At 35.4% G+C, this 57,671-nt stretch carries 55 protein-coding genes and 1 pseudogene (1 of these 56 running past the window's edge); 35 read left to right on the forward strand and 21 right to left on the reverse strand.

Annotated elements, in window-relative coordinates; all coding sequences use genetic code 11:
- Window positions 1-102, reverse strand: a pseudogene (locus tag DRF58_RS19230) (IS982 family transposase); the annotation flags it as partial.
- 323 nt (window positions 103-425) lie between these two features.
- Here DRF58_RS19230 and hemN point away from each other — a divergent pair.
- Together hemN and DRF58_RS09050 are read left to right on the forward strand one after the other, a co-directional pair.
- Window positions 426-1,784, forward strand: a complete 1,359-nt coding sequence (gene hemN / locus DRF58_RS09045; RefSeq protein WP_116034796.1) for an oxygen-independent coproporphyrinogen III oxidase — start codon at window positions 426-428, stop codon at window positions 1,782-1,784.
- Between the two features lie 141 nt (window positions 1,785-1,925).
- Window positions 1,926-2,744 carry an alpha/beta hydrolase family protein gene (locus tag DRF58_RS09050; protein WP_116034798.1) on the forward strand — a complete coding sequence of 273 codons (819 nt, stop codon included), beginning with the start codon at window positions 1,926-1,928 and terminating at the stop codon, window positions 2,742-2,744.
- A gap of 75 nt (window positions 2,745-2,819) precedes the next feature.
- Here DRF58_RS09050 and DRF58_RS09055 read toward each other — a convergent pair whose 3' ends face one another.
- On the reverse strand, window positions 2,820-3,287 hold the full coding sequence (locus tag DRF58_RS09055) for a hypothetical protein (RefSeq protein ID WP_116034800.1): 468 nt from the start codon (window positions 3,285-3,287) through the stop codon (window positions 2,820-2,822).
- Window positions 3,288-3,389: 102 nt separating this feature from the next.
- Between DRF58_RS09055 and queD the strand changes: the two genes are divergently transcribed.
- Both queD and DRF58_RS09065 read left to right on the forward strand, forming a co-directional pair.
- A complete protein-coding gene (gene queD / locus DRF58_RS09060; protein WP_116034801.1) occupies window positions 3,390-3,833 on the forward strand; it encodes a 6-carboxytetrahydropterin synthase QueD in 444 nt (147 codons plus the stop codon).
- A 69-nt stretch (window positions 3,834-3,902) separates the two neighbouring features.
- A complete protein-coding gene (locus DRF58_RS09065) occupies window positions 3,903-4,475 on the forward strand; it encodes a porin family protein (protein ID WP_116034803.1) in 573 nt (190 codons plus the stop codon).
- Window positions 4,476-4,519: 44 nt separating this feature from the next.
- Here the strand turns inward: DRF58_RS09065 and DRF58_RS09070 are convergent, their stop codons facing one another.
- Window positions 4,520-5,716: an exo-beta-N-acetylmuramidase NamZ family protein gene (locus DRF58_RS09070; RefSeq protein ID WP_116034931.1), complete on the reverse strand. Its 1,197-nt coding sequence runs from the start codon at window positions 5,714-5,716 to the stop codon at window positions 4,520-4,522.
- A gap of 4 nt (window positions 5,717-5,720) precedes the next feature.
- Here DRF58_RS09070 and DRF58_RS09075 point away from each other — a divergent pair, with 4 nt between their 5' ends.
- From DRF58_RS09075 to DRF58_RS09085, 3 genes are read left to right on the forward strand one after another with little or no spacing between them, the layout of a single operon-like run.
- A complete protein-coding gene (locus tag DRF58_RS09075) occupies window positions 5,721-6,950 on the forward strand; it encodes an ABC transporter permease (RefSeq protein WP_116034805.1) in 1,230 nt (409 codons plus the stop codon).
- A 29-nt stretch (window positions 6,951-6,979) separates the two neighbouring features.
- On the forward strand, window positions 6,980-7,585 hold the full coding sequence (locus DRF58_RS09080; RefSeq protein ID WP_116034807.1) for an LURP-one-related/scramblase family protein: 606 nt from the start codon (window positions 6,980-6,982) through the stop codon (window positions 7,583-7,585).
- Between the two features lie 55 nt (window positions 7,586-7,640).
- Window positions 7,641-8,624 carry a PLP-dependent cysteine synthase family protein gene (locus DRF58_RS09085; RefSeq protein ID WP_116034809.1) on the forward strand — a complete coding sequence of 328 codons (984 nt, stop codon included), beginning with the start codon at window positions 7,641-7,643 and terminating at the stop codon, window positions 8,622-8,624.
- A gap of 72 nt (window positions 8,625-8,696) precedes the next feature.
- Here the strand turns inward: DRF58_RS09085 and DRF58_RS09090 are convergent, their stop codons facing one another.
- Window positions 8,697-9,539, reverse strand: coding sequence for an isoaspartyl peptidase/L-asparaginase (locus DRF58_RS09090; protein WP_116034933.1), 843 nt, complete (start codon window positions 9,537-9,539; stop codon window positions 8,697-8,699).
- 142 nt (window positions 9,540-9,681) lie between these two features.
- Window positions 9,682-10,575 (reverse strand): cyanophycinase, encoded by an 894-nt coding sequence (locus DRF58_RS09095; protein ID WP_116034811.1) that lies wholly within the window; start codon window positions 10,573-10,575, stop codon window positions 9,682-9,684.
- A gap of 258 nt (window positions 10,576-10,833) precedes the next feature.
- Here DRF58_RS09095 and cphA point away from each other — a divergent pair, with 258 nt between their 5' ends.
- Window positions 10,834-13,461: a cyanophycin synthetase gene (gene cphA / locus DRF58_RS09100; RefSeq protein WP_116034813.1), complete on the forward strand. Its 2,628-nt coding sequence runs from the start codon at window positions 10,834-10,836 to the stop codon at window positions 13,459-13,461.
- 100 nt (window positions 13,462-13,561) lie between these two features.
- Window positions 13,562-14,692, forward strand: a complete 1,131-nt coding sequence (locus DRF58_RS09105) for an alpha/beta hydrolase-fold protein (protein ID WP_116034815.1) — start codon at window positions 13,562-13,564, stop codon at window positions 14,690-14,692.
- An 8-nt stretch (window positions 14,693-14,700) separates the two neighbouring features.
- On the opposite strand, the gene DRF58_RS09110 is transcribed toward DRF58_RS09105, so the two are convergent.
- Entirely contained in the window at window positions 14,701-15,651 is a 951-nt protein-coding gene (locus tag DRF58_RS09110) for a YeiH family protein (protein WP_116034816.1), read from the reverse strand.
- 81 nt (window positions 15,652-15,732) lie between these two features.
- Window positions 15,733-16,716, reverse strand: a complete 984-nt coding sequence (locus tag DRF58_RS09115; RefSeq protein ID WP_317124858.1) for a LysR substrate-binding domain-containing protein — start codon at window positions 16,714-16,716, stop codon at window positions 15,733-15,735.
- A 29-nt stretch (window positions 16,717-16,745) separates the two neighbouring features.
- On the opposite strand from DRF58_RS09115, the gene DRF58_RS09120 reads away from it, so the two are divergent.
- On the forward strand, window positions 16,746-18,590 hold the full coding sequence (locus tag DRF58_RS09120; RefSeq protein WP_116034818.1) for a chloride channel protein: 1,845 nt from the start codon (window positions 16,746-16,748) through the stop codon (window positions 18,588-18,590).
- Window positions 18,591-18,650: 60 nt separating this feature from the next.
- On the opposite strand, the gene DRF58_RS09125 is transcribed toward DRF58_RS09120, so the two are convergent.
- The 10 genes from DRF58_RS09125 to DRF58_RS09170 all read right to left on the reverse strand — a co-directional run bounded on the left by DRF58_RS09125 (window position 18,651) and on the right by DRF58_RS09170 (window position 29,476).
- Window positions 18,651-18,842 carry a hypothetical protein gene (locus tag DRF58_RS09125; protein WP_116034820.1) on the reverse strand — a complete coding sequence of 64 codons (192 nt, stop codon included), beginning with the start codon at window positions 18,840-18,842 and terminating at the stop codon, window positions 18,651-18,653.
- Between the two features lie 360 nt (window positions 18,843-19,202).
- A complete protein-coding gene (locus tag DRF58_RS18380; RefSeq protein ID WP_157966722.1) occupies window positions 19,203-19,355 on the reverse strand; it encodes a hypothetical protein in 153 nt (50 codons plus the stop codon).
- 1,070 nt (window positions 19,356-20,425) lie between these two features.
- Window positions 20,426-22,333: an acetate--CoA ligase gene (gene acs / locus DRF58_RS09135; protein WP_116034824.1), complete on the reverse strand. Its 1,908-nt coding sequence runs from the start codon at window positions 22,331-22,333 to the stop codon at window positions 20,426-20,428.
- Between the two features lie 57 nt (window positions 22,334-22,390).
- On the reverse strand, window positions 22,391-22,753 hold the full coding sequence (locus tag DRF58_RS09140; RefSeq protein ID WP_116034826.1) for a response regulator transcription factor: 363 nt from the start codon (window positions 22,751-22,753) through the stop codon (window positions 22,391-22,393).
- Window positions 22,750-25,431 carry an ATP-binding protein gene (locus DRF58_RS09145; RefSeq protein WP_116034828.1) on the reverse strand — a complete coding sequence of 894 codons (2,682 nt, stop codon included), beginning with the start codon at window positions 25,429-25,431 and terminating at the stop codon, window positions 22,750-22,752. The genes DRF58_RS09140 and DRF58_RS09145 overlap by 4 nt, the downstream gene beginning before the upstream one ends.
- Window positions 25,424-25,618 (reverse strand): hypothetical protein, encoded by a 195-nt coding sequence (locus tag DRF58_RS09150; protein ID WP_116034830.1) that lies wholly within the window; start codon window positions 25,616-25,618, stop codon window positions 25,424-25,426. Before DRF58_RS09150 ends, DRF58_RS09145 begins: the two co-directional genes overlap by 8 nt.
- Window positions 25,619-25,689: 71 nt before the next feature.
- Entirely contained in the window at window positions 25,690-25,917 is a 228-nt protein-coding gene (locus tag DRF58_RS09155; protein ID WP_089871948.1) for a DUF6814 family protein, read from the reverse strand.
- Window positions 25,918-25,955: 38 nt separating this feature from the next.
- Window positions 25,956-27,536 carry an MFS transporter gene (locus DRF58_RS09160; protein WP_116034832.1) on the reverse strand — a complete coding sequence of 527 codons (1,581 nt, stop codon included), beginning with the start codon at window positions 27,534-27,536 and terminating at the stop codon, window positions 25,956-25,958.
- A gap of 29 nt (window positions 27,537-27,565) precedes the next feature.
- Window positions 27,566-28,945: a porin gene (locus tag DRF58_RS09165; RefSeq protein WP_116034834.1), complete on the reverse strand. Its 1,380-nt coding sequence runs from the start codon at window positions 28,943-28,945 to the stop codon at window positions 27,566-27,568.
- Window positions 28,946-29,059: 114 nt separating this feature from the next.
- Window positions 29,060-29,476: an IS1/IS1595 family N-terminal zinc-binding domain-containing protein gene (locus DRF58_RS09170; RefSeq protein ID WP_116034836.1), complete on the reverse strand. Its 417-nt coding sequence runs from the start codon at window positions 29,474-29,476 to the stop codon at window positions 29,060-29,062.
- A 161-nt stretch (window positions 29,477-29,637) separates the two neighbouring features.
- Between DRF58_RS09170 and DRF58_RS09175 the strand changes: the two genes are divergently transcribed.
- From DRF58_RS09175 to argH, 8 genes are all read left to right on the forward strand, one after another.
- Window positions 29,638-30,216, forward strand: coding sequence for a GNAT family N-acetyltransferase (locus tag DRF58_RS09175; protein WP_116034838.1), 579 nt, complete (start codon window positions 29,638-29,640; stop codon window positions 30,214-30,216).
- On the forward strand, window positions 30,209-31,402 hold the full coding sequence (locus DRF58_RS09180) for an argininosuccinate synthase (RefSeq protein ID WP_116034840.1): 1,194 nt from the start codon (window positions 30,209-30,211) through the stop codon (window positions 31,400-31,402). Before DRF58_RS09175 ends, DRF58_RS09180 begins: the two co-directional genes overlap by 8 nt.
- A gap of 222 nt (window positions 31,403-31,624) precedes the next feature.
- The gene (gene argC / locus DRF58_RS09185) at window positions 31,625-32,590 is read left to right on the forward strand and encodes an N-acetyl-gamma-glutamyl-phosphate reductase (RefSeq protein WP_116034842.1); all 966 of its coding nucleotides are present in this window, start codon (window positions 31,625-31,627) and stop codon (window positions 32,588-32,590) included.
- A gap of 36 nt (window positions 32,591-32,626) precedes the next feature.
- Window positions 32,627-33,796 (forward strand): aspartate aminotransferase family protein, encoded by a 1,170-nt coding sequence (locus tag DRF58_RS09190; protein ID WP_116034844.1) that lies wholly within the window; start codon window positions 32,627-32,629, stop codon window positions 33,794-33,796.
- 146 nt (window positions 33,797-33,942) lie between these two features.
- Complete coding sequence (locus DRF58_RS09195; RefSeq protein ID WP_116034846.1) at window positions 33,943-34,902, forward strand: Rossmann-fold NAD(P)-binding domain-containing protein; 960 nt, start codon at window positions 33,943-33,945, stop codon at window positions 34,900-34,902.
- A 151-nt stretch (window positions 34,903-35,053) separates the two neighbouring features.
- Window positions 35,054-35,845: an acetylglutamate kinase gene (gene argB / locus DRF58_RS09200; RefSeq protein ID WP_116034848.1), complete on the forward strand. Its 792-nt coding sequence runs from the start codon at window positions 35,054-35,056 to the stop codon at window positions 35,843-35,845.
- Window positions 35,820-36,902, forward strand: a complete 1,083-nt coding sequence (locus tag DRF58_RS09205; RefSeq protein ID WP_116034850.1) for a M20 family metallo-hydrolase — start codon at window positions 35,820-35,822, stop codon at window positions 36,900-36,902. The genes argB and DRF58_RS09205 overlap by 26 nt, the downstream gene beginning before the upstream one ends.
- 321 nt (window positions 36,903-37,223) lie before the next feature.
- Window positions 37,224-38,528, forward strand: a complete 1,305-nt coding sequence (gene argH / locus DRF58_RS09210; protein ID WP_116034852.1) for an argininosuccinate lyase — start codon at window positions 37,224-37,226, stop codon at window positions 38,526-38,528.
- A 75-nt stretch (window positions 38,529-38,603) separates the two neighbouring features.
- Here the strand turns inward: argH and DRF58_RS09215 are convergent, their stop codons facing one another.
- Window positions 38,604-39,065 (reverse strand): Lrp/AsnC family transcriptional regulator, encoded by a 462-nt coding sequence (locus tag DRF58_RS09215; protein ID WP_168926414.1) that lies wholly within the window; start codon window positions 39,063-39,065, stop codon window positions 38,604-38,606.
- 255 nt (window positions 39,066-39,320) lie between these two features.
- Here DRF58_RS09215 and DRF58_RS09220 point away from each other — a divergent pair, with 255 nt between their 5' ends.
- The 7 genes from DRF58_RS09220 to DRF58_RS09250 all read left to right on the forward strand — a co-directional run bounded on the left by DRF58_RS09220 (window position 39,321) and on the right by DRF58_RS09250 (window position 46,890).
- Window positions 39,321-40,223 carry an aspartate carbamoyltransferase catalytic subunit gene (locus DRF58_RS09220; RefSeq protein ID WP_116034854.1) on the forward strand — a complete coding sequence of 301 codons (903 nt, stop codon included), beginning with the start codon at window positions 39,321-39,323 and terminating at the stop codon, window positions 40,221-40,223.
- A 112-nt stretch (window positions 40,224-40,335) separates the two neighbouring features.
- Window positions 40,336-41,409 (forward strand): carbamoyl phosphate synthase small subunit, encoded by a 1,074-nt coding sequence (locus DRF58_RS09225; protein WP_116034856.1) that lies wholly within the window; start codon window positions 40,336-40,338, stop codon window positions 41,407-41,409.
- A 220-nt stretch (window positions 41,410-41,629) separates the two neighbouring features.
- Window positions 41,630-44,809, forward strand: a complete 3,180-nt coding sequence (gene carB / locus DRF58_RS09230; protein ID WP_116034858.1) for a carbamoyl-phosphate synthase large subunit — start codon at window positions 41,630-41,632, stop codon at window positions 44,807-44,809.
- Window positions 44,810-44,891: 82 nt separating this feature from the next.
- Window positions 44,892-45,194: a hypothetical protein gene (locus tag DRF58_RS09235; protein ID WP_116034860.1), complete on the forward strand. Its 303-nt coding sequence runs from the start codon at window positions 44,892-44,894 to the stop codon at window positions 45,192-45,194.
- Between the two features lie 139 nt (window positions 45,195-45,333).
- Window positions 45,334-45,558, forward strand: coding sequence for a hypothetical protein (locus DRF58_RS09240; RefSeq protein WP_116034862.1), 225 nt, complete (start codon window positions 45,334-45,336; stop codon window positions 45,556-45,558).
- Window positions 45,545-45,685, forward strand: a complete 141-nt coding sequence (locus DRF58_RS09245; protein ID WP_157966723.1) for a T9SS type A sorting domain-containing protein — start codon at window positions 45,545-45,547, stop codon at window positions 45,683-45,685. The genes DRF58_RS09240 and DRF58_RS09245 overlap by 14 nt, the downstream gene beginning before the upstream one ends.
- A 176-nt stretch (window positions 45,686-45,861) precedes the next feature.
- Window positions 45,862-46,890, forward strand: coding sequence for a LacI family DNA-binding transcriptional regulator (locus tag DRF58_RS09250; RefSeq protein WP_116034866.1), 1,029 nt, complete (start codon window positions 45,862-45,864; stop codon window positions 46,888-46,890).
- Window positions 46,891-46,934: 44 nt separating this feature from the next.
- On the opposite strand, the gene DRF58_RS09255 is transcribed toward DRF58_RS09250, so the two are convergent.
- On the reverse strand, window positions 46,935-47,600 hold the full coding sequence (locus tag DRF58_RS09255) for a head GIN domain-containing protein (protein WP_116034868.1): 666 nt from the start codon (window positions 47,598-47,600) through the stop codon (window positions 46,935-46,937).
- Window positions 47,601-47,747: 147 nt separating this feature from the next.
- On the opposite strand from DRF58_RS09255, the gene DRF58_RS09260 reads away from it, so the two are divergent.
- From DRF58_RS09260 to DRF58_RS09300, 10 genes are all read left to right on the forward strand, one after another.
- Window positions 47,748-49,274 carry a S41 family peptidase gene (locus DRF58_RS09260; RefSeq protein WP_245955393.1) on the forward strand — a complete coding sequence of 509 codons (1,527 nt, stop codon included), beginning with the start codon at window positions 47,748-47,750 and terminating at the stop codon, window positions 49,272-49,274.
- 182 nt (window positions 49,275-49,456) lie between these two features.
- Window positions 49,457-49,996, forward strand: a complete 540-nt coding sequence (locus DRF58_RS09265; protein ID WP_116034871.1) for a nucleotide exchange factor GrpE — start codon at window positions 49,457-49,459, stop codon at window positions 49,994-49,996.
- Window positions 49,997-50,082: 86 nt separating this feature from the next.
- A complete protein-coding gene (dnaJ, locus tag DRF58_RS09270; protein ID WP_116034873.1) occupies window positions 50,083-51,195 on the forward strand; it encodes a molecular chaperone DnaJ in 1,113 nt (370 codons plus the stop codon).
- Window positions 51,196-51,340: 145 nt separating this feature from the next.
- Complete coding sequence (locus tag DRF58_RS18915) at window positions 51,341-51,619, forward strand: DinB family protein (protein ID WP_262510758.1); 279 nt, start codon at window positions 51,341-51,343, stop codon at window positions 51,617-51,619.
- Window positions 51,543-51,896: a DinB family protein gene (locus tag DRF58_RS18920; RefSeq protein ID WP_262510759.1), complete on the forward strand. Its 354-nt coding sequence runs from the start codon at window positions 51,543-51,545 to the stop codon at window positions 51,894-51,896. Before DRF58_RS18915 ends, DRF58_RS18920 begins: the two co-directional genes overlap by 77 nt.
- Window positions 51,897-51,980: 84 nt before the next feature.
- Window positions 51,981-53,132, forward strand: coding sequence for an ABC transporter ATP-binding protein (locus tag DRF58_RS09280; protein ID WP_116034875.1), 1,152 nt, complete (start codon window positions 51,981-51,983; stop codon window positions 53,130-53,132).
- A gap of 13 nt (window positions 53,133-53,145) precedes the next feature.
- Complete coding sequence (locus tag DRF58_RS09285) at window positions 53,146-55,056, forward strand: hypothetical protein (protein WP_116034877.1); 1,911 nt, start codon at window positions 53,146-53,148, stop codon at window positions 55,054-55,056.
- 93 nt (window positions 55,057-55,149) lie between these two features.
- Window positions 55,150-56,187: a bifunctional transcriptional activator/DNA repair enzyme AdaA gene (locus DRF58_RS19020; protein ID WP_317124859.1), complete on the forward strand. Its 1,038-nt coding sequence runs from the start codon at window positions 55,150-55,152 to the stop codon at window positions 56,185-56,187.
- 59 nt (window positions 56,188-56,246) lie between these two features.
- Window positions 56,247-56,759, forward strand: a complete 513-nt coding sequence (locus tag DRF58_RS09295; RefSeq protein ID WP_116034881.1) for a GNAT family N-acetyltransferase — start codon at window positions 56,247-56,249, stop codon at window positions 56,757-56,759.
- Window positions 56,760-56,761: 2 nt separating this feature from the next.
- A complete protein-coding gene (locus DRF58_RS09300) occupies window positions 56,762-57,121 on the forward strand; it encodes a cupin domain-containing protein (protein WP_116034883.1) in 360 nt (119 codons plus the stop codon).
- Window position 57,122: 1 nt separating this feature from the next.
- Here the strand turns inward: DRF58_RS09300 and DRF58_RS09305 are convergent, their stop codons facing one another.
- Together DRF58_RS09305 and DRF58_RS09310 are read right to left on the reverse strand one after the other, a co-directional pair.
- Window positions 57,123-57,506, reverse strand: a complete 384-nt coding sequence (locus DRF58_RS09305; protein ID WP_116034885.1) for a DUF3037 domain-containing protein — start codon at window positions 57,504-57,506, stop codon at window positions 57,123-57,125.
- Window positions 57,484-57,671, reverse strand: the 3' portion of a protein-coding gene (locus tag DRF58_RS09310; RefSeq protein WP_116034887.1) for a HipA family kinase. Its footprint extends 601 nt past the window's final position; the window shows 188 of its 789 coding nt (coding positions 602-789); the start codon falls outside the window, past its right edge — the gene reads right to left on this strand; its stop codon occupies window positions 57,484-57,486. Before DRF58_RS09310 ends, DRF58_RS09305 begins: the two co-directional genes overlap by 23 nt.

The raw sequence follows: 57,671 nt of genomic DNA on the forward strand, positions 1-57,671 counted from the left end.
AGATAATTTTGGTTTAATTGGTTTGAAATAAAAATTTTCTTTGATGGTTAATTTTCTTAATTCCTTTAAAATAAAATCGTAAATTGCATCTAGGTTATTCATAATGTATTAGATTGGTAGTCAATACAATATACGAAATTTTCGTATTATGAGTAACCTTTTTTATAATGCACTACGGGTTTAAAAGTATGTTACAAACCATTATTAGGAACTTAATCTCGCATGTCGAAGGACTATATCTTTTTTTGTCATCCGAACAAATTGAAGCAATCTGTTGAATTCTTTGGCAATCATAATAACAAAAAGGATTCGTGGCTATGAAATTTGTCTTCAATAGAAATTTTGACATCTATTATAGAAACTACCAATCAAAAGTTATCCTAATTCAAAATCATTCCAAACATACTTTTCGTAACTTTGCAACAATGAATTCGTTAGTTGATAAATACAATATTCCAGGTCCGCGTTACACATCTTATCCTACAGTTCCTTATTGGAATGAGGCCGATTTTACCGCAGATCTTTGGAAAAAATCAGTCATAAAATCCTTTTCAGAAAGCAATTCTGGAGAAGGGATTTCCATTTATATTCACTTGCCTTTTTGCGAGGCACTTTGTACATTTTGTGCTTGTCACAAGAGGATTACCAAGCAACATTCTGTAGAAGTTCCTTATCTGGAAAGTGTTTTGAAAGAATGGAAATTATATCTCGAATTATTCGATGAAAAACCAAAACTGAAAGAGCTTCATCTGGGAGGAGGAACGCCAACTTTCTTTTCACCTGAAAACTTGAAAACACTTCTTCAAGGCATTTTTGACACAGTAGAAATTGCGGAAGAACAGGAATTCAGTTTTGAAGGTCATCCGAATAACACCACTCGTGAACATCTTCAAACTTTGTTTGATTTGGGCTTTAATAGAGTGAGCTTTGGTGTTCAGGATTATGACCCGAAAGTTCAAAAAGCGATTAATAGAATTCAGCCTTTCGAGAATGTGAAAAACGTGACAGAATGGGCTAGAGAAATTGGCTATAAAGGAATCAGCCACGATTTGGTTTTCGGATTGCCTCATCAAACTTGGGAAGCCACCGAATTCACCATCAGAAAAACTTTGGAACTGAAACCAGACCGATTAGCTTTCTATTCTTATGCACACGTTCCTTGGGTAAAAGGTGTTGGTCAAAGAGGTTTTGACGAAAGTGATCTGCCAAGTGGTGATGAAAAAAGACGACTTTATGAAGACGGGAAAAAATTATTAGAAGAACTCGGTTACATCGAGATTGGAATGGACCATTTTTCTTTGGAACACGATGACCTTTATCAATCATTAACTCAGAAAAAATTGCACCGTAATTTTATGGGTTATACATCCAGCAAAACTCAATTGATGGTAGGTTTGGGAATGTCAGCAATCTCTGATTCTTGGTATGCTTTTGCTCAGAATGCAAAAACTGTTGAGGAATATCAGAAGATTGTAGAAGAAGGTGAGATCCCTGTTTTCCGTGGACATATTTTAGATGAAGAAGATTTAGTCATAAGAAAACATATTCTGAATCTAATGTGTCAATTGGAAACAAGTTGGGACTTGCAAACGTCTTTCCCGGAAATCGAAAATGCGATTGAGAAATTAAAAGAAATGGAATCCGATGGTTTGGTAGAAATCTTCGACAATCAAATTAAAATTACCGAAAAAGGAAGAGCTTTTACACGGAATGTTGCTATGGTTTTCGACCTCCGAATGATGAGAAACAAACCAGAAACTCGGATTTTTTCGATGACAATATAATTTAGACTTTTAGATAATAGAGAAAAGATAAAAGACTTTTGATTCTGTTCTTGAAAAAAATATTCATTTTTTCATTCTGAAAGAATCTAAATCTGAGATTCCTTCAGAATGACAATTTTATTTTTAAACAATTCTTGAACTATGAATTTAATCAAACAAAAAAATATCATTCTCAAAAGTTCCAGAGAATTTTTAGCCGATGCGATTTTTCCAGATTCTGAAGAGAAATTGCCGTTGATTATTTTCGTTCACGGTTACAAAGGTTACAAAGATTGGGGCGCCTGGGAATTGATGGGAGAGAAGTTCGCAAAAGCTGGATTTTACTTTGTTAAATTCAATTTTTCTCATAACGGGACTACAATTGATAACCCAAATGATTTTGCAGATTTAGAAGCATTTGGACAAAATAATTATTCCAAAGAATTGGATGATTTGGAGGTTGTAATCAATCATTTCAAAAATCAAAAAGAAGTTGACTCCAACAAAATAATTTTGCTTGGACATAGTAGAGGCGGAGGAATTTCTATTATTAAAGCTTCTGAAAATAAATCGATTTCAAAATTAATTACTGTAGCGAGTGTTTCTACTTTGGATAGATTTCCTAAAAATGAAGCTTTTGAAAATTGGGAAAAAAAGGGTGTTTATTTCGTGGAAAATGCAAGAACCAAACAAAAGATGCCTCATTATTTTCAATTCTATCAGAATTTTGAAATTAATAAAGAAAGATTTGATGTTGAGAAAGCTTGTAAAATTCTTAGAATCCCAAGTCTGTATATTCATGGTTCTAATGACGAATCTGTTCAACAAAGCCATTCTGAAAACCTTCATCTTTGGACAAAAGATTCACAACTTAAAATCATCGAAAATGCTGGTCATAGTTTTGGATCAAAAGAACCTTGGGAAAGTGATTCGTTGCCAAAAGAATTAGATGAAGTTATAGAAGTTTGTATTGGATTTTAAAGAAAAATTAGAGATTCGGTTACAATTATTTAAAAACTTAATTCCATCAACTGGCAACTAAAAATTATCAACTAATTATTTCTTCTTTTTAATCAGATTGTTATTCTCAATCCAACGTTTGCTGTTGTTGATATCTTTCAAATACCAAACATCATTGGCATTCATAAGATACAGGTTGTAAACCAACGGGATTGCAATTTGTTTACCTTCCAAGAAATTGGCTCTTACAGAGATAGCATTTTTCTTTCTGATGTAATCTCCTGTGAAAATATTAGAAAAACTTTTTCCGGTAGATTTGTCATCAATCAATTCTATCATCGTCAAACTCCCATCTATATTGAATTCTAGAATATGACGTTCTCCATGATCTTCAAAATCTTCTACCAAAACAAATTTTTTTCCTTTGAGATCGTAGTTGGTCGCGTCTTTCATTTTTTTTCCTTTTGCCTCAATTTTTTCAAGGATTTTGTTGATGCTGGAAAAGTCTTGGGAATAAAAATAGACAGATGAGATTAGGCTGAGGAAGATGAATGTTTTTTTCATTATAATATTTGTGTCTTTACTTTACAAAAATAGACATTCCAATACACGACAACAAATCTTTAACTAAATTTATAAAAACAGATTTTTAATTATCTTTGCACCATGATAAGAATTACCAAGATTTTCACTTTCGAAACTGCTCACGTCCTTTATAATTATGATGGCAAATGCAAAAATATGCACGGCCATTCCTATAAGTTATTTGTTACGGTAAAAGGAAATCCCATCAACGATTTGGAACATAACAAGAACGGAATGGTGGTAGATTTTGGTGACATCAAAAAAATAGTAAAGGAAGAAGTTGTGGATGTTTGGGATCATGCAGTTTTGGTAAATGGCGCTTCTCCGCACAGGATTTTAGGAGAAAATTTACAAAATGAAGGTCATAAAGTAATTTTTTGTGATTATCAGCCAACTTGTGAAAATATGCTTTACGATATTGCTTCAAAAATCCAATCTAAACTGCCTTCTGAAATCCAATTAGCCTATCTTAAACTTCACGAAACCGAAAATTCTTACGGAGAATGGTTGGCTGAAGAAAACTAAATTTTAGTATTTTTTGATTTTGGAGTTTGTTTAAATTTTCTTAAAATTGCAGGCTTAAAATTATAAACTATGAAAAAACTATTTTTAGTTGGTGCTTTGTCACTTTGCGGAGCTGTGAATGCTCAAACTCAGAAAGGAGGATGGATGCTTTCTGGTAAAACTGAATTATCTTTCAATTCTGCAAAAACAAAGTTGGAAATTCAAGGGAATAACTATGGTGAAACAAAAACAACAACCGTTTCTATTACACCTGCAGCTAGTTATTTTGTAATTGACAATTTGGCTGTTGGATTAGGTTTGTCTTATACAAGCCAAAAAATAGAAGATAGTAAATCAAATACATTTGCCATTCTTCCTCAGGCAACTTACTTTTTTCCCGTTTCAGGTGAAGTTAAACCTTTTGTTGAGGCAGGAATTGGATTTGCAACTAATACAACAACAATGCTAGACGAAGATGTTAAATTTAATGGCTTAGCTTATGGTTTTGGTGCTGGTGTAGCCTATTTTGTTAATCAAAGTGTGGCTTTTAACTTAGGTGTAAACTATTCTGCAGCAAATCTTAAATATAAAGAGAATAGTGATATTAAGAATAATACAAATAATATCGGTGTTGGTGTAGGTGTTTCAGTTTTCTTGAAATAATCAATTTAAGATATAACTAAAAACCTCGCAATTGTGAGGTTTTTTTAGTTTGAATAGACAATATATTTCTGTCTTATTTTTTCAAAATTCTCAAGATCTTTTTTCCAGCTATCTTTAATTTCTTTTTCAGATTTGCCAGAGATGATTTGTTTTCTAAGCTCATCATTCCCAGCCAACTTATCAAAGAAAAGATTTTTCAAAAAGAAATCCTGCTGAGGATTTTTATAATTTTTGTAGGATTTCAAAAGCCATTCAAGATTTATTTGTCTTAAGTCTTGGGAATATTGACTCAGATTTTCGCCATAACATAATTTGCCATTCAGAAAAGGATCTTTTGCGCCTTCGGTTGGTTTCGGTGTGAATTGATATTGGAAATCTTTTGTCCACGGCGAACCGTAGATTTGGAATGGTAAATCTGTTCCTCTTCCTACAGAAACCTGTGTTCCTTCAAAGAAACAGAGACTTGGATAAAGATTGATGGCTTTATCATTCGGAAGATTAGGAGAAGGTTTGTCAGAAACGCCGTAACGCTGTTGTTTATGATAATTCAGCATTGGGATCAGCGTGTATTTTGCTGTCACTCCATTTTTCAGCCATTTTTCTCCATTTACCATTTTACCATATTCGCCGATTGTGAGTCCATAAACAACCGGAACATTATGTAATCCTACAAAGCTTTTCCATTGATTTTTCATCATTGGTCCATCTGTATAACCATCGTTAGGATTTGGTCTGTCGAGAACAATCACTTCAATATTATTCTCAGCTGCTGCTTCCATTATGTAAGAAAGCGTAGATATATAAGTATAAAATCTCACGCCAACATCCTGAATATCAAACAAAATAACATCTGCACCTTTCAGATATTCCGCTTTTGGTTTTTTGTTGTCTCCATAAAGAGAAACAATCGGCAAACCTGTTTTTTTATCAATACCACTTTTTACATGTTCACCAGCATCAGCAGTTCCTCGGAAACCGTGTTCCGGAGCAAAAATGGATTTGATTTTAACATTGTTTTCAACTAAAAAATCAACCAAATGTTTTTTATTCTTCAAAAGACTGGTTTGATTAGCTGCAATAATGACGTTTTTATTTTTAAGTAAAGGAAGATACAGTTCTGGTCTGTCAGCTGCAGTTTCAAAACAATCTGCAGATTGATTTTGAGACTTAATAAAAGTTAATGAACTAAAATAAATTAGCAGGATAAAAACTAAAGTTTTATTTTTGAAGCTTAAAATCATTGATTTGAATTTTCCGTTATATTTCTCGAAAAAAATAGCGTTTTCCAAAGATAACAAAAATAATCTCTCCAAGGTGATTGTCTATATTGGTAGGCTTTCTGTGGCTTTGGGTATCATTGTTTCCTTGATTACGATTTCTACAGGTATAGGCTCCAAAAAAGCAATAGAGGATAGGATTTCTAATTTTAGTGGTGATGTTTCCGTGAGATCTACACGTTCCAATTCCTCCTACAATTCCTCAGTTTTAGAAACAAATGGTTTAGACTTAAAAAAAATCGCTTCTATTGATGGAGTATCAGGTTTGCAGTCTTATGCTACAGTAAGTGGGATTTTGCGAACAGAAAACAACTTTGCAGGTGTTATCTTGAAAGGTGTTGGGAGAGATTTTGACAAAGCACGCTTCCAGTCTTTTATAATTTCGGGTTCTATTCCGGATTATAATGAAGATGGTTATAATAACGAGGTTATCCTTTCCGAAAAAATAGCCAACGACCTTTCTCTGAAAGCCAGTGATAGTATTGTTACGATTTTCTCAAAAGAAGATCAAAAACCGATTTACAGGAAATTTTTAATCAAAGGAATTTATAAGACCGACATCAAATTGGTGGACGATCTCTATATGATTGGTGATATCAATCACGTCCGCAAAGTTATGGATATGAGTGATAAAGAAGTTGGAGGTTTGGATATTTTCTTGAAAGATACAGATGATATTAATTCTGCTTTTCCTCAAATCGAAAAATATATTGGTTATAAAAATTACGCCGAAAAAGTAACGGAGAAATATCCTCAGATTCTGGATTGGGTCAACATTTTCAATCAGAATATTTCTTTGATTATTGCCATTATGCTCATTGTTGTAGTCATTAATATTATAATGGTTTTACTGATTTTGATTATCGAAAGGACTAACTCTATTGGACTTCTGAAAACATTTGGGGCAAGTAATGCACAGATCCGCTCGATATTTATTAATTATACACTAATAATTATGATTCCGGGACTTTTGGCAGGAAATGTGATAGGGATTGGACTGTTGCTTATTCAGAAATATACAGGACTCATCAAGCTGGATCCGGAAAATTATTTCATCAGTACAGTTCCGGTAGATCTTAATCCGTTGTATTTTATTTCCGTATCGGTCGGGATTTTTATCGTATCGGGAATTGCGATGATTCTTCCGAGTTATTTGATTAGTAAGATTTCACCTGTAAAATCGATTAAGTACAGTTAAGTAATTTTTAGATAATCAAACAAACTAATATGATATTAAAAAATCTCAACTATCCGCTTGATTTTAAATTCAAAATCACAACATTGGCCAGCGACTTTAATATTACCGACAAAAATGGTAATTATGTGGCGTATGTGCGTCAAAAAATGTTTAAGCTAAAAGAAGATGTGATTGTTTTTAATGACGAAAGCAAATCTCAGGAATTGTTTAACATTAAGGCTAATCAGTGGATAGATTTCAATGCATCATATATGATGACAGATCTTGTGAATGGTAAAAAGTTCGGGAGATTGGCTAGAAAAGGGATGCGTTCTATCTGGAAATCGCGATACGATATTATTGATGAAAATGACCAACCAAAGTATCAGATTAATGAAGATAATGGCTGGATAAAAGTATGGGATTCTTTTATTGGTGAGATTCCTATTATAGGATTATTTACAGGTTATTTTCTTAATCCTTCTTATACTGTGAAAGATTCTGCAGGAAAAGAGTATTTTAGACTCAAGAAAATGCCTTCATTGATTGGCAGAAGATTTCAGCTGGAAAGATTAATTGATATTGATGATGAAGATGAATCTTTGGTGGTGTTAAGCTTTCTGATGATGGTGCTACTGGAAAGAGCGAGAGGATAAATATAAATGCCTTAAAGCATAAAAAATTAAAACATTTGTTTTATAACAATACGATATGAAATATTATAATAATATTATAGAAACGATTGGCAATACACCTTTGGTGAAGCTTAACAGAGTTTTGGGAGATGATTTTCCAGCTTTGGTTTTAGCGAAGGTAGAAACGACTAATCCTGGAAACTCTGTTAAGGACAGAATGGCTCTTAAGATGATTGAAGATGCAGAAAAAGACGGACGTCTGAAACCTGGAGGAACAATCATCGAAGGAACTTCCGGAAATACAGGAATGGGGCTGGCATTGGTAGCCATCCAAAAGGGTTACAAATGTATTTTTGTGACCAATTCCAAACAATCCAAAGAAAAATGTGATATCCTGCGTGCTGTTGGTGCAGAGGTGATTGTTTGTCCAACGGATGTTAAGCCTACAGATCCGCGTTCTTATTATTCAACTGCTAAAAGATTGACACAAGAAACCGAAAATGCTTGGTATGTGAATCAATATGATAACCTGTCTAACAGACAAGCGCATTACGAAAGTACGGCACCGGAAATCTGGGAGCAAACAGAAGGAAAACTAACTCATTTTGTTGTTGGAGCTGGAACAGGAGGAACAATCACGGGTTGTGGAAAATTCTTCAAAGAAAAAAATCCAAATATCAAAGTAATTGGTATTGATACTTATGGTTCAATTTTGAAAGAGATTCATGAAACTGGAGAGATTCATTTGGATCATGCTTACACCTACATCACAGAAGGAATTGGAGAAGATATTCTTCCGGAGAATTATGATATGAGTGTGATTGACCACTTCGAAAAAGTGACGGATAAAGATGGCGCAATCTACGCTAGAAAGCTAGCTAAAGAAGAAGGTATTTTCTGTGGTTATTCTGCAGGTAGTGCGATATCATCTTTGGTTCAGATGAAAGATCAGTTTACAAAAGATGACATTATTGTCGTTTTGCTTCACGATCACGGTTCACGTTATGTAGGGAAAATCTACAATGATGAGTGGATGAAGGAAATGGGCTGGTTAGATTAATTAATAATAAAGAAAACAAAACCGCTGTTGAAAGAAAGCGGTTTTGTTTTTTATATAATGTATTGATTTTATTTACTCAAAAACCTCAAAATCAATCCCGTCAAAACTTGCAAAAACCATTGTTGGATAAGAATCTTGATGAAAAATATTTCCTTCAGAATCAATTCCGATTGCGCCTGCAAAACCGTCAATTTCTTTTAATTCTTCGAAGGTTCTATCAAAAGCATTTTCTATAGTTAAACCATCTGTAACTCGGGTAACTATTTTAGCGGCAGTTGCGTTGCTCACAATATCCTCACCAACTCCGGTACAACTCACAGCACAAAATTGATTGGCGTAATTTCCTGCAACAGTTGCAGAATCAGAAATTCTTCCGGGGATTTCAAACCCTTTTCCACCGGTTGAAGTAGCAACAGCTAGTTTTCCGTGTTTGTCAATGGCGACTGCACCAACAGTTCCTTTTCCTCCGTTTTTCAGTTTTTCTTCGTATTCTTTTCTTCGTTGCGGGATTTCTGTCGAGAAATCTTCGAAACCATTTTCTGCAGCATAAATTTTTGCACCATTTCCACCAAGAACGCGGTCGTCTTCTTTAATCAATTCCTTAGCAACAAAAATTGGATTCTTAACATCTTGAATATTAATCACGCCACTCATTTTCTGAGTTTCGCCATTCATAATCGCAGCGCTCATTCGGATTACACCGTCACTTTGGATTTGTGAACCGATTCCAGCATTGTACAGTTCATCATCTTCCAAAAGCGAAACCGCATAAGCAACAGTGTCGAAAGCCGAATTGTCTTTTAGAAATTCATAAGATTTTTTAGCAATGTCTTTCAATGAGTTTTGTTTTGCCAATTTCACTTCATTGCTTTGACTGCTTTCGGAGAAAAATCCGCCGTGGATGATTATTTTCATAGATTTATTTTTAATGGAATAATTGAAAATAAACCACATAGTCAAATAGTTTTATTGAAATTTTAAGGATAAATAGATTTGATTCTATGTTTCCTTTTTATAGAGATTTTTCTATGTGTCTATGTGGTTGAAAAAGTTTTAGTTATTCAGAACTTACCTGCGGAATCGGATTGTACTGAGAATTAACAATCGTCATTTCTCTGGTTTTCAAATCGAAAGTATCATTCATAGAAAGCACATCAACAATCAAATTTTTAATAGAAATAGGTTGCCCCAATTCTACATTTGTTAAGTTGGTATCTTTGATTTGAAGTCCATCTACCAAAATCACAAGGCCAGAACCAATTGCGGTCATCGTATCACCTTCAATGAATAAACCGGTGTCTTCACCAAGACCAATTCCCAAAGTTCTCGGATTATTTACAACAGCTTGAAATAATCTTCCAATTCTTCCCCTTTGAACAAAATGTGTATCAATAATGACATTTTCTATGAATCCAAGACCTTGAGTCGTTTTGATTTCACCTTTCAAAAGGGCTTCCGAGCTGGAACCTTGATAAATCATATTTTCCGATGCAGCAGCAGCTCCCGCAGAAGTTCCAGCGTAGATAAAGTCTTCGGTTTGATATTTAGTTAAAATCGCATCGTGAAATCTTGTTCCTCCAAGAATTGAGGTCAGGCGAAGTTGATCGCCACCTGTAAACATTACAACATCTGCGGCATTAGCTCTTGCAACAATCGCATCACTATTTGCTTGTTCACGATTCTGAATGTCAAGAATATTGCAATGTTTTGCACCCAGATATTCGAATGCTTTTTTATATTCAGGTCCCACGATGTCTGGGATTTGTGATGCAGTCGTGATAACTTCTATAACAGAGTTTTCTTTATGTTTGGACTCATCGATTATTTTTCTGAGGATTCCTCTTTCAAAAAAGTTGAGGTTTTTTTCTACATTTTGGTCAAACTCGATTTCTGTAAAACTTCCTTTGTTTACAGCGCCTCCGATGATGACTAATTTTCCATTTAACTTCATAGATAACAAAAATAATAAATCATTATAGAATAAACATAATCTTAACAGCGTAAAAATCCTTAAATAAGATTTAAACTTTTAATAGTTAATGACTTATTTGAATTGTTTTGTGTTTTAAAATTAACGATTTGTTAATTGTTTTTACAAATTGATAAAAAATTCATTTTATGTTAAAATAATTATTTCTGATTTTTATTGATTTTGAAGCTTTTCCGTTATCTTTGATAAAATAGAAATGTGATATAGCGAAAAAAGGATATGAAAATAGAAAAAATACAAGTCTTGAGAGGTCCTAATATCTGGAGCATCACAAGAAAAAAATTAATACAAATGCGCTTGGATTTGGAAGAAACCGAGCATTTTCCAACCAACAAAATTGAAGGATTTCGAGAAAGAATCGAACAGCTTTTACCATCGTTGATTTCTCACAGATGTTCTGAAGGTGTAGAAGGCGGATTTTTCAAACGTGTAGAAAAGGGAACGTGGATGGGACACGTTATAGAACATATCGCTTTGGAAATCCAGACTTTAGCAGGAATGGATGTTGGGTTTGGAAGGACTAGAGAAACCAAAACACCAGGTGTTTACAATGTCGTTTTCAATTATCTTGAAGAACGAGCGGGTGTTTTTGCAGCAGAAGAAGCGGTAAAAATTGCAGAAGCGTTGATGAACTCCACAGAATATGATATTGAAAAATGTATTCATAATCTTAAAGAAATCCGAGAAAGAGAAAGATTAGGTCCTTCTACAGGAAGTATTGTGGAAGAAGCCGCTTCTAGGAGAATTCCTTGGATTAGATTAGGGAAAAACTCGCTGGTTCAGCTGGGTTATGGAATTAATCAGCAAAGATTTCAAGCGACTATTACTGGAAATACAAGCAGTATTGCCGTTGATATTGCCTGCAACAAAGAACTGACAAAAAAAATGCTGGAAGATGCCGCAATTCCTGTTCCTTCAGGAGGTTTGGTTGTGGATGAAGAAGATTTGCAATATGTCATCAAAAAAATCGGTTATCCTTTGGTTCTGAAACCTTTGGACGGAAATCACGGTAAAGGTGCTTCCATCAATGTTAAGGATTATGAAACTGCGGTTATTGGTTTAGAACACGCTCAGAAATATTCCAGAAAAGTGATTGTTGAAAAATATATTACAGGTTTTGATTTCCGAGTTTTGGTCATCAATCACAAGATGGTTGCAGCAGCGAGAAGAGTTCCTGCTCACGTAGTCGGTGATGGCGAACTGAATATCCAGCAATTAATAGATAAAGAAAATCTAGACCCAAGAAGAGGTTACGGACACGAGAATGTGCTGACGGAAATTGATGTTGACAAAGACACCAACGAACTTCTTGAAAAATTAAATTATACTCTTGAAACGATTCCGCAAAAAGGAGAAATCGTTTATCTAAAATCAACAGCGAATCTCTCAACTGGAGGAACTTCGATTGATGTGACAGATATGATTCATCCCGAAAATGTTCAAATGGCTGAACGTGTTTCAAGAATTATCGGATTGGATGTCTGCGGAATCGATATTATGGCGGAAAATCTGACGCAGCCTTTGAAAGAAAGTGGTGGTGCAATTTTAGAAGTGAATGCGGCTCCGGGGTTCAGGATGCATCTTGCTCCGAGTGAAGGTTTACCAAGAAACGTAGCTGCTCCGGTTGTGGATATGCTTTATCCACAAGGAAAAGAATTTAGAATTCCGATTATTGCAGTAACTGGGACTAATGGAAAAACGACAACGACCAGACTATTGGCTCACATTGTTAAGAATAATGGAAAAAGAGTAGGGTTCACAACGTCGGACGGAATTTATATTCAGAATACTTTATTGGAAAAAGGAGATACTACTGGTCCGATGTCAGCTGAATTTATTTTAAAAGATCCAACTGTAGAATTTGCAGTTTTGGAAACAGCCAGAGGTGGAATTCTGCGTTCAGGACTTGGTTTTGGAAGCTGTGATATTGGTGTCTTGACTAATATCAAGGAAGACCATTTAGGATTGAGCGATATTCATAATCTTAAAGATTTGACCAGAGTTAAACGTGTGGTTTTGGACAGTGTTAAAAAAGATGGTTGGTGTATTTTGAATGCTGATGACGAATATTCTATGAGATTAGCAGATGATTTGCGTCCAAAAGTGGCACTTTTTAGTTTGGACGAAAATAATCCTCACATCAAGAAGTTTGCGAAAGAAGGAAAAATTACCTGCGTCTATGAAGAAGGTTTTGTGACTATCAAAAAAGGAGAGTGGAAAATCCGAATCGAACGTGTTAAGAATATTCCGATTACGATGGAAGGCAAAGCGAAGTTTATGATTGCGAATGTTCTAGCAGCGTCTCTCGCGGCCTATGTTTACGGTTTCGAAATTCCGAATATTGCTTTGGCTTTAACAACGTTTATTCCAAGCGCACAGTTGACTCCAGGCAGATTGAATATTTTCAAATTCAAGAACTTCAAAGTGATGATTGACTTTGCGCATAATCCTGCAAGTTATGAAGCGATTGAAGATTATTTGAAAAATGTTGAATCCAACAAAAAAATCGGAATTATTTCCGGTGTTGGTGACAGACGTGATAATGACATCCGAGAGTGTGGAAAAATTGCTGCAAGAATGTTTGACCATATCATCATCAGAAATGAGAAACATCTGCGTGGCAGAACTGAAGACGAGATTAATGGATTGATTATAGAGGGAATTCAAAGTGTGGATAAAAGCGTAAGTTACGAGTGCATCCCAAAAGAGATTGATGCTTTGAAACACGCGATGAGTCTTGCTGAGGAAGGCACTTTCATTACAGCTCTTAGCGATGTTATCAATAATGCGATTGAATTGGTTCAGGATTATCAGAACAAAGAATTACAGGACGAAGGAAATTATTAAACTTCAAATATTTCATTTAAAACCGCTCTACATTGAGCGGTTTTTTATTTAATATAAATGAGCTAAGAATCCTTAAATTGCATTCTTTAAAATTGATTCAATGCAGAGCTTTAAAACCATAACTTCTATTCTTGTTCTAAGTTCAACTCTATTATTTTCGCAGACCTATAAAACCTCTTCAACTGCAAAAGCCGGAAAGGAGTTTCCGAAAATAAATAAAGATAGAAAAGCAGAGTTCAAAGTTTATTTTCCAAAAGCTAAATCTGTTACGATAGAAGGCGGAGACGGAATGCAGAATCTATCATACGATGCTGCGGAAGGAACTGATGGTTTTTGGATTTTCAATACTTCGCCTTTAGAAATTGGATTTCATTATTATTGGTTCAATGTGGATGGAAAAAGAACTAATGACCCAAATACAGAGCTTTATTTCGGCTATGGACAACCGACAAGCGGAATTGAAATTCTTTCTGGTGAAGATTTTTTTTTCGACAAGAATGTAAAACACGGAAAAATTGTTGACGATAGTTTGAATTCAGAAATTACTAAGGGAAAAAGAAACTTCAAAGTTTATCTGCCGCCAAGTTATGGAACCAAAAAATTTCCGGTTCTATATCTCTATCACGGAACCGGTGAAGATATCACAGGCTGGGAAAAGCAAGGTTACATCGGTAATATTTTAGATAATCTTTTTTCAGATAAAAAAGCAGAAGAAATGATTGTCGTATTGGATTACGGCGTTGCTCTGAATCCTGAACAAGAAAAATTACCCGATGATTATCCAAGAACAGTTCTCTCAACAAAAAATCTTGAGAAAATTGTGGTGGATGAACTGATTCCTTACATTAATAAAAAATATAAGACTAATAAAAAACAAGCAATTGCAGGACTTTCCCGAGGAAGTTATCAGGCAATGTTGATTGGCGCTAATCATCCGGATTTGTTTTCTGCGATTGGTTCTTTCAGCCCGGTAATTTATGAAGGAACAGAAACTCAGCCTTTCAAGGAATTACCGATAGATAATCTTTTGAAGTCAAAATCAAAGCCTTTCTTTTTTATGGGAATTGGCGAAAAAGAAGACCAACGTTTTATTAATTACAATAATTTGTTGAGTGATTATTTAAACCAAAATAAATATCCGTTCGTACAATACAAATCTGCCGGAACTTATCACGAATGGCTGACTTGGAGACGTTGTTTGTATGAATTTGCGCAGAAAATATTTAAATAAATTGATTGTTAAACAAACGACAGCACGGACCAAAGTCCAATCAATGAAATGATAATCCACAAAACAACACCTTGAAAAATCGGTTTAAAACCTACTGAACTCAAAATCTTTTTAGAAAGTCCTGAACCGATGAGAAACAATGTTACTGTTAATCCGATTTTAGAAATATTGACAATCGAATCACTTATTTTTCCAATAAATGGAATGTAAGTGTGAAGTAAAATCGCAACTACAAATAATCCGATGAAATAAGGAATTTTGATTTTTGCATCTTTCGATTTGAACACCCACGAGCTCGCAATTGCAATCGGAATAATCCATAATGCTCTGGTCAGTTTTACCGTCGTTGCGATTTGCAAAGCTTCAGAACCAAATTTACTTGCAGCTCCCACAACCGAACTCGTATCTTGAATTGCAATCGCACTCCAAATTCCAAATTGAGACTGAGACAAATTGAGTTGATGACCAATGAAAGGGAATAAAAAAAGAGCCAATGAATTTAGGATGAAAATTGTTCCCAAAGCCACGCTGATTTGCCTTTCTTCTGCTTTTATAACCGGAGAAATTGCGGCAATCGCACTTCCTCCACAAATGGCTGTTCCTGTCGAAATAAGATAAGCTATTTTTCTGTCGATTTTTAAAAGCTTGCCTAAAATAAAACCGACAGACAATGTAATTGCAATCGAAATGATGGTAAACATTAAACCTTCTTTTCCGGCTTTCAGAGCGGTATGTATATTCATTCCGAATCCTAATCCGACAACTGAAAATTGCAACAAAATGCTTGTGACTTTATGATTAAGATGTGAAAACGGATGTCCAATTAATTGAGCAACAAAAATTCCTAATAACAAAGCAATCGGAGGCGAAATCCAAGGTGTTAAACAAATTAATAAAAGAATAATGAAAGTAATTTTTCTAAAAGTTTCTTTTTTCGCTAAGGTATTTTCGGTAATCATAACCTATATTATTTTACAGCAAATTTCCGCAGTAAAAACAGGGTAGAGAAATAACTATTTTTAATATACAATAACTTTAAGTTATGAAGATGCGATGTGATTAAAGAATAATTCCTGCAATTTGTTTTGGTCTCCTTGATTGATGACTCCATAAAAACAACGTTCAAAATCCAATCCTTTGATGTCAATAATTTTAAGCTCGTTATCTTTCAGTTCTTTGAAAATAGAATGGATGGAGAGAAAAGCATAAGTATTAGAATTCAGAAGATAAGATTTGATGCTTTCGGTGCTTTGAAGTTCGATTTCTTTTTTCAGTTCAGAAAGATTGATTCTATTACGTTTCAGTTGAGAAGCAATAATGTCCAACGAACCCGAACCTGCTTCACGAAGAATAAAAGGAAGTTTTTTAAGCTCCTCAATTTTGATATTCGGTTTGCTGATCTCCTTATTTTTACTTCTTGTACATAACACAATTTCATCTTTTACGAGACAAGTGTATTTTAGATTTTGATGATTGGGCTGACCTTCTACCACGCCCAGATCTATTTTATTTTCGGTCAGTAGATTTTCGATGATTTCTGTATTATTGGAAATCAAAGTCACATTGATATCAGGGAATTTTTCTTTGAAAGAAGCAATGTATTTCGGAAGAAAATATTGCGCAACAGTCGTACTTGCTCCAATTCTCAATTCACCTTTTGAATGGTCGGACAAAGCAGCAATTTCAAAATCGATGTCTCGATAGATGTCCATCAATTTTTCAGTGTGTTTGTAGAGTAGAAGACCGGCTTGCGTGAGTTTTATTTTGGTTCCGTTTCGGTCAAAAAGTTTTGTTTCGTAATACTGTTCAATTTCGTGAATGTGTTTACTTACTGCAGGTTGCGAAATAAATAATTCTTCTGCAGCTTTGGTAAAGTTGAGTCGTTTTGCCGTGATATAAAAAACTTTTAATCGAAAATCAAACATCAGTTTCTGATTTATAGAACTCAAATTTATGAAAACCACTTTATTGAATGATGATTTTATTAAAGTAATTTCTAATGCTTTAGCCAGTCTCTTTTTCATTTGGTATATTTGCATTCAAACTCACGGTTGTGAAGATTCATACTAGAAAAAAATACCTCAGCTTTTTAAAATTCAAAAGAGACTTTCAACAGTTTGGTCTGGAAAAAGCGCGCAGTTATGAGTTGATTCTGCATTGGCTCAATACACGTTTGAGCAGGAATCAATTTCTGCTCTTGTCAGGTATTTTGGTGGGACTTACAGCTGGAATGGCTGGCGTGATTCTGAAAACATTGGTTCATAATATCCATTATTTCATCACGCACAAAGTTCATTTCGAATATCAGATTCTGTTCTACATTGTATTTCCGTTTTTAGGAATCGTTTTAACAACTATGGTTGTTCAAGCTATTTTCAAAGGACAAGATAGAAAAGGAATCAGTGCAATTTTATATGAGATTGCGCAAAACTCTAGTATTGTTTCTTCTGTAAAAATGTATTCTCAGATTGTTCAGAGTGCGATTACTGTAGGTTTAGGTGGTTCAGCTGGTTTGGAAAGTCCAATTGCTGTAACCGGAGCTGCGATTGGTTCCAACTACGCACAGACTTACAGACTGAGTTACAAAGAAAGAACATTACTTTTAGCGGCAGGTGCAACTGCGGGGATTGCGTCGGCTTTCAATGCGCCGATTGCGGGGATGATGTTTGCCTTCGAGATTCTGCTGACCGGTGTGGTTTTTACAGATTTTATTCCTTTGGTTGTAGCTGCGGTTTGTGGAAGTTTGCTGTCCAGGATATTATTGCAGGAAGATATATTATTTAGGTTTTATACAAGAGAAGCTTTTGATTATAAGAATATCCCGTATTATCTTCTTTTAGGTGTTGTTACAGGTTTGTATGCACGTTACTTTGTTATTGTTTCTCAAAAAGTAGAACATTTTATCCAGAAGCTCAAGATGTCTCCAATTAGGAGAGCGATGTTTGGAGGTGCGGTTTTATCTTTATTATGTGTATTATTTCCACCATTGTTTGGTGAAGGTTATGATACGATTAAAGCTTTTACGAATGGCGATACACTTGAGATTATCGAAAACAGTTTGTTCCGATATTTTGAATTCAGGAATTTTACGATTATTATCTTTCTGATTTTAGTATTAATTCTGAAAGCTTTTGCAACACCATTTACCATTTTCAGTGGTGGAAACGGTGGTAATTTTGCGCCCTCGCTTTTTGCGGGTGGAACTGCAGGTTTTCTGTTTGCGGTAGTTTGTCAGCAGATTGGTTTTAAAGAAGTTCCTGTAACCAATCTTGTTTTGGTAGGAATGGCAGGCGCAATGAGCGGAATTCTATACGCGCCATTGACAGCGATATTCCTGATTGCAGAATCCAGTTTTGGATATGACCTTTTCATTCCATTAATGATTGTCTCTGTGATTTCTTACCTGATGGCAAAACGTTTCTCTCCAATTTCTCCGGAACTGAAATCTCTTGCAGACCAAGGAAAAATCTTCACCAACAAGCACGATAAAAACCTTTTGTTTTCTCTACGTACCAAAGATTATATTGATTTTCAATCTCAAACGATTAATGTCAATGCATCTATTACAGAGTTATTCGAAATGATAAAAAACGGTAACAAAAATACCTTTGCCGTTATTGATGATCTTGGTAAACTCAAAGGAATTCTTAATCTGGATGATATCAGACCTTATCTTTTTTCAAAAGAAACTGACTCACTATCAATTGTTAAAATTATGAAAGCGCCGCCTGCTATTATTCATCAGGAGAATAAAGCTCTGGAGATACTTCAGATTTTTGATGATACAGGCTATTGGAATCTGCCGGTTGTAGATGAGAATAACAAATTCATTGGTTTTATCTCAAAATCAGCAATCCTCATCGGGTATAGACAATTACTGAAATTATATTCTGAATAATTAATAAAACCAAAACCGTTCTGCTGAAGAACGGTTTTTTTTATGTAAATAGATTGATTGTTATTTCTCAGTCTTTTTGGTGTAATGTCTTATCAAAACCCCTACAGCAAATATAAAAGTCACAGCATAAAGCGCCGATAAAGCCTGCTTTTCCACTGTAAAGGTTTTAAAATCGATTTGCTTGTATAACGCAGCTCCCACAATCAGAGCAACAATCCACATTGTGAATACGGGCGCTTTTCTTTTTTCCATAGAATTTAGTTTTTTAATGAGTTATAGTTGCTAAAATAAGAATTTGTTTCTTCAAATCATCAATGATTGTTGTGAGTTCTCTTTTTATAATTAATGAGATACTGACCTTTTGAAGAATTCTTAGAGAAGTTACCACTCAATTCCCAAAGGTAACGCGCATTAGCTCTCGCATCTTCATTAGAAAATTTTTCATATTCGATTCGATATATAGAACTGAACAAACGCGAACGTCCCACACCGTGATGGCAATGGATGAGGAGAACAGGATAATTGGCTTTGTTATCAATTGTTTACCTTATTTTCAATACCTTGAAAGTCACGTACATTTTCGTAGAATATGTTGTTACGTATTTGTTGGTTTTAACTAGCAGATGTTTTTGATTGATTAAAAACAATTATTACCTCACGTTTTCTAGATTTAGAATAAAGTTCTATATCTGATGGGTTACTTAATAAATTTCCATTTATTAATATTGCACCTCCATCTATTCCATAGTTTGAGCCTGAGTCCATATTAACGCTTTCAAATACTTCAATCGAATCAAATGCTTCAGGATGATGTTTTGAAATAGTTAAATAATTACTTAAATGCTCAAACTTTTTTAAATTCTTCTAAGTTCTCTAGACCATTGTTTTCTGGAAACTCTTGAAGAATTGACTCAATAAATTTATTCGATATTTTCTTATGTGTCATATCATTATTTTATTAGGGATTAGTTATTAAAGTTAAACGTATTATAAAGTATTATACTTGCTTTCTGATATCGAGGATTTATTATCCGCGACTATCAATTTTCTTTACTGATAAACATATTGAAGAATTCCTATCTGGTAGAATTGGGTATAGGATATCTCTGCAAGATATTCCTTTTCTGGGCAGTTGTTTAGAAGTTCGTGTGTATAGCTAAAAGATAAGATTGCTAATAGAAATCTAGTAAATAGAAATTTAATCATTTGTTTTCAATAGTAAGTTAGTTTGAAACCAAATTTAAAGAACATCCTCATATTCAACAAATTAATGATTACTATTTAAAATCATTTTCAGTCAAAATATTTACTTAACTTTACAATACAAACATTGCTCAATATCTTCAATTCTACAAGAGCAAGTCCAATACAAGTCCAATACAAGTCCAATAGAGTCCAATAAAACAATGGACTAGTAATAGACCAGTACTGGAACAAAATTAGAGTTAGATACTACAAAGGGTACAGAAAGAGTACACAAGCGCTACTCAAATAACCCCAAATCTTTCTTCAATTGATTTTTTATTAAAACATCCTATATAAACTGTATCTATAATCTTAGAAATATCCCGTAAGTCCGAATGATTTTTCGCAGCCCAGCGGAGAAAAATTGTATCGAGAACCTTAGTAACCTCAACCCCCAACTTCTCTATATGATGGATTACTTCAAGTGACAAATTGGTACATTGAAAATGACAAAGACCACCCAAAATCGGATGGTCTTTGCTTTATAATTTAAGGTCTAAAGTCATTGTCAGGCTGAGGCTCTCGAAGCCCACTGCTATAAAAATCAAATCATCAAATCAACAATTTAACAAATCAACGAATCAACGAATCTACACCCTTTCATCCTTAATCTCATCCACAATCTCTGGATTCAGTAGAGTAGAAGTATCTCCAAAGTTAGAGTAATCGCCTTCCGCAATCTTTCTCAGTATTCTACGCATAATCTTTCCGGAACGGGTTTTCGGCAACCCAGACACAAACTGGATTTTATCCAACTTCGCAATAGGGCCTATCTGGTCAGAAATCAACTGGTTGATTTCTTTTGTCAAGTTCTCTTTGTTTCTTACCTCTCCGGATTCTTTCAGAATCACGAAACCATACAAGGCGTTTCCTTTAACGTCGTGCGGGTAACCCACAATTGCAGATTCAGCCACCGCAGGATGTTCGTTGATGCTGTCTTCAATAGGAGCAGTCCCAAGATTATGACCGGAAACAATCACCACATCATCCACACGACCCGTGATTCTGTAATAACCCACCTCGTCTCTCAAAGCACCATCACCCGTGAAATATTTCCCAGGGAAAGCCGAGAAGTAAGTCTCCTTATAACGCTGATGGTCTCCCCAAATCGTTCTAGCAATTCCAGGCCAAGGAAAACGGATACAAAGATTTCCTGTTACTTGATTTCCTGTGATTTCGTTACGCTTATCATCCATCAAAACCGGCTGAATACCCGGTAATGGAAGTGTCGCATAAGTCGGTTTGGTAGGTGTAGCAAATGGAATTGGAGAAATCAAGATTCCGCCAGTTTCGGTTTGCCACCAAGTATCTACGATAGGGCATTTCTTCTTTCCAACGTGGTCGTTGTACCAATGCCAAGCTTCATCATTGATAGGCTCTCCAACCGAACCAATTACTTTTAAAGAGCTAAGGTCGTGCTTCTCTACCCATTCCACACTTTCTTTCGCCAAAGAACGGATAGCAGTTGGAGCAGTATAGAACTGAGTCACTTTATGTTTCTCAATCACTTCCCAGAATCTCCCTGCATCAGGAAAAGTCGGTATCCCTTCGAAGATAACAGTCGTTGCGCCATTCAATAACGGACCATAAAGAATATACGAGTGTCCAGTAATCCAACCAATATCCGCCGTACACCAATAGATGTCATTCTCTTTGTAATTAAATACATTTTTGAACGTGTAAGCCGTGTAAACCATATAACCGGCGTTGGTGTGAAGCATTCCTTTTGGTTTCCCTGTAGAACCTGATGTATAAAGAATAAACAACGGGTCTTCCGCATCCATAATCACAGTTACGAACTCAGCAGAAGCTTTGTCATAATACTCGGACATCCAGTGGTCCCTGCCTTCTTTCATCTTCACGTCGTTGTGGGTTCTTTTCACAACCAAAACAGATTCTACAGTTGGTGTTTTTTCCAAAGCTTCATCCACGATGCTTTTCAGGTCAAGAACTTTGTTTCCTCTGTAACTTCCGTCTGAAGTGATGACCATTTTCGCTCCACAGTCATTCACTCTGGAAGCCACAGCAGAAGCAGAAAACCCAGCAAATATCACCGAATGAACAGCTCCTAATTTTGCACAAGCCAACATTGTAACCGCTAATTCAGGAATCATAGGAAGGTAGATGCAAACTCTGTCTCCTTTTTCTATGCCCATTTCTCTTAGAACATTTGCTGTTTTATTAACTCTTTCATAAAGCTCGTTGAAGCTGATATGTTGTGCTTCTTCTTTCGGGTCGTTGGGTTCCCAGATGATGGCGGTTTTGTCACCTCTTACGGAAAGATGTCTGTCTAGGCAGTTTTTGGTAATATTAAGTTTAGCATTCTTGAACCATTTGATGTTGGCTTCCTCCATATTGTAATCCACGACCTTGGACCAACGCTGATACCACACAAAATTCTCATCTGCTACTTTGTCCCAAAACTTCTTAGGATTCTTGATTGACTTTTTGTACTCCTTGAAATAATCCTGTAAATTCTGAATGTGATAATTTCTCATATGTATTAATATTTTTAATTCTTATAAATCTTATTTCTTTATTCTTTTCTCTTTGTTCTAATCGAGCATCTCCTCAATCTGCTGAATCAATTTCTTAATAGAATAGGGTTTTGTAACATAAGCATCTGCACCTAATTCCAAACCTTTTTCGATGTCTTTCGGGTTGGTTTTCGCGCTTAGGAAAATGACTTTGGTGTGGTTGAGATTTTCCATAGTTTTGATTTCGTTCAATGTGCTGTAACCATCGAGATTTGGCATCATAATATCGAGTAAAATGACGTCTGGAATTATGGTTTTTAATAAGTCCAAAACTTCGGTTCCGTCTCTTGCGATGAAGACTTCGTAACCTTGTTTCCTAAAGCTGTATTCCAAAGACATCAGGATTTTGTGTTCGTCGTCTGCTATTAATATTTTTTTCATTGTTGTTTTTGTGTATTTAAAGGGAGTTTTAATACAAAACTCACTCCTAATCCATTATTTTCTGCAGAAATATTCCCTTTATGCGCTTGCATTATTTTTCTACAAATCGCCAATCCCAGTCCGCTTCCCAAAGGTTTTCTGATATTCTGATTTCTGGATTGATAAAACTTATCGAATATCAGATTGAGGTCATCTTCTGGGATTTGTTTACCCGTATTGAAAATCCTTATAATCAATTGATTGTCTTTTTCTTGAAACTTTGCCTGGATTGTTCCTTGCACATCCGTGAATTTCAAAGCATTTCCTAAAATATTCTGGAAAACCTGAATCAACCTTGCTTCATCATATTCGAATTTTGTTTCTGTTAAAAGATTGACTTCACTCAGATGAATATTCTTTTGATGTAAAAGATGACTGATTGGATTCAGGGCTTTTTGGTAGGTTTCAATGATGTCATTGGTTTTGATATTCAAAGTGATTTCTCCGTGTTCCAACTTGTCGAGATAAAGAATATCATTAATGATTTCATTTAATCGGTCAGATTCTGTGATGATATTATTGAGGAATTCTCTCTTGATGTCCAACGGAATATCATCGTCGTTAGCCAAAATCTCACCAGCAGATCGGATGGCTGTTAGAGGTGTTCTGAGTTCGTGTGCAACAGAATCCAAGAAATCATCTTTCTGTTTATCCTTGAAGATAAGGTTTTCGTTGGCAGAGCTTAATTCATCAGAAAGTTGTCTCAGTTCTCTGCTTTGTTCCGTCAGTTTTTTATTAAGACTGATATTTTCTTTGGATTCTTCTAGGATTTCCAAAACTTCCTTCAAAGAGATTTTGTCTTCATAAGTCACACCTTCAATCAAGATTTTTGCAGAAGCGGTTCCAATTCTTCCGGACAAAAGATTCTCTGAGAATTTAATGAATCTTGCATCAGCAGTTTCCGTTCTTGTGTCAATATTATATTTGAGATTGAAAATCCGCATTGCCTGTTCGGTTTTCTTTTCTCCAAGGAATTTAACCAAGATATTTCTGATATCAGAAACATAAGCTTTTCCTCGCCAGATAAAAGCATTCTCGTGATTCTGAATATATCTGTCAACATCAACATAGATTTCTGCAAAATTACGTTCACGATAATCGCCTTTTTGACTCAAGGAAATCACTGTAAATAAAATCATATTGATCAAAATCGACCAAAAGAAAATCTGAGAAATACTATCCAAATAAGGAATGTTGAAAAAGCTGAACCAATCATACATCTCTATCAAAAATCCTTTGAATTCCTGATTGTAAGAAAAGTAATACTGCGGAATAATTAATCCAAAATAACAAATAATTAGCCCACCAATCAACCCGAAAACAGCTCCTTTATAACTTCCTCTTCTCCAAAAAATCGCTCCAAAAAATGAAGGTCCGAGTTGAGAAATCACAACAAAAGAAATCAGTCCAACCGAATATAAACTGTTCTGTAAAATGAAAAATTTATAAAAAATAAAAGCGGTTACAATCAGAATGAAAATACTTATTTTTCTAATGTTAGTAATACTTTTGGTGTTTTTTATATCATTATCGGATTTGAATTTATCCAGCCAACCATAAGGAATAATAAGATTGTTTGAAAGCATAATTGATAATGTAATACTCGAAATAATTACCATCGAAATTGATGAACTCAATCCGCCAAGGAAAACTAAAACTGTAATCAATTGATTGCCGAAATGCTGAGGAATCAAAATTGAATAAAACTCAGGGTTGACAATTTGTCCCTCAAAAATAATGCGTCCGCCCCAAGCAATCGGAAATACAAAAACATTAAAAATCAAAAGATAAAGTGGGAAAAACCAAATCGCTGTTTTCAGATGTTTTTCTTGTCTATTCTCAACAATTGTCGTGTGAAATTGTCTCGGTAAAAGGAAAATCGCTGAAGCAGAAATTAAACTTAAAATAATCCAATTGATGCTTCCTTCCAATCCTGAAAATGTATTTTTAGCTTTAAAATCTGAAAATTGACTTGCTTTTTGAAAGATGTCAGAAAATCCGTCAAAAACAAAAAACGTAACGAAGATTCCAAGAACAATTAGGAAAATTAATTTTAGAAAACTTTCTAGCGCAACAGCAGAAATTATTCCTAATCTTTTCTCGGATGCGTCAACATAACGCGTTCCGTAGTAAGACGAAAATAATGCTAATAAAACTACTACATAAGTCGCATTATCTGTAAACAAATCCTTCGAAATCGGAGTTTTTGTAACCAAATGAAACGTCTCGGAAATGGCTTTAATCTGAAGTCCGATGTAAGGAATAATCCCAAAAATACAAACCAAAGTAATAATCGCACCAAACGAACGACTGTTCCCATAACGCAGAGAAATAAAATCCGCAATACTACTGACTTTGTTGATTCTCGCAATTCGGATAATTTTTCGATTGATATAAATCCACGCTGGAATAATGATAATCGGACCAACATAAATCGGAAGATAATCCAGTCCGTCATTCACGGCAACGCCGATACTTCCGTAATAAGTCCACGCTGTACAATAAACTGCCAACGACAATGCGTAGATGTAAGGATTGTTCACCCAAATCTTGCTCTTCTTTTTTTCTGCTTGATGTGCAACGAGGAAAAGAAGGGCGAGATAGAGAATTACAACTGCAAATAAGGCGTAGCTATTCATCGTATTTTTTGAAAATGACAAACGAAATGATAATGGAGAGCATCCACACTCCGAAGATGTAGATGTAAATCATCGGAAACCCGAACAATCCTTTCTCGCTGTTGAACAAAAGAATCATCGGAGCGCTGAATAAAATAAATAATCCAAAGCTCAGGAGAATCAGTTTTTGTTCGTGTCTCTTTTTCATTTTTAATTTTAAAACCACACAAAACAAAATTTGAAATGTGTGGTTTTTGTAATTATAATTTAGTGATTTGTTTACAATTTTTCTTCGGAATAATCGCCACTCAAAGCATAATACCCGAAAACTCCTAATCCTCCTGAAACAATTGGTAATAAGATAAATACAATAATAATCCCGAATACCAAATCTTCCTGTTTCCCTGATGTTAGTTTAGGGATTCCCATTACAGTTAACCCGAAGTAGAGAACTACCAATGCGAGTAGAATCCAAACGATGCCTAATATTTTTTTTAATCCGTCCATTTTTTTGTTTGATTTAAAGTTAATTAATAATTCTGGATTTAATCGTGAATACTATTGTTTTTATGTTTCAAATAGATTAATCCGATGATGAGACAGACTGCAGCAACGCCAATCGGGTACCAAAGTCCTTCCAAATACCAGCTCACGTGTCCTGCATCTTTTGCAGTTGTCACGAGATAAGTCGCAACTGCAGGTAGCAATCCACCGAAGACTCCATTTCCAATGTGATAAGGCAAAGACATAGATGTATAACGGATTCTGACAGGGAACATCTCAACCAAGAATGCTGCAATAGGACCGTAAACCATGGTTACAAAAATCACTTGAATGAAAACTAAGAATACCAAATACCATCTCGTATCATTACTTATTTTGATTGATTTTGAAAGTTTTGGTTCCTCAATTTTTCCATCTTTCATTACAGGTCCGGCTGCTGACCAATGAACTACGCTGTCTTTTTTCATCAAGGTCCCATCTGTATAAGCAATTTCTTTATGGAAAGTAATCAAGCTGTCTGTTGCTACTTTATCGTGAATTTTGGCGGTTCTGGTTTCTGTGATTCCGCCTGCTGCAACTTCTTTTTTAGAAAGATCAACAGAATTAAACATTGCGCTGTAGATAGGTCTATAGGCAAAAATTGCGATTACCATTCCTGTCATCATCACGGCTTTTCTTCCGATTTTATCAGACAGCCATCCGAAGAATACAAAGAAAGGTGTTCCAAGGAACAATGCTAATGCCATTAATGAGTCGACTTGAGTTCCATCGATGTTCATTACCTTTTGCATAAAACTCATTGAGTAAAATTGTCCAGTGTACCAGATGACACCTTGTCCCATCGCAGCTCCGAAAAGTGCAAGCAAAACAAATTTGAAATTGAATCTATTTCCAAAACTTTCTTTCAGTGGATTGGTAGAAGTTTTTCCTTCGCTTTTAGCTTTGGCAAAAAGAGGAGATTCTTTCATGTTCTTTCTGATGAAATAAGAAACAACAACCATCAATATTGAAATCCAAAACGGAACTCTCCATCCCCAAGTGTCAAATTCCTCGGCGGAAAGTGATGTTTTTGTAATCAGGATAACAATTAATGAAATAAATAAACCTGCCGTTGCTGTTGTTTGGATCCAAGATGTCCAGTAACCGCGTCTTCCTGGTTGTGCGTATTCTGCAACATAAGTCGCTGCTCCTCCATATTCTCCTCCAAGTGCTAAACCTTGTAAAAGTCTAAGGATTAAAACTAAAAGCGGAGCCATAAAACCAATCGTCTCATAACTCGGGATACATCCGATTAGGAATGTCGAGAATCCCATAATCAAAAGCGTTACAAGAAAAGTGTATTTTCTTCCAATGATATCGCCTAATCTTCCAAAGAACAGCGCTCCGAAGGGTCTCACTACGAAACCTGCCGCAAATGTTGCTAAAGTTGATAGGAAAGCTGCTGTTGGATTATCTGCCGGAAAAAATTTTGTGGCTAGGACAATTGCCAGACTTCCGAAAATGTAGAAGTCATACCATTCGATAAGGGTGCCGAGAGATGAAGCCATAATCACGCTCCAAATGGTGCGGTTTTTTTGCTTGTCGCTCAGGTTCTCGTACTGTACGTGATGTGAATCGCTCATTGCATTTTATGATTTTGTGTTAATGATTTTTATAGATAAATCTGGAACTGAAGGATGAATTCTCCTTTTGATTTTGGTTCTGCCGAAGCGCTTGTGTAAGTTGGCCGTGTGGAGTACTGCGTCGTCAGTTTGGCGTGATGACCGTCAATAAACCAATTGGCTCCAATATCAAATTGCGAAGATGAATTTTCCAAAGCTTTGAAATTCTTATTCGTGTAAGCTGCAAAGGGCTGAATTCTGATTTTCGGTTTATCGGCATTGTTTGGCAAGAGTAATCCGGCCTGCAGATAATAGATGTTTCCTGTTCCAATCATTGGTTGTAGATTTCCGGCGCCGGCAATCGCTTTGTCTCCGATGAAATTTGGGTCATTGGAGCCAACGTTCATTATTCCAATATTTCTCAAATAATTCGGTCCGAAGTTGTAATTATAAAAACCAGCATAAGCAGAAAGTGCCATTTTGTTTTTAGCATTTCCTAAAGGTAAATCTGCAAAGGCATCAACTGCGTAAAGTGCAATGTCGTGTTTCTCGATTTGAGAATTAACTGAGGTTCTTGTACCGTCTTTTTGATGATAAAAACCTGCTCCTAAATTGAAAACTTTTTTAGTTCCCAGATAAGAACCAACTTTGAAGGGTAAAAGATTAGATTCGGAATCCAAAAATTGATATTCTACATAACCTGCTTTTGAAAATTCCGGATTTCCATTGTTGTCAACTGCAACTCTAGCTGCCGGATTGGTGACATCTACAGGCGCAATATTGGTGGCAAAAGGTTTGTTGAGACTGAAACGATATTCGAACTTGCCATATTTCCCTTTGGCAAACATTCCCATTTGTCTTGCGAATTGGTCAGAATTGTCAATCAATGGCCAAGTGAAAATCGGCGAATCAACAGTCAAGAAATTTAAGGTGGAAGCCATTGTCATTCTGGAAAGTCCCATATAATAATGAAGACCGGCTCCCAAACTTAAACTGAATTTCCCCGCTTCTCCGGGTAAAACCACCGCATATTCGTTCCAGGCATCGTGAAAAAACATTTGAGGTTTTTTACCGTTTCCATAACCTCCGGTTCCAGTAGAGCCTGAACCTCCACCATTGATGAAAGTTTGATTATTAATCCCGAAATGCATCAAAACCATATATCTTTTGGTAATTTGTGCATAAGCAAGTGCTCTCAGACGTCGGTTTCCTATGTTCCATGTATTTTTGGTAGCTTCGTCAGAAACCATCGTTCCGGGATTCATTTCCGTATTTCTTAACCAGATCTGGTTCCAAAGAATAAATCTTACATACTTGTCGCCTTCAGGATTCAGGTTTAGTTTTAAACCATTCCCATAATCAGGCGAACCTTGCGAATATAGGCTGGTGCTTAAAAGCGCTAATCCTATAAAAGTGAGAATTTTATTCATAAATTAATAATAATTTGGTGTTTATTTTGTGATTGCCAAATTGTTATTAATATTTTGTTTACAAAAATTTAATATATATTAATGCTAATAGTATAGTTTTAATTAATAATAAATTTACTTTTTGAATCGTTCCCACTTAATTAGCATATATTTATCAGCAAATTGAGTGATAATCAATCCGGAATTTTCAAGATTGTTTTCTTGAGAGATATATTCTATTAATTCGCTTTGTTTCAATATCTTATACACGGGATGGGACTCCGAATGTGGTGGTCTTGTAATATTATATTTCTTAATCCAAGAACTAATGCTCACGTGAGAAACGCCGATAATTCTTTCAATTTCTCGATAACTTAATCCTTCAAGATAGAGTTGTAAAGCTTTAGTTACATAATAGTCATCAATTTGTTTTCCTAATTTTTTAACGGTAAAATTATAGTTGCAATTCTTACAGTAGAATCTTTGTTTTCCTTTTATAATTCCACTTTTTGAAACATTTTGATTATTGCATTTAGGACATTGATTTTCCATAACTATACTTTTTTAGCAAATGTATAATAAATTAGCAATATTGTAATTTTAACTAAAGATAATATTATTGTTAAAATAAATTTAACAGATAAAATTATCTTTTTTATTTGGTATATAAAGATAATTATTTTTAGTTTTGCATCTTAATTTAGATAATATCAATGAAATTAGAAGTTTCTTCAGAGAAACATTTGGTTTATGTAGAAGAAATCAGAAACGAAATGGAGGATTCTGCGAAAAAACGCGGAACAGGTATCGCAAAACGTTCTTCAGAATATCTGGGCAAAAAAATCTCAGAAGGCAATTCCATTATTGCAATTGACGAAAATGGAACTTGGGCGGGCTTCTGTTATATAGAAACTTGGACAAATGGTGAATATGTGGCCAATTCAGGATTGATAGTTTCGCCTCAATTTAGAAATATGGGTTTGGCGACTCAGATTAAGGAAAGGATTTTCCAATTATCACGAGAAAAATATCCAAACGCTAAAATTTTTGGATTGACTACAGGAATGGCGGTGATGAAAATCAACAGTAGTTTGGGTTATAAACCGGTTATCTATTCTGAATTGACTCAGGACGAACAATTCTGGAATGGTTGCAAAAACTGCGTCAATTATGATATTCTGATGATGAAAGAACGTAAAAACTGTCTTTGTACGGCAATGCTTTTCGTTCCCGAAAATCTGAATAAAGAGAAAAAGAAAAATTTTGAATCAATAAATAACAACAATGAGTAAGAAAGTAGTTTTGGCATTTAGCGGAGGTTTGGATACCTCTTATTGCGCAAAATATCTGAGTGAAACTTTGGGTTACGAAGTTCACGCAGTCACGATTAATACAGGCGGTTTTGATAAGGAAGATGAAGTTTCGCTTAAAGAGAAAGCGGAAAAATTAGGCGTGGCTTCTTACAGGTTTGTTGATGCTTCGGAGAAATATTATAATGATTGTGTTAAGTATTTAATTTTTGGTAATGTTTTGAAAAACAATACTTATCCGTTGTCTGTAAGTGCAGAAAGAACCATTCAGGCGCAGGCCATTGCCGAAGCTGCGATTGAGATTGGAGCGGACGCGATTGCGCATGGCAGTACAGGTGCAGGAAATGACCAAGTTCGTTTTGATTTGATTTTCCAAGTAATGTGCCCGAAAATCGAAATCATCACACCAATTCGTGATTTGAGTTTGTCGCGTGAAGATGAAATTCAATTCCTGAAAAATCACAATTACGAAATGGATTTTGACAAAGCAAAATATTCTATTAATAAAGGACTTTGGGGAACTTCTGTTGGAGGAAAAGAAACTTTGACTTCGCAAAATTACCTTCCAGAAGAAGCATTTCCTTCGCAAATCGAGAAAACAGAACCTTCTCAATTGGAAATTGAATTTAAAAATGGAGAGCTATTTTCTGTGAACGGCGAGACGTTTTCGCATCCGGTTTTGGCGATTCAGAAGATTGAGGAATTAGCTTCACCTTACGGAATCGGCCGTGATATCCATGTTGGAGACACAATTGTGGGTATTAAAGGGCGTGTCGGTTTCGAAGCTGCTGCTGCATCAATCATTATTAAAGCGCATCATTTGCTGGAGAAACATACATTGTCAAAATATCAGCAGACAATAAAATCACAATTGTCAGATTGGTATGGAAACTGGCTTCACGAGGCACTTTTCCTTGACCAAGTGATGAGAAATATCGAATCGTTTTTGCAGGATTCTCAGAAAACGGTTAATGGAAAAGTTTTCATCACGCTTCATCCGTATCGTTTCATTTTGAACGGGATTGAGTCTGCCAATGATTTGATGTCTTCAAAATTCGGAAGTTATGGCGAAGAAAATCTCGCGTGGAGTGGGGAAGACGTGAAAGGTTTTACCAAAATCCTCAGCAACTCGCTCAATATATATCATCAGGTCAACAAATTGAACTAGAATCAAAGAACTCGAAGAGTTCAATATCAGTAGCCGTAGGTGAAATCGAGGAATGAGATTCGGCGAAGCCAAACCTACGGAAAGAAAGGAATTAGAGATAACAGAATCCGAAGGATTTAATGTTTAACCAAACTTTTGCTGAGCGTAAGCGCCTTTGCGAACTTAAAATATTTTCAATAAGAATAAAAAACTTTGCGCTCTCTGCGTTCAAAATATTAAAAAATGAAAAAATCAGTCGGAATCATCGGTGCCAACGGTTACACAGGAAGTGAACTTGTTCGATTGCTGGCTTTTCATCCGAATATAGAATTAAAATTTTTGTACAGTCGTTCCAATTCCGGCGTTAAGATTTCGGATTTGTATCCGGATTTAGATTCCGTTTGCGATTTGGTTTTAGAAAATACATTGCGTCCGGTTGATATTCTTTTTCTTTGCTTGCCTCACACAGAAAGTGCAAAATGGCTTGCAGAAAGACCAGCAGACGCTGAGGTATTAATAATAGATTTAGGAAACGATTTCCGACTTTCTACCCATTTTGGAAGCAGAGATTTTGTTTATGGTTTGCCAGAGATTTATTTCGATCAAATCAAAAAGGCTAATAGTATTGCTAATCCTGGGTGCTTTGCGACGGCAATTCAGTTAGCTTTGTTGCCGTTGGCGAAAGAAAATTTGCTAGATGAAGTTTACACAACAGGAATCACTGGTTCAACTGGAGCTGGGCAATCGTTGCAGCCAACAACACATTTCACTTGGCGAAATGATAATATTTCGGCTTACAAAACTTTGAATCATCAGCACGTAGACGAGGTTGTTAAGCAACTTAATCTACTTAATAAAAACGAAGTGGAGCTTAATTTTGTTCCTTGGCGGGGCGATTTTTCCAGAGGAATTTTTACGACATCAGTTGTCAAAACAGATTTGAGTTTGGAAGCGGTTTATGATTTATATGAGCAATTTTATAAAAACTCACCATTTGTCAAGATTTCTAAAAAAGCAATCGATATGAAACAAGTTGTAAATACCAATTTTTGTACAATTCAAATAGAAAAGAAAGGAAATAAAATAGCGGTTCATTCTGCGATTGATAACCTTTTGAAAGGTGCATCCGGACAAGCAGTTCAAAATATGAATATCGCAAATGGCTGGGAACAAAATCTTGGATTAAACCTAAAACCAATTGCTTTTTAAAGTCAATCAACTATCAACCGACAACCATCAACCAAAATGAATTTATTCAACGTCTATCCACTCTTCAACATCAATCCTATAAAAGCTCAAGGTTCTTTTCTTTGGGACGAAAACGGACAGCAATACCTTGATTTTTATGGCGGTCACGCTGTGATTTCTATTGGTCACAATCATCCGCATTATGTTGAGAAATTGAAGAATCAATTGGAAAAAATCAGTTTTTATTCCAATTCTGTGGAAAACAAAATTCAGGAAGAATTAGCTGAAAAATTAGGGAAGTTATCAGGCTACGAAGATTATTCATTGTTCTTGTGCAATTCCGGAGCGGAAGCGAACGAAAATGCCTTGAAGCTGGCTTCATTTCATAACGAGAAAAAGAAAGTCGTTTATTTTTCCGAATCTTTTCACGGAAGAACTTCGGCTGCAGTTGCGGTTACAGACAATCCGAAAATTGTAGCACCAGTCAACGAATCTGAGAATTTCATCAAATGCGAATTCAATAATTCAGAAGAATTGGAGAAGATTTTTGCGGAAAATCAAAACGAAATTTCAGCAGTGATTGTCGAAGGAATTCAAGGTGTTGGCGGAATTAATTTGTTGACGGAAGATTTCATTTTGACGATTGAAAAATTGTGTAAAGAAAACGATGCAGTTTTGATTTTAGACGAAGTTCAGTCTGGTTATGGACGTTCAGGGAAATTCTTTGCGCATCAGGAATTCGACATCAAACCAGATTTAATCACGGTTGCAAAAGGAATGGGAAATGGCTTTCCGATTGGCGGTGTTTTAATCAGTCCAAAATTCCAAGCGAGTTACGGATTGTTGGGAACAACTTTTGGCGGAAATCATTTGGCTTGTGTTGCCGGATTAGCGGTTTTGGAAGTCATCGAAAAAGAAAATTTAATTGATAATTCTGAAAAAATAGGAGTTTATATCGAAGAAAAAATTAAAAATTTCCCTCACATCCAAAATATCAAAAGACGCGGTCTGATGTTTGGGATTGAGCTCGACCAAGCTTGTGTAGATGTCAGGAAAGAATTGTTGTTTGAACATTTTATTTTCACCGGAAATGCCAATGATAAAAATGTTCTGCGGATTTTGCCAGCGCTCAATATTTCGGAAAAAGAATCCGACTTATTCATCAATGCTTTAGAAAAAACTTTGAAAGCAATTGATGAGAAAAAGAAAGTTTTAACAGAAAATTAAAAACTTGCTTAGCTGAGCGAAAGCGCCTTTATCTCAATTTATTATTTGATTTTAAAGGAATCGATGAATCTTCGATTTGCGAATCTTAAAATATTTTCAAAATTAGTAAAAATCTTTGCGCGCTTTGCATTCAAAAAATCTTCAAAATGAAAAATTTCACTTCGGTTTACGATATAGATAATTTGCAAGACATTATTGCAAAAGCTTTAAAAATAAAAGAAAATCCACTGGGAAGTCCAACCAAAGGCAAAGGAAAAACAATTGGTTTGGTTTTCCTTAATTCCAGTCTCAGAACAAGATTAAGTTCACAAATCGCCTCTCAGAATTTAGGACTCAATGTCTTAGTTCTCAACGCTGCACAAGAAGCTTGGAACTTAGAATTTGCTGATGGAACTGTGATGAATGGCGATACAGTTGAACATATTAAAGACGCAATAGAAATTCTGAATCAATATTGCGACATCATTGCTGTGAGATGTTTTGCAGGAATGAAAAGCAAAGAAGATGATGTTAATGAAAGTATTTTAAGCCAATTCCTAAAACATGCCAAAGTTCCGGTTGTTTCTCTGGAATCTGCGACGCGACATCCGTTGCAAAGTTTGGCGGACTGTATTACAATTAAAGAAAATTGGACAGAAACCAGAAAACCAAAAGTCGTTTTGACTTGGGCGCCTCATATCAAACCGATTGCACAAGCTGTCGGAAACTCTTTCACAGAATGGATGCAGCAAATGGATGTTGATTTCGTAATCACAAATCCAGAAGGCTATGATTTGGACAAAAATTTCACAAAAGATACACCTGTGATTCATAATCAAAACGAAGCTTTGAAAGATGCAGATTTCGTTTATGTGAAAAATTGGTCTTCGTTTGATGATTATGCAAAAGTGCTGGAAGTTGAAGACAATTGGATCTTAACCAATGAAAAATTAGAATTGACCAATCAGGCGAAAGTAATGCATTGTCTGCCAGTTCGTAGAAATCTTGAGCTGAGTGATGAAGTAATGGATGGCGAAAACTCTATCATTTATCAGCAGGCAAAAAACAGAATTTTTTCTGCTCAAGTTGTGTTTTCTGAAATTTTGGATGAGTTAGATAAATGTTAAACACAAAGGCACAAAAAGAATTGTAATGGAAATAATTTTAAGGCACTAAAAAAATCGAAGATTTTAAAAACTTTGTGCCTTAAAACACAATACTGCATAATTAATTATCCTTGTGCCTTTGTGTAAATTATGTAAGAATTGAAAACAAAAAATGCAAAAACTACACATCATAAAAATCGGCGGAACTCTTATCGATGACAAAAAAGCATTGAAAACTTTCCTTGAGCAATTTTCAGAAATCGAAGGTGCTAAAATCCTGATTCACGGCGGTGGAAAGATAGCTGAAACTTTAGCTGAAAAGTTAAAAATAAGGCAAACAATGATTGATGGACGACGAATCACGAATAAGAAAACGTTGAAAATCGTAACAATGGTTTATGCAGGTAGAATCAATAAAAATTTGGTGGCAAAACTTCAGAGTTTCGATTGTAATGCGATTGGATTTTCCGGAGCGGACGGAAATGTTATTAAAGCTGAAAAAAGACAACATCCTGAAATCGATTTTGGATTTGTTGGCGATATTGATGAAAAAAGCATCAATCACGAATTGATTATAAATATGATAAATCTGGGTTTGGTTCCGGTGTTTTCTGCAATCACTCACGATAAAAAAGGAAATCTGTTCAACACCAACGCAGACACGATTGCCGGAACTATCGCTCAGGCTTTATCAAAACATTTCGAGACAGAATTGCTGTTCTGTTTCGATAAAAATGGAGTTTTAGAAAATATTGAAGACGAAAATTCAAATTTGAAAACAATTAACAAACAAGAATTTTCGGAATTAAAATCTGAAGGAAAACTCCACAAAGGGATTTTGCCAAAACTTGAAAATGCTTTCCGAGCCAAAGAAAATGGCGTTCAGAAAGTGGCATTAATCAAAGAAGAAAAATTATCAGACCAAATAAAACTAGGAAATGAAGGAACTGAAATCTGTCTTTAGCAGAGAAGAATTAACGGAAAACGCAGTCAAATTACTGAAAAAACTCATCGCAACACCGTCTATGAGCCGAGACGAATATAACGTTTCTCTAATCATAGAAGGATTTTTCAATGAGCATCAGCTGACTGTGAACCGATTCAAAAATAACATTTGGGCAACCAACAAATATTTTGATGCAGGCAAACCTTCGATTCTTCTAAACACGCATCACGACACGGTAAAACCGAACAAAGCTTATACTTTGGACCCGTTTATTCCTGTGGAGAAAGATGGGAAATTATTTGGTTTGGGAAGTAACGATGCAGGCGCGTCTTTGGTAGCAATGGCGCAGACTTTTCTTTATTTTTATGAAGCTGAAGATTTGACTCATAATCTGGTAATTGCTCTGACAGCTGAGGAAGAAATCTCTGGTTTGGACGGGATTGAAGCCTTATTTCCACAACTTCCAAATGTAGAATTAGCAATCGTTGGCGAACCTACAAAAATGAATCTCGCGATTGCAGAAAAAGGTTTGTTGGTTATTGACGGAGACATGATAGGAACACCTTCTCACGCCGCACATCCTAACAATGACAATGCGATTGTGAAATGTATGCAGGATTTGCAGAATATTTTGAACTTCAAATTTCCAAAAGTTTCCGATTATCTAGGCGAAGTGAAAGTGACTTTGTCGGTTATCAATGCGGGGAGTCAACACAATGTGGTTCCAGAAAAATGCAATTTCACTTTGGATGTGCGTGTCACAGACGAATATACGAATCGCGAAGTTTTCGAAATCATCCAATCTCAGATGAAATCGAAACTCACGCCGAGGTCATTCCGTCTTAATTCCTCAAAAATCGAGGTCAATCATCCGTTTGTTCAGGCAGGATTGGCGTTGGGAAGGACAACTTACGGTTCGCCGACATCTTCGGACCAAGCGATTATTCCGTGTACGTCGGTCAAGTTGGGCGTTGGCGATAGTCTGCGTTCTCACACAGCGGACGAGTTTGTTTACATCGACGAAATCCGAGAAGGCATCGATATTTACATCAAAATATTAGAAAAAATATTATAAATAATTTTAAAGTTTTGGGCAGCTTAATCCGCCTGTAGTTTATCCTGAGCTTGTCGAAGGGCTCCCAAACCTAACGAAGTGGTTCGACGAAGTCAATCTTTTTTGCAGACGATTTCAGTTTAAATAGAACTTGATGAATACGCAAAAAAGGATTTCCGCTCAAGTCGGGCTGCACTTCGCAAAGTTGAAGATTTGCCTTCAATTCAGAACGAATTTAAAAATTAGCCTTTGATGAGCATAAGCGCCTTTGCGAACCTTAAAGTGTTTTCAATAAAATAAAAAAAAAATCTTTGCGCTCTTTGCGTTCAAAATATAAAAAAAATGAAAAAAATTTGGCAAAAAGATAATACGAAAACCAATGATTTGGTTAACCAATTTACAGTCGGGAAAGACTTGGATTTTGATGACAGATTAGCAAAATACGATGTGTTGGGTTCTATTGCTCACGCAAAAATGTTAGCAGAAGTTGGTTTGATTCGTTTGGATGAAGAGCAGGCGATTGTTGCGGTTTTAGAAGAAGTTCTTTCTGAAATCGAAAAAGGAAGCTTCGAAATCGATAAAACAGCAGAAGACATCCATTCACAAATCGAAACGATTCTCATCGATAAACTTGGCGAAACAGGAAAGAAAATCCACACTGCAAGGTCAAGAAACGACCAAGTTTTAACAGATATTAAATTATATCTTTTGGACGAAATCCGAGAAATCACGGAAAGAACCGACTCGTTTTTTCAAATATTGAAAGACAAAGCCAATCAGCATAAAAACGTTTTATTGCCTGGTTATACACATTTTCAGGTGGCGATGCCTTCGTCTTTTGGGTTATGGTTTGGAGCGTATGCAGAATCTTTGGTTGACGATTTGGAATTGCTGTTTGCCACGAAGAATATCATTAATAAAAATCCACTCGGTTCTGCTGCAGGTTACGGTTCTTCTTTCCCGATTGACAGAGAAAGCACAACTTATAAACTAGATTTCCGAACCCTGAATTATAACGTTGTTTATGCGCAAATGACACGTGGGAAATCCGAAAAATTATTGGCGAATTCGCTTTCGGTTTTGGCTGGAACTTTAAGCAAGTTTTCTTACGACGTTTGTCTTTATTTGAGTCAGAATTTTGATTTCATAAGCTTTCCGAAAGAATTTACAACGGGAAGCAGTATTATGCCACACAAGAAAAATCCAGACATTTTCGAATTGGTAAGAGCGAGATGTAACAGGATTCAGGCTTTACCCAATGAATTGATTTTGTTGACCAATAATCTGCCTTCTGGTTATCACAGAGATTTGCAGTTGACAAAAGAAATCCTTTTTCCAGCCATCGATTCGTTGAAAGAATGTCTGGAAATCCTGGTTTACACGCTTCCAAATATTGAAGTGAAAGATAATATTCTGGATGATGAAAAATATAAATACATCTTCAGCGTAGAAAAAATCAATGAAGAAGTGAAGAAGGGAAAATCATTCCGTGATGCTTATATCCAAATCGGAAAAGAGATTGAAAATGGTGTTTTTGAATACGATTACAAAGAACTCAATCATTCTCATCAAGGCAGTTTAGGGAATCTTTGCCTCGATGAAATCGAATATCAATTCAATAAAGTTAGAGATAAATTGTTGGGATAAATATTCTCGCTGAATGGAATGATTTTGCAGATAATTTAAATCTGCTGAATTTGCTAAATCTGCGAAAAATAACAATTAATCCAACTTAAACTTAGTCGTCTTTTTAACTTCGGCAAGAACAATAGAACTGTGATATTGCCCAATATGAGGACTGTTTGAAATGACGTTCACGGCAAATTCGTTGTAAGAATTGATATCATTAGCCAGAATTTTTATCATATAGTCGTATTCACCGGAAAGACTTGTAATTTCCTGAATTTCATCATATTTGGAAATATAATCTTCAAATTCTTTCAAAGTTTTTTGAGATTGCTCTTTGAGACGGACATTACAATAAACCACAATGTTGATTCCGAGTTTTTCTCGGTTTAAGATAGCAACATATTTTTCTACAACGCCTTGTTTTTCAAGGTTTTTGATGCGTTCGTAAGTTGGTGTGAAAGTGAGTCCGATTTTTTCGGAAATTTCTTTTACAGATAATGTAGAATCCTCTTGTAGAAGCGAAAGTATTAATTTGTCTTTTTTATCCAATCCCATAATGGCAAATCATTCTTTCAAAAGTAAAGAAAATTTTTGTTTGTAAAAATTTTAGAGCAGAAGTTCATTCATTTAACATAAAAAATTATGAATAAGATTTCATAATATAGAAAATATTGGTATCTTTGCACCCAATGAATCTGGTACAGAATTTAGCGATAACAACAATTGGCAAATTTGCCGACAACAACAATATTTTTTATATTTAACGAAGTCTTTTTAGGCTTCGTTTTTTTTTATTTAAAAATTTGAGATATGATTAAGCTTTCCCGCACATCTACAGAAAGTATAGAGAAAATTTTGCAAGAAGCGCAGCAGTTTGCAGATGGAAAAATCAGCAAAATTGATGGCGATGTCTTCGCAGCAAACCTGTTTTTTGAGAATAGTACAAGAACCAAAACAAGTTTTGAGGTCGCTCAGAAAAAATTGGGACTTCAGGTTATTGATTTTGAAGTGGATAAAAGCTCGATTGCTAAAGGCGAAACACTTTTGGATACGATTAAAACTCTGGAAGCCATTGGTGTAGATGTCGCAGTTATCAGACATTCAGAAAAACGTTATTATGATGCGTTGCAAGATGCAAAACTTAGTATCGTGAATGCTGGCGACGGCGTAGGAAGTCATCCTTCACAAGCCATTTTGGATGCGCTGACAATTATTCAGGAATTTGGAAAAATCGAAGGCCTTAAGATAGGAATCGTAGGAGATGTAAAACACAGCCGCGTTGCGAATTCAGATTCGGGATTATTCAGAAGATTGGGTGCGAAAGTTTATTTCTCCGGACCAGAATTTTGGTTTGACGAAGGAATGTTGGTGAACGGAACTTATATGCAGTTTGATGATTTGGTAAAGGAAGTTGACGTTTTGATTTTATTAAGAATCCAGCACGAGCGTCACGAGAAAAGCTTCAATTTCAAATCGGAAGATTATCTGAAGAAATTTGGTTTGACAAAAGAACGTGAAGCGAAAATGAAACCAACATCCATTATTATGCATCCGGCGCCAATCAACAGAGGTGTGGAAATTGATTCAGAATTAGTTGAATGCGAAAGGTCGAGAATCTTTAAGCAAATGCAGAACGGCGTTTTTGCAAGAATGGCAATCCTTAAATATGATTTGGAAAACAAAGGATTCAAATTCATCGACTCCAAAAATTAAAATATTTATTCACGCTTTCGGGCGTGTTTTTTTTGAGTAAAAATCTAAAAGTAAGTCTTTAAACTGTCACTCTGAGCTTGTCGAAGAGTCTGGCGTTTGATAAAATTTAAAAATGAAAAAGAAGTTAATATTAGAATCTGGTGAAGTTTTTTACGGAACGGGATTCGGAGCAGAGCAGGACACTGCTGGAGAAGTAGTTTTTAACACAGGAATGACGGGTTATCAGGAACTGATTTCCGACCCAAGTTATTGCGGACAAATTGTTTGTATGACTTATCCTTTGATTGGAAATTACGGAATTAATCGTGACGATTACGAAAGCATCGAACCTGCAATCAAAGGTTTGATTGTGAAAGAATTGTGCGATTTGCCTTCCAATTTCAGAACGCAGATCACTTTGGACGAATTGTTCCAAAAGAAAAACTTGTCAGGAATCTCGGGAATCGATACCAGAAGATTAACAAGAATCCTTAGAAACAAAGGGGTTGAAAAAGGAAAAATCGTCAACGCAGATGCAGACGAAAAAGCTGTAATCGAAGAACTAAAAGCGACTCAATTTCCTACAAATCAAGTAGAACAGGTTTCCACAAAAACATCGTACGCAAGTCCGGGAAGAGGTTTCAAAGTTGTTTTGGTTGATTTCGGTTCCAAGTTGGGAATCATCCGCGAATTGTCTCAAAGAAACTGTGACATCATCGTAGTTTCTCACGACACAACTGCAGAAGAGATTCTATTAATGAACCCGGACGGAATAATGCTTTCCAACGGTCCTGGTGATCCAGAGGATAATGCGGAAGCTTTGGTAATGATTCAGAAATTACTGGGAAAAGTTCCAATTTTTGGGATTTGTTTAGGTCATCAATTGATAGGTTTGGCTTGTGGCGCAAAAACTTACAAACTGAAATTCGGACACAGAGGTGGGAACCATCCTGTTTTGGATTTGGAGAAGAACAAAGTTGCCATCACTTCTCAGAATCACGGTTATGCGATTGACCAAGAATCTTTGAAAAATACAGATTTAGTAGAAACTCACATCGCTCTGAATGACCGAACAAACGAAGGTGTGAAACACAAGATTCATCCTTGTTTCTCAGTTCAATATCACCCGGAAGCAAGTCCTGGTCCAGAAGATGCGAATTATCTTTTTGATAATTTCATCACTTTGATGGAGGATTTCAAAAAGTAGAAGATTAATAATTTGGGCAGCTTAATCCGCCTTCCGCTCCCAATCTTTTTTGCAGACGATTTTGGTCTAAATAGAACTTAAAGGTTAGCAAAAAAGGATTTTCGCTCAAGTCGGGCTGCGAGCAATTCGCTGTTGAAATAAGGAAGAAATATTAATTCGTAGGTGAAATCCTATGAAATAAAAATTAAATAAAATCGGTTTTCCGACATCTAATAAAAAAATGAAAAGAACAGATATACAAACAATTTTAGTAATCGGCTCAGGTCCAATCATTATTGGTCAGGCGGCGGAATTTGATTATTCGGGAACACAAGCTTGTCTTTCTTTGAAGGAAGAAGGCTACAAAGTGATTTTGATTAATTCCAATCCTGCAACGATAATGACGGATGTGGAGATTGCCGACAAAGTTTATATTGAACCGATTTCTTTGGAATTCGTTTCCAGAATCATTCGCAAAGAACGTCCGGATGCGCTTCTTCCAACTTTGGGAGGGCAAACCGGACTGAATATGGCAGTTGAATTACAGAAATCCGGAATTCTTGAAGAATGTAAAGTGGAAGTTTTAGGAACAAAACTTTCAGCGATTAATCAGGCGGAAGACAGAGACCTTTTCCGAGAATTGATGCGTGAACTGAACGAACCAGTTCCAGAATCTGACATCGTAACCACTGTTGAGGGAGCTTTGGATTTTGCTAATAATTTAGGTTATCCTGTGATTGTTCGTCCTGCTTTTACAATGGGAGGAACAGGCGGTGGAATTGCTTCCAACGAAACTGAACTTCGTGAAATCGCTGAATTGGGATTGAAACATTCGCCGGTAACACAATGTTTGATTGAAAGGTCAATCGCCGGTTTCAAGGAAATCGAATATGAAGTGATGCGCGATTCCAACGACAACGCCATTGTGGTTTGTAATATGGAAAACATCGACCCGGTTGGTGTTCACACAGGAGATTCGATTGTGGTGGCACCTTCGCAAACACTTTCTGACAGAGAATATCAATTGCTTAGAAATGCTTCTTTGAAAATCATCAGAGCTTTAGGAATCGAAGGTGGATGTAATGTTCAGTTGGCTTTAGACCCGCATTCATTCAATTATTATATCATCGAAGTGAATCCAAGAGTTTCGCGTTCATCGGCTTTGGCAAGTAAAGCAACAGGTTATCCGATTGCAAAAATCGCAGCAAAAATCGCAGTTGGTTTGACCTTGGACGAAATTAAAAATCCGGTTACAGGAACTTCTTACGCTTGCTTTGAACCTGCTTTGGATTATGTAGTGACTAAGTTCCCAAGATTTCCTTTCGATAAATTTGAAACTGCTGACAGAAGATTGTCAACGCAGATGAAAGCAACGGGAGAAGTTATGGCAATCGGAAGAAATTTCGAAGAATCTTTACAAAAAGCAATTCGTTCTTTGGAAACAGGAATTCGTCATTTAGGATTAAAGAAAAAACAAGCAGAAGCTTTAACAGCCGAGGAAATCGAAAGAAGAATCCGGGTTTGTGATGACGAAAGATTGTTCATCATCGGAGATGCTTTAAGAAGAGGTTACGATTGGGAACAAATTGTGGAATGGAGTAAAATTGATAAATTCTTCATCTGGAAAATCAAAAAACTGATTGATTTCGAAACGACAATCAAGGAAAATAAATTCAATAAAGACATTCTTCTCGAAGCTAAAAAATTAGGTTTTGCAGATTTGAATATCGCTCATCTTTGGGAAACAACTCAGAAAGAAGTGTTCCAATTCCGAAAAGACAACGGAATAATGCCGGTTTATAAAATGGTAGACACGTGCGCAGCGGAATTTGAATCAGAAACACCTTATTTTTACGGAACTTACGAAGAAGAAAACGAAAGTATAATTTCTGAAAAAGAAAAAATTATTGTACTTGGTTCAGGTCCAATCAGAATTGGTCAAGGAGTTGAATTTGATTATGCAACGGTTCACTCGGTTTGGGCGATTCAACAGATGGGTTACGAGGCGATTATCATCAATTCAAATCCTGAAACAGTTTCTACAGACTTCTCGATTTCGGATAAATTATACTTCGAACCTTTGGCAGAAGAAGATGTGATGAATATTATCGAACTCGAAAAACCAAAAGGCGTTGTAGTTCAGTTCGGAGGACAAACAGCGATTAATCTGGCAGATAAATTGGCGGCTCACGGTGTTCAGATTTTGGGAACTTCTCTTGAAGATTTGGACAGAGCCGAGAACAGAGATAAATTTGAAAAAGCACTTCAAGATTTAGGAATTCCACAACCGTTGGGGAAAACTTCGACTTCAAAAGAAGAAGCAATTGTGATTGCTAACGAAATTGGATATCCGGTTTTGGTTCGTCCAAGTTATGTTTTGGGAGGAAGAGCGATGGAAATCGTTTATTCTGAGAAAGAACTCGCTCATTATATGGAAAATGCGGTGGATGCAAGTCCGGAACATCCGGTTCTGATTGACCGTTATCTGACCGGAAAAGAAGTGGAAGTGGATGCGATTTCTGACGGCGAAACCGTAGTGATTCCGGGAATTATGGAACACATCGAAAGAGCAGGTGTTCACTCCGGAGACTCGATTGCAGTTTATCCGCCTCAGACTTTGACGGAAACTCAAATCAAAACTCTTGAAGATTATACCCAGAGATTAGCAAAAGGATTGAATGTTATTGGATTAATGAATATTCAGTATGTAATTTCCGGAGGAGAAGTTTTCGTAATCGAAGTAAATCCGCGTTCGTCCAGAACAGTTCCTTTCTTATCGAAAATCACTGATGTTCCAATGGCGAATCTGGCTACAAAAGCAATTCTTGGAACAAAACTAAAAGACCTTGGTTATCAGTCAGGATTGGTTCCGAATAAAGAAGGAATCTTCGTAAAAGTTCCGGTTTTCTCTTTCAGTAAATTGACGAAAGTTGATATCCAATTAGGACCTGAAATGAAATCAACAGGAGAAGTAATGGGGAAAGATTCAACCTTTGAAAAAGCTTTATACAAAGGATTAATCGGAGCCGGAAGAAAAGTTCCGACGCACGGTTCTATCTTGTTCACCGTTGCAGATTCAGATAAGGAAGAAGCTTCTCTGTTGGCAAAAAGATTTCAGGAAGCCGGTTTCAGAATCTGGGCAACAGAAGGAACAGCAAAATACTTCGAGGAAAAAGGAATCCAGACGAAAATCGGTTACAAAATCGGAGAGGAAGATGTCAACTTAATCGATTTGATTCAGAAAGGAAAAGTTCAATACGTTGTTAACACAACTACAAAAGGAAAACAAGCTGAAAGAGACGGTTTCCAAATCCGAAGAATGTCAGTAGAAAACGGTGTTCCTTGTTTGACTTCAATGGACACAGTTGAAGCGATTTTGAAAGTGATTGAAAGTATGAGTTTCAAGATGGAAACGATGTAGTTTTAAATTCAGATAAATAAAACGCATCTTAATTTTAAGGTGCGTTTTTATTTTATATCTTTAATTCAAATAAATTTTAGAAATGAAATCAACAAACATTTTATTATCAGGACTTTTCTCAACACTACTATTTTCCTGCGCCACTGTTCACGATAGGCTGAATACAGGAACAATTGTAAGAGACTGTACGGGAACGTATGTTAGAGTAGCAGAAAACGAAGATTATCTGGTTTGTAATTCTGATATTTTAGCGTCTAAAAAAGAGGGCGAGAAAGTATCACTTGTTTATGACTATACCAAAGAATGTAAGGAACGTGATGGCAAAATTATGTGTATGATGTACCACGAGAACAAAGGAATGATAAGAGTCAAAAGTGTAAAATAAACCAAAACGCTTCATCAATCGATGAGGTGTTTTTTATTGATTCTAGAAAATTCTAATTCTATAACTGTAATCAGAAATTTTTCGGATAAATTTTCGTAAAAACTTAAATAAAAAAAAGAGCACTCTTCAAAAAGAAGAAATGCCCTTTAAAAATAACTGTCTTTTATTAGGAACTAATGAAGCGATTTCTAAAAGTATTTCTAATGCTTTTTTCTTTCCAAATCCTGCTTCTGAAAACATTTATTTAAAGGTTTTTTCTGATTTTAATAACAAGCCTGTGATAATCAATGTTACAGATTTTTCTGGAAAATCAGAAGGTGTGATTTACAAAGGACGTCAATGGAAGAATTTTGAAGAATATTAAAAAGTCTAATGAAAAATCTGGACAGAAAGAATTTTTGATTTCTACAACAGATTTGAAATCAGGTATCTATTTCTACACTTTGAAAAATAATTCTGAGCAGACAAACGGAAAATTAATTAAAAAATAAACTATTCATTTTTCATAATAAGAGAGCCGTTTTCATTTCGGTGGAGCGGCTTTTTTTATAATAGAAATTGTAGAATTGAGGAACTGAAAAAAGAAATCAAAGATTTTGAATCTAAAAGCAGTTGTCACGCGTATTATTTATATATTTACAACCATCAATATTCATTAAAAGAATATATGACGAAAAAAAACACGACGATATATGACATTTCCAAAAAACTGAATGTGAGTGTAGCGACTGTCTCCAGAGCGCTAAACAACCATCCAAGAATCAGTCAGGAAACCAAAGAATTGGTAATGGCTGCTGCAAAGGAAATGAATTATAAGCAGAATAATCTTGCAAAAGCACTCAAGAGCGGTGAAACGAAAACCGTAGGTGTCATAGTTCCTTATATTAATACTAATTTCTTCTCATCTGTCATCAGAGGTTTGGAAGAAGAGTTATCTCCACATGGATATCACGTGATTATCTGCCAAAGCCATGAAGATGCCGCGATAGAAAAAAAGCAACTTAACACGTTGCTGAATACGCAAGTTGATGGTATTTTTATTTCTATTTCCAGAAATACTTCGGATATGGAGTATATCAAGGAAATCCTAGCAACGACTAATACACCAATTATATTCTTCGATAGAAAGAAGGATATTCCGGGAATCAGTACGATTACGATTGATGACCACAAGGGTGCTTTTATGGCGACAGAACATTTGATTAATCAAGGATATAAGAATATCTGCCATTTTTCGGGAGATCAGAATCTTGAGATTTATCAGAATCGTCTTAATGGTTATATTGATGCTTTAAAAGCGAATAATCTACCTGTTATTAAAGAAAATATCATCAATACAGGGAGTTCTATAGAAGAAGGGATCAATGCTGTGAAAAGCCTTTGGAAACGTAAGATAAAACCAGATGCAATTTTCTCTGCTTCAGATTTTACAGCACTTGGAGCGTGTAAAGAAATCAAGAATCTCAAGGTTAAAATTCCGGAAGATATTGGAGTGATAGGTTTTAGTAATGAGCCTTTTACTCAGTTTATGGAACTTTCTATCAGTTCTGTGGACCAGACGCCTGTTGTAATGGGGAAAATATCAGGAAATGTATTTTTAGAAAGGATTAAAGACAACTCATCGGGGATTAGTATAGAGAAAAAACTAGTTCTTGCTCCTACTCTCTACATAAGACAATCATCTGACAGAAAATAAAAAAACTCCCAAATTTTTGGGAGCTTTTTCTTAAACTAAATCTATTACTTATAATTGATTTTTCCGCCAGCAATTTTCTTTTCTTTTTTGGATTTAGGAGATCCGTAGATATCAATTACGCCTCCGGCTCTTGTTGTGGCATCTACAGATTCTGTTGCATAGACTAGCGCCTTACCACCAGCATTAGTTGTAATACTTGTGATTTGCGTTTTCAGATTTTGCCCGTCATATTTTCCACCTGTTGTGATAATAATAGATTGGGATTCTGCCGTACCAGACGTTTTTAACAAACCTCCCGTATTTACTTTTCCTTCGATGACATTGGCGTCAACATTCAAATCGATTTGAGAACCTTCGTTGGAAGTTAATCCTAATTTTGTGGATTTTACAACGTCGGCAGAAGTAATCTTTGCTCCTTGGCTAGCTTGGATATCATTGATATCTTGATAATAGAGTAAAATATTGACATCATCGCCTTGGAGTAACTTAGTTGTTTTCATTCGTATTTTCAGCTCATTTCCAGAGTTTACAAACTCAATGTCATCTGCCATTTTTCCACTAACTTCAGCCTTATAAGAATCTGATGGAACTAGCTGTACAGGGATTTTATCAAAGACTTTCAAACTAGTAAAAGCAGTTACATCTTTGCTCTGTCCGAAAGAAAACTGTGATATCAGAAAAGTTGTAGTTGCAAGAATTATATTTTTCATAATATTTTAAATTTATAATAACTCTGCATTACAAATCTAAAACCACTTTTTGTTATAAAATGTTAAAATTATTATCGATAAAGAATTTTTTGATTTAAATATCTTATTTTTAATTCATTATTTATGAGAAAATTAGTTTCTTTTTTTATGATAATATTTCTTTTTTCTTGTCAGTCTGTCAAGAAAAATAATTTATTTCTGGAAAAGAAGATTTCGGTAGAAGATCTTAAAAAAGATGTTGACTTTACGTATCAAAAACTGCAGAGATTTCATCCTAATCTCTATTGGTATATTACTAAGGAACAATTAGATCATAAATTTGATAGTCTAAAAACCAGTATCATTCAGCCTTTGACGCCTAATGAGTTTTTCTTCAAATTAGCACCAGTTGTTGCGAGTGTGAACGAAGGGCATCTTAGATTGCGATCCTTGCCCAAAAGATATTCCAAAGCAGAACAGAAAGTCCTTAAAACCAAAAAACCTCTTTTTGCAATGATGGAATACAAGGTTTTGGGTAATCAATTATTTGTAAAAGAAAACAAACAAAATATAGGAAGAATAAAAGTAGGTACAGAAATCATTAAAATCAATGATGAGAATGTATCCGACTTAATCAAAAAATATAATCAACTCTATAGTTCTGATGGTGAGAATAAAACTTTTCAGAAATACTTTATCAATCTCGCGTTTTTCAATTTTTATACTTTGGAAAAAGGTTATCTCGACAGTGCAAAACTACAAACCAAATTTGAAAACCAAATCACCGATGTTTCTATCATAAGAAAAAAGAAAACAGACAAAGAACTAGATTTGGATAATAATCCTCAAAAAATTACGCTAGAGCAAAAAGTCCAAGACTATGATTCTGAATCTAAATCGTATAACAGAAGCTTCAAATTTCTAAAAAACGATAGTGCAATTGCATACATCAAGGTAAAATCGTTTTCTTCTGCCTATGCCAAAAAGTTTTACAGAGAAACCTTTGAGAAGATAAAAAAAGCCAAATCAAATTATTTGATTCTGGACATTCGAGACAATCTTGGAGGCTCGCTTTCTGAGATTAATACACTGTATTCTTATCTTACGGATAAAGATTTTACATTGATAAAGTCGCCGGAGATGACTTCTAAAACATCAGGAATGTATCAGAATTATTTCCGTGGGCAGACCTTTTTTTCGTCGGTATTGAGAGCTGCTGGTTATCCATTCTTTTTGGCAGGAAACTATCTTTTTGCATCCAAAAAGGATAACAAATATTATTTTCGTGAGTTTGCATCCAAACCTACAAAACCAAAAAACGATGCTTTTAAAGGTAAGATTTATGTATTGATTAATGGAGCTAGCTTTTCCGCTTCATCTATTATTTCTGCAAAATTGAAGTATGAGAAAAGAGCTGTAATTGTGGGCGAGGAAACCGGCGGAGCTAATGATGGAACTGTTGCGGGTGTTAACAATACTGTGAAACTTCCCAATTCCAGATTGGCTTTACCAATTGGACTTTTGCTTATCCGTCCAAATATAGAATTTGAGAACAAGAGCAGAGGCGTATTTCCTAATTATGAAGTTGAAACTGGCTATGCTAATATTCTTAATTCGGAAGAAGATAAAATGCTGAATTGGATTCTAGATGATATTACTTTTAGAAATGCTATTACTGGAAAAAATAACTTTTAATTTCTCAGTTTTTTATCTAACTTGAGATACATCAACAAGTCTAATAAAACCTGAAAGCTTCTCCAACTCTCATACGCTCCAAGCCTAAAACTCTCAAACCCTCCAACCCAAATTCTGCCTAATTGGCAAAAAATCAGAATTGGCAAAAGAATTGAAAAAGCTATCCTGTAAAATATTAGATAATGAGCGAAAACAAAGATATACACGAAGAAAACCTAAGTGCAGAGACTGCAAACACTGAAACTACTGAGGGAACAAATCAGGAAAATGTGTCACAACAGCCGACTCCAGAAGAACTTTTGGCAGAAGAAAAAGACAGATACATCCGTCTTTATGCAGAATTCGAAAACTACAAGAAAAGAACTTTGAAGGAAAAAAACGAGTTCTATCTTTACGCATCAAAAGATCTGATGACATCTATGTTGGGCGTTTTGGACGACTTCGAAAGAGCGTTGAAAGAAATTGCTAAAAATGGGAACGAGGCAGACTTGAAAGGTGTTGAATTGATTTATCAAAAATTTAGAAACAAATTGGTTGAGAAAGGTCTAAAGCCTATTGAAGTGAATGCCGGAGATGTTTTCAACGTAGATTTTCACGAGGCTATTACACAAATCCCGTCACCTACGCCAGAGTTGAAAGGCAAAATAGTAGATGTGATAGAAACGGGTTACCAACTTCACGACAAGGTAATTAGATTTGCTAAAGTTGTAACTGGAAACTAATATTAATGAATGATAAGAAATAATTGATTAATGATTTTTTTCATTTTAAGTATCAATTATTATTCATCAACTATCAATTAACAATTATGTCAAAACGAGATTATTACGAAGTTTTAGAAATATCCAAGTCGGCAAGTGCAGACGAAATCAAAAAAGCCTACCGAAAAATGGCTATCAAATATCACCCAGACAAAAACCCAGGTGATAATGCTGCTGAGGAAAAATTCAAAGAAGCAGCAGAAGCTTATGAAGTTTTGAGCGACGGCAACAAGAAAGCGAGATACGACCAGTACGGTCACGCTGGAATGGGCGGAGCAGCTGGCGGAGGTTTCGGCGGATTTGGTGGCGGAATGAATATGGAGGATATCTTCAGTCAGTTCGGCGATATCTTCGGAGGAGGATTTGGCGGTGGACAACAGAGACAACAGCAATCTCGTGGTTCTAACCTACGTGTTCGTATCAAGCTGAATCTTGAAGAGATGATTGCCGGAACTCAGAAAACCATCAAGGTCAAAAAGATGAAGTTGGCTCCAGGTGTTACTGCTAAGACTTGTCCAACTTGTCATGGTAGTGGTGCACAAATCAAAGTGATGAACACTATGTTCGGGCAGATGCAGACACAAACGACTTGCGGAACATGTCAAGGTGTTGGAAAAGTAGCGGATAAAATTCCTGCTGGAGCTAATGCACAAGGTCTTATCAAAGAAGATGAGGAAATCACAATCAACATTCCTGCTGGTGCAAGAGACGGTATCCAACTGAATGTAAGAGGTAAAGGAAATGATGCACCACTTGGCGGAACTCCGGGTGACTTACTTGTGGTTGTAGAAGAAGAAGTAGATAAGGTAATCAAGCGTGAAGGTGATAATCTTCATCAAGAGTTATATGTTTCTTTTGCAGAAGCAGCTTTGGGAACAACCAAAGAAATCAACGTGGTTGGTGGAAAAGTTAAAATCAAAGTGGACGAAGGAACACAATCTGGCAAAATTCTAAGATTAGCAGGAAAAGGTCTCCCAAATATCGAGGGTTATGGTGGAAAAGGAGATATGTTTGTTCATATCAACGTTTGGACGCCACAAAAACTAACGAAAGAACAAAAAGAATTTTTCAAAAACCAAATGGAAAACGGCGATATGAACGCTGAACCAACTGGAAAAGAAAAAACATTCTTTGAGAAAGTAAAAGATATGTTCAATTAATTGATAATTATTTAAAAATATTAATCCGGAAGATGTAAGTTTTTCGGATTTTTTTATGGAATCAGGATGCCTCTAATGTAGTAAATTGAAGTTGATGTATTTTTACAAAGATTATATCCGTTTGCATTTGTGAAAATTTTTAATGATGAAAATTCCGATAAATCAATTGCTTAACGAACTTAGAATAATCACAGAAAATAATATTGATTTTGCTAAATCATTACAGAATCAAAGTAATGAAACTTTGAATTTCAGAACATCAGAAAATAGCTGGAGCATTTTGGAATGTCTGGAACATCTCAATTTTTATGGAAATTTCTATCTTCCTGAAATCGAAAACCGAATTAATGAAAACCAATTTATTGCAACTCGATTTCAAAACTGGATTTTTAGGAAATTATTTCGCCAGTATGATGCTTCCTAAAGAGAAGCTTAATAAAATGAAAACGCTTAAGATTTCTAATCTGATTCACAATCTTTTGGATAAATCTGTTATTGATGAATTCATCAAACAACAGAACAAAATGCTTGAACTTTTGGAAAAAGCAAAAACGGTTGATTGGGAGAAAACTAAAACATCAATTAGTATTTCAAAATTCATTAAACTAAAGTTAGACGATACTTTCCGATTTGTGATTTACCATAATTTGAGACATATTAATCAAGCCGAGAATACTTTGCTGAGATACAATAACCCATAAAATACAATATTTTATTTTTTGAATTTTAATAATAAATTCAGTTGCAAATTAGTTATCTTTAAAAACGTTCAAAACAAAATAACTATGACGAAACATCAACAGAGAGTGAAAGCCGTTTTTCACTTTTTTGATAATAAAGATACAGTTCTGGGTTTCCGAAAATTGCTGGATTGTGCGATGGATACTCAGGATATGACTATCTATAAAACAGCTATCGAATTGACGGATTGGAAAGAGAAAAATCCTGAAAAGCAAGATGAATTAATAGAGAAAGCTAAAAATTTCCTTTCAGAAATCGAGAAAATATCTATCAACGAATATCCTACAGAATCTCCTGTTTTACAATCTAATCAAATACAAAAATCTTACGGAAGCAATCGTTTTTCGCTCGGACCAGTTTCTTTGGAAATCAAAAAAGGTCAGGTTTACGGTTTGGTTGGTGAAAATGGAAATGGTAAAACAACTTTGTTGAGGATTTTAGCTAAAGAAATTTCTCATAATAAAGGCGAACTGAAATATCAATTCGATTCTGTCCCAAAGGATGAATTTGATTTGAGAACAAAACTCGTTTACATCCCGCAAAGAACTGAAAAATGGTATGGAAGTCTGAAGGATAATTTGAAATTCGTTCTGTCAAATTACGGCGTTAATCCAGAGGAAAATGAAACCAGAACGCTGATGATGATTGCGCGTCTCGGACTTTGGAATTACAAACATTTGAAATGGAGTGAGTTGTCTTCTGGTTACAAAATGCGTTTTGAATTGGCGAGAACACTTCTTAGAAAACCTGAAATTCTTTTGCTAGATGAACCTTTAGCAAACCTTGATGTTTTGGCGCAACAAGTGATTTTGGAAGATTTGAAAGCGATTTCCAATTCAGTCAATCATCCGATTGCGTTGATTCTAAGTTCACAACAATTGTATGAAGTAGAGAAAATTTCGGACAAAGTGATTTTTCTGAAAAACGGAAAATATCAAGATAACGAAATCAAGCCTGAAACCGAAAATCAAAATCTGATTGTAGAAATTGATACAGAAAATTCCAGAGAAGAATTGTTGCAGATTTTCCAGCCATTCAAACTCGAAAAGGTGAATTTCAATGGTGGAATTTTCGTAGCTTATTTCAGTCCTGAAACAGAATTCTCCAATGTTTTATCAGCACTTGGAAATTCGAAAATACATGTGACCTACATTCGTAATATTTCATCTTCTACACGTCGTTTCTTCGTGGAATAAAAACTCTTGACCAATGCAAAAAATCAATCAAATCAATCAATATTTACTGGAGAGATTTCCCAATATCTGGAACACGAGAATCGTCTGGATGTTGCTTTTGGGAATTGCTGTTCATTTCATTTTCTTCTTTATCGGCTTTGTTTCGCACGCCAGTCCTGGCACGTTGCAACACACTAGAGCCATCGATGATTATTTCTCAACAGGACTTGTTTTTGTCCACGTCATTATTTCTGTTTTGATGATTGTCGGCTGGCTGATATTTATGCTAAAGAATAATGCTTTCAAGAATTTTTATCCGAGTTCTGGCAGAAAATTGTTCTTAGAATATTTGCAATATTTCGTCATTATTTTTGTTTCTACAACATTTTATTTCTCTTATATGACGGGTTTTCGTCTTTTCATCAATCATCAATATGATGATGAAAAAATGGCAAAAAACATCGATGTAATCAATCGTTCGGTTCCTTTTCTTTCTCAGGATTTGGAATCTTATACCTTAGAAAATCGGTTGTTCCCACAAGAATTTTCAGACTATTATTGCGAAACTGATATTAATAAAATTGAAAAAGATAAAAAGTATTTTGTCTATCACAATCGTGTTTATCAGTTCTTTAGTTTGTACAAAAAAACGGTAACGAAAAAAGATAAACGAGGCCTGTTTTTATATCCAGAAGAGGAAAAGAAAAATAAAACAGCTTTGGCTTATTATAAAGATGACGGGGATAGAAAATCAAGAACCTACTTTTTCAAAAAACAAGTAGAAGATTTATCGCCTTATATCAAAACTTCGATGCCGAGTTATGTTAATTTTTCATCGGTTTTTTATGATATTAAAAATAATCCTTCAACCCATATTAGAAAATATAGATATGAAAATAACATCAGTAATCTTGAGGACGAAGATTTATTAAAAAATCAACAAGCTTTCATCAATGAAAAAACGATTAAGATTCTTGGAAATAAAGATTCTCAAGAATTACAAAAGTTGATGACGGATTTTCTTGCTATTTCTAATGAGTTTAGGATTGCCAATAATTTGAATTCCAAAGATTGGTCAAAGATGGTTTATAATCCGGATAAATTTGAGGTTAGACAATTCATTAAAAAATATCAAACAACGTTGGGTGAAGAATACGACCCGAACAAATCACCAGATGGCTATTATGACGGAAATGAAACAGTTGCTGTTATAGATTCTGCAGTCGCAACTACAGATAATTATCTTGATGAAAATGGTGAGGTGAAACAAGATACAATCAGCGTAAAAGATTTCAACCCGAACTGGGATAAAGAAGTGTCTCCGGATAATTTTTTTAAGAATAATATTTCCGATTATTATTACTACACATCGGACTTGCAAACACTTTTGGAGAATGTTGATACGATTAAAAATGATGATTTTTTTACAGATGTCATTCATCTTTATATTTGGATTTCTTTTGCTCTGGCAATGTTTATTTTCAGTTTCCGAGTGACGGATTTACGTTCGTTATTGTTTAGTATTATTTCTGCTGGTGTTATTATTTTGGTGGTGACGCTGTTTTGTGTGGCGTCGTTTTTTATATTTAAGTTTAATAGTTCGTTTTTTGTCTTTTATACCATTTTAGTAACAGGAGTTATTATTTTATTGCTTCCTTTTATATCGATGGGAAGATTCCCTAAAATCATCTCGGCGATTTTTATGATTATATCAATGATTGGTTTTCCAATTCTTATTTGGTTGATTTTTGGAATTATTAATGAACATCAAACTGTTGATTGCCGAGCCGAAATGTATTCGACAGACAATTATAATTATACAAATTGCAGAGGTGTTCTTGATGATTTGGGATTAACAGCAAGTTATATAATGTTGATTTTGTCTTTTATATTTTTATATTTCTACACAGGATTTATCAAAAAATGGAAAGCATTTCCGGAGTGAAAAAATACTTGTTCAGTTTTCGGTTGTTTGCAAGTTATTAAATGATTTAGATTTGTATCATTCATCAACTATGATTTATCAATTATGAATAATTTGAGCAACGATATAATGTACCAAGCATCGTTTGAAAAGAATCCCGAATTCGAAGGGGTTTTTTGGATGGGTGTGAAAACGACAGGAATCTTTTGTCGTCCAACTTGTACAGCCAGAAAACCGAAACCTGAAAATGTAGAATTCTTTGATAATACAAAAGACGCTATTCTAAAAGGTTACAGACCGTGTAAAGTTTGCAAACCATTGGAAAATCCAGATGAAACACCTGCCGAAATCCAAAAATTGATGGATGAATTGTCAGTTAATCCTGAGACTAAATTCAAAGATATTGACTTAGTTGAAAGAGGATTGCAACCAATAACCGTAAAACGCTGGTTTCTTAAACATCACGGAATGACTTTTCACGCGTTTCAGAGAACGTTCAAAATCAATTCGGCTTTTAAGAAACTTCAGCAAGGCGAGAATGTCTTGGATGTGGCTTTGGATAATGGTTATGAAAGTTTGAGTGGTTTCAATGACAGTTTCAAAAATGTATTTGGTGTGTCACCTAAAAACTCGAAAATGGAAAAGATTGTTGACCTCAAAAGAATTGAAACTCCACTTGGAACTATGATTGCCTGCGCCAACGAAAACGGAATCTGTATGCTGGAATTCTCCGACAGAAAAGCACTTCCAACGGAATTTAAAGATATTCCAAAACATTTCGATGCCAATATTGTTCAGGGCGAGAATCCTCATTTCAAAACTTTAGAAAAGGAATTAGAAGAATACTTCGAAGGAAAACGAAAAGATTTTACAGTTCCATTGGCTCCGGTTGGAACAGACTTTCAGAAGAATGTCTGGGAAATTCTAAGAACAATTCCTTATGGAACTACGAGAAGTTATCAACAACAAGCCGATATTCTAGGAAATCCAAAAGCGGTGAGAGCAGTCGCAAACGCCAACGGACTTAATAAAATATCCATCATTATCCCGTGTCATAGAGTGATTGGAAGCAATGGAACTTTGACAGGCTATGGAGGCGGAATCTGGAGAAAACAAAAATTGCTTGAATTGGAGAAAGCGATACTTTTCTAGAAGGCTTCGAGAGCCTCAGCCTGACAACCATCAACCAACAACCATCAACCATCAACAAAATGAATATCCAACCCACTTTAGAAAACGAAAATGTCAAACTCGTTCCTTTGAATCCAAATGATTTTGAGGAGCTATTTTCCGTTGCATCTGACCCAAAAATTTGGGAACAACACCCTAACAAAGACCGTTACCAAAGAGAAGTGTTTGAGAACTTCTTCCAAGGAGCGACTGAAAGTAAAGGCGCGTTTAAAATCATGGATAAAAGTTCTAATGAAGTTGCTGGAAGTACAAGATTCTATGATTATAATCCGGATGAAAATTCTATTTTTATAGGATATACATTTTATGCTACGAAATTTTGGGGTTCAAAGCTAAATCCACAGGTCAAAAAGCTAATGTTAGATTACATCTTTCAATTCGTAGATAAGGTTAATTTTCACGTTGGGAAAGATAATATCCGTTCTCAGAAAGCGATGGAAAAATTGGGAGCCAATAGAATAGATGAGGTCAATGTTGCTTACTTCGGAGAACCAGAAAAATTAAATGTTGTTTTTGAAATCAATAAACCATAAAAATGAAAAAGTACAGAGTCCAAACTAGACCATTTGTAGTTCCAACCACCGATGGTAAATTAATCGAGGAACATTGGGGAAACTCCACCAGAACGCCTGATATTTCTATTGCTCATATGGTTGCGCCGCCAGATTGGAGCGAGCCACATCAGACTCCAGAATTTGATGAATTCACATTAATTATCTCTGGGAAGAAGCATTTTGAGATAGATGGCGACTCAATCATTCTTGAGAGAGGACAAAGTATCTTGATAGAAAAAGGAGCAAGAGTTCGCTATTCTAATCCTTTTTATGATCCCTGTGAATATATTGCGATTTGTTTACCTGCTTTTTCTATGGATTTGGTTCATCGAGAGGAATAATTTATAAAACTAACTCTTCAAATAATCTATCAAAAGTTTTTTCTAAATCCAAGCTAGAGCCAGGATGAGGCCTTGAAGTCTGAATAATAGAACTTTTCACGGCAGTTAACCAACGGAATCTTTCAGGGATTTCCATTTGTGCAATAGAGCCAGCAAATCTGTCGCCATTGGCAATCTTTTCAAAAGAGATCAAGTGATTTTTTACGTCTTCAAACTCTGTTTTGGAGTGCATTAGTTGAAATTTGTCTTTGCAAAGATGAATTTTAACTTTAATAAATTTTTCTCTCTTTGAAAACATAATTAATCCTACATTGAAAAATTCTTCACGTTCAGGTTTTGGGACCAGACGAATTACTGCATACTCATATAACTTTGGCTCTTGCATTTTTGGCTTCATTTAAAAAGTTATCAGAATTAGCGAGTCTTCTTGTTAGAAATTGGAAATACACATCTTTGATTTCATTTGGGTTAAGGTCTGTGTCGTTCCATTGTAACCAGTCTTTTGGGATTAGTTCTACAATTTCTCTTAGAACCTCATCCGTTAATATCG

This window comes from Epilithonimonas hispanica (genome assembly GCF_003385395.1).
Classification (GTDB): Bacteria; Bacteroidota; Bacteroidia; order Flavobacteriales; family Weeksellaceae; genus Epilithonimonas; species Epilithonimonas hispanica.

What these genes read in the sequence shown, in the direction of transcription:
- DRF58_RS09110 (WP_116034816.1), bottom strand. Translation starts at nt 15,651, where the DNA reads ATGATTACCGAAAATACCTTAGCGAAAAAAGAAACTTTTAGAAAAATT.
- DRF58_RS09255 (WP_116034868.1), bottom strand. Translation starts at nt 47,600, where the DNA reads ATGAAAAATATAATTCTTGCAACTACAACTTTTCTGATATCACAGTTT.
- DRF58_RS09190 (WP_116034844.1), top strand. Translation starts at nt 32,627, where the DNA reads ATGAATTTATTCAACGTCTATCCACTCTTCAACATCAATCCTATAAAA.
- DRF58_RS09155 (WP_089871948.1), bottom strand. Translation starts at nt 25,917, where the DNA reads ATGGACGGATTAAAAAAAATATTAGGCATCGTTTGGATTCTACTCGCA.
- DRF58_RS18915 (WP_262510758.1), top strand. Translation starts at nt 51,341, where the DNA reads ATGAAAATTCCGATAAATCAATTGCTTAACGAACTTAGAATAATCACA.
- DRF58_RS09070 (WP_116034931.1), bottom strand. Translation starts at nt 5,716, where the DNA reads ATGATTTTAAGCTTCAAAAATAAAACTTTAGTTTTTATCCTGCTAATT.
- DRF58_RS09180 (WP_116034840.1), top strand. Translation starts at nt 30,209, where the DNA reads ATGAGTAAGAAAGTAGTTTTGGCATTTAGCGGAGGTTTGGATACCTCT.
- DRF58_RS09055 (WP_116034800.1), bottom strand. Translation starts at nt 3,287, where the DNA reads ATGAAAAAAACATTCATCTTCCTCAGCCTAATCTCATCTGTCTATTTT.
- DRF58_RS09235 (WP_116034860.1), top strand. Translation starts at nt 44,892, where the DNA reads ATGAAATCAACAAACATTTTATTATCAGGACTTTTCTCAACACTACTA.
- DRF58_RS09295 (WP_116034881.1), top strand. Translation starts at nt 56,247, where the DNA reads ATGAATATCCAACCCACTTTAGAAAACGAAAATGTCAAACTCGTTCCT.
- DRF58_RS09050 (WP_116034798.1), top strand. Translation starts at nt 1,926, where the DNA reads ATGAATTTAATCAAACAAAAAAATATCATTCTCAAAAGTTCCAGAGAA.
- DRF58_RS09095 (WP_116034811.1), bottom strand. Translation starts at nt 10,575, where the DNA reads ATGAAGTTAAATGGAAAATTAGTCATCATCGGAGGCGCTGTAAACAAA.
- DRF58_RS09160 (WP_116034832.1), bottom strand. Translation starts at nt 27,536, where the DNA reads ATGAGCGATTCACATCACGTACAGTACGAGAACCTGAGCGACAAGCAA.
- DRF58_RS09115 (WP_317124858.1), bottom strand. Translation starts at nt 16,716, where the DNA reads ATGAAAAAGAGACTGGCTAAAGCATTAGAAATTACTTTAATAAAATCA.
- DRF58_RS09140 (WP_116034826.1), bottom strand. Translation starts at nt 22,753, where the DNA reads ATGAAAAAAATATTAATAGCAGACGACGAACACAAAATCCTGATGTCT.
- DRF58_RS09260 (WP_245955393.1), top strand. Translation starts at nt 47,748, where the DNA reads ATGATAATATTTCTTTTTTCTTGTCAGTCTGTCAAGAAAAATAATTTA.
- carB (WP_116034858.1), top strand. Translation starts at nt 41,630, where the DNA reads ATGAAAAGAACAGATATACAAACAATTTTAGTAATCGGCTCAGGTCCA.
- DRF58_RS09215 (WP_168926414.1), bottom strand. Translation starts at nt 39,065, where the DNA reads ATGGGATTGGATAAAAAAGACAAATTAATACTTTCGCTTCTACAAGAG.
- DRF58_RS09195 (WP_116034846.1), top strand. Translation starts at nt 33,943, where the DNA reads ATGAAAAATTTCACTTCGGTTTACGATATAGATAATTTGCAAGACATT.
- DRF58_RS09265 (WP_116034871.1), top strand. Translation starts at nt 49,457, where the DNA reads ATGAGCGAAAACAAAGATATACACGAAGAAAACCTAAGTGCAGAGACT.
- DRF58_RS09205 (WP_116034850.1), top strand. Translation starts at nt 35,820, where the DNA reads ATGAAGGAACTGAAATCTGTCTTTAGCAGAGAAGAATTAACGGAAAAC.
- DRF58_RS18380 (WP_157966722.1), bottom strand. Translation starts at nt 19,355, where the DNA reads ATGGACTCAGGCTCAAACTATGGAATAGATGGAGGTGCAATATTAATA.
- DRF58_RS09145 (WP_116034828.1), bottom strand. Translation starts at nt 25,431, where the DNA reads ATGAATAGCTACGCCTTATTTGCAGTTGTAATTCTCTATCTCGCCCTT.
- DRF58_RS09240 (WP_116034862.1), top strand. Translation starts at nt 45,334, where the DNA reads ATGCCCTTTAAAAATAACTGTCTTTTATTAGGAACTAATGAAGCGATT.
- DRF58_RS09175 (WP_116034838.1), top strand. Translation starts at nt 29,638, where the DNA reads ATGAAATTAGAAGTTTCTTCAGAGAAACATTTGGTTTATGTAGAAGAA.
- DRF58_RS09285 (WP_116034877.1), top strand. Translation starts at nt 53,146, where the DNA reads ATGCAAAAAATCAATCAAATCAATCAATATTTACTGGAGAGATTTCCC.
- DRF58_RS09305 (WP_116034885.1), bottom strand. Translation starts at nt 57,506, where the DNA reads ATGCAAGAGCCAAAGTTATATGAGTATGCAGTAATTCGTCTGGTCCCA.
- DRF58_RS09125 (WP_116034820.1), bottom strand. Translation starts at nt 18,842, where the DNA reads ATGGAAAAAAGAAAAGCGCCCGTATTCACAATGTGGATTGTTGCTCTG.
- argH (WP_116034852.1), top strand. Translation starts at nt 37,224, where the DNA reads ATGAAAAAAATTTGGCAAAAAGATAATACGAAAACCAATGATTTGGTT.
- DRF58_RS09250 (WP_116034866.1), top strand. Translation starts at nt 45,862, where the DNA reads ATGACGAAAAAAAACACGACGATATATGACATTTCCAAAAAACTGAAT.
- DRF58_RS09220 (WP_116034854.1), top strand. Translation starts at nt 39,321, where the DNA reads ATGATTAAGCTTTCCCGCACATCTACAGAAAGTATAGAGAAAATTTTG.
- DRF58_RS09090 (WP_116034933.1), bottom strand. Translation starts at nt 9,539, where the DNA reads ATGAAAATAATCATCCACGGCGGATTTTTCTCCGAAAGCAGTCAAAGC.
- DRF58_RS09225 (WP_116034856.1), top strand. Translation starts at nt 40,336, where the DNA reads ATGAAAAAGAAGTTAATATTAGAATCTGGTGAAGTTTTTTACGGAACG.
- DRF58_RS09170 (WP_116034836.1), bottom strand. Translation starts at nt 29,476, where the DNA reads ATGGAAAATCAATGTCCTAAATGCAATAATCAAAATGTTTCAAAAAGT.
- hemN (WP_116034796.1), top strand. Translation starts at nt 426, where the DNA reads ATGAATTCGTTAGTTGATAAATACAATATTCCAGGTCCGCGTTACACA.
- DRF58_RS09085 (WP_116034809.1), top strand. Translation starts at nt 7,641, where the DNA reads ATGAAATATTATAATAATATTATAGAAACGATTGGCAATACACCTTTG.
- DRF58_RS09300 (WP_116034883.1), top strand. Translation starts at nt 56,762, where the DNA reads ATGAAAAAGTACAGAGTCCAAACTAGACCATTTGTAGTTCCAACCACC.
- DRF58_RS09280 (WP_116034875.1), top strand. Translation starts at nt 51,981, where the DNA reads ATGACGAAACATCAACAGAGAGTGAAAGCCGTTTTTCACTTTTTTGAT.
- acs (WP_116034824.1), bottom strand. Translation starts at nt 22,333, where the DNA reads ATGAGAAATTATCACATTCAGAATTTACAGGATTATTTCAAGGAGTAC.
- argB (WP_116034848.1), top strand. Translation starts at nt 35,054, where the DNA reads ATGCAAAAACTACACATCATAAAAATCGGCGGAACTCTTATCGATGAC.
- DRF58_RS09080 (WP_116034807.1), top strand. Translation starts at nt 6,980, where the DNA reads ATGATATTAAAAAATCTCAACTATCCGCTTGATTTTAAATTCAAAATC.
- dnaJ (WP_116034873.1), top strand. Translation starts at nt 50,083, where the DNA reads ATGTCAAAACGAGATTATTACGAAGTTTTAGAAATATCCAAGTCGGCA.
- queD (WP_116034801.1), top strand. Translation starts at nt 3,390, where the DNA reads ATGATAAGAATTACCAAGATTTTCACTTTCGAAACTGCTCACGTCCTT.
- cphA (WP_116034813.1), top strand. Translation starts at nt 10,834, where the DNA reads ATGAAAATAGAAAAAATACAAGTCTTGAGAGGTCCTAATATCTGGAGC.
- argC (WP_116034842.1), top strand. Translation starts at nt 31,625, where the DNA reads ATGAAAAAATCAGTCGGAATCATCGGTGCCAACGGTTACACAGGAAGT.
- DRF58_RS09150 (WP_116034830.1), bottom strand. Translation starts at nt 25,618, where the DNA reads ATGAAAAAGAGACACGAACAAAAACTGATTCTCCTGAGCTTTGGATTA.
- DRF58_RS09165 (WP_116034834.1), bottom strand. Translation starts at nt 28,945, where the DNA reads ATGAATAAAATTCTCACTTTTATAGGATTAGCGCTTTTAAGCACCAGC.
- DRF58_RS09065 (WP_116034803.1), top strand. Translation starts at nt 3,903, where the DNA reads ATGAAAAAACTATTTTTAGTTGGTGCTTTGTCACTTTGCGGAGCTGTG.
- DRF58_RS18920 (WP_262510759.1), top strand. Translation starts at nt 51,543, where the DNA reads ATGAAAACCAATTTATTGCAACTCGATTTCAAAACTGGATTTTTAGGA.
- DRF58_RS09105 (WP_116034815.1), top strand. Translation starts at nt 13,562, where the DNA reads ATGCAGAGCTTTAAAACCATAACTTCTATTCTTGTTCTAAGTTCAACT.